Origin of the sequence: Streptomyces sp. NPDC001941 (assembly GCF_040296945.1) — a bacterium.
Classification (GTDB): Bacteria; Actinomycetota; Actinomycetes; order Streptomycetales; family Streptomycetaceae; genus Streptomyces.
The window spans coordinates 1-42413 of sequence record NZ_JBEOYE010000078.1 but is presented as its reverse complement, the minus strand read 5'-3'; the positions used below and the strand labels follow the sequence as shown (position 1 = coordinate 42413).

Sequence of the window (42413 nt, the reverse complement as noted above, 5' to 3'; positions counted from 1 at the left end):
CGCGCGGCCGCCGACGCGCACGCGGTCGCCCAGGCCGGTCCGGCCGGGGCCGACGCCGTCCGCGCCACCGCGCGCGCGGTGCTCGACGAGGCCGCGCGGGCCACCCCGCCGCTGGAGCTCGACTACCTGGCGCTGGTCGACCCGGCCGACTTCACCGAGGTCCCCGACGGCCACACCGGCCCGGCGGTCCTCGCGGTCGCCGCGCGCGTGGGCACCACCCGGCTGATCGACAACCTCCCCCTGACCTTCGGGCGCCCCGCCGAGGCCGGCACCCAGACCATCGGAGCGCACGCATGACCGGAATACGGCTGAACGCCCCCGCCCCCGGCTGGGCCATCGAGGCCGACGTCGTCGTGGTCGGCTCCGGCGTCGCGGGCCTCACGGCGGCGCTGCGCTGCACGGCGGCCGGGCTGCGCACGGTCGTGGTGACCAAGGCCCGCCTGGACGACGGCTCCACCCGCTGGGCCCAGGGCGGCATCGCCGCCGCGCTCGGCGAGGGCGACACCCCCGAGCAGCACCTGGACGACACCCTGGTGGCCGGCGCGGGCCTGTGCGACGAGGAGGCCGTGCGCCTGCTGGTCACCGAGGGCCCCGACGCGGTACGCCGCCTGATCGGCACCGGCGCCCGGTTCGACACCGACGACGAGGGCGCCATCGAGCTGACCCGCGAGGGCGGCCACCACCGCCGCCGCATCGCCCACGCGGGCGGGGACGCGACCGGCGCCGAGATCTCCCGCGCGCTGGTCGAGGCGGTGCGCGAGCGGGCCGTGGACACCGTGGAGAACGCGCTCGTCCTGGACCTGCTGCGGGACGCCGAAGGCCGTACGGCGGGCGTGACCCTGCACGTGATGGGCGAGGGCCAGCACGACGGCGTCGGGGCCGTGCACGCGCCGGCCGTGGTCCTCGCGACCGGCGGCATGGGCCAGGTCTTCTCCGCCACCACCAACCCGCCCGTCTCCACCGGCGACGGCGTCGCGCTCGCCCTGCGCGCGGGGGCCGAGGTCAGCGACCTGGAGTTCGTCCAGTTCCACCCCACCGTGCTGTTCCTCGGCGCCGGTTCGGAGGGCCAGCAGCCGCTGGTGTCCGAGGCGGTGCGCGGGGAGGGCGCCCACCTGGTCGACGCCGACGGGGTGCGCTTCATGGTGGGCCAGCACGAACTGGCCGAGCTGGCCCCGCGCGACATCGTCGCCAAGGGCATCATGCGCCGGATGCGCGAGACCGGCGCCGAGCACATGTACCTGGACGCGCGGCACTTCGGCGCCGAGATGTGGGCGAGCCGCTTCCCCACCATCCTGGCCGCCTGCCGCGCCCACGGCATCGACCCGGTCACCGAGCCGGTCCCGGTGGCCCCGGCCGCGCACTACGCCTCCGGCGGCGTCCGCACCGACCTGCACGGCCGCACCACGGTGCCGGGCCTGTACGCGTGCGGTGAGGTCGCCTGCACCGGCGTGCACGGCGCCAACCGGCTGGCCTCCAACTCCCTGCTGGAGGGCCTGGTCTTCGCCGAGCGGATCGCCGACGACATCGCCGCCCGCCGCCCCGGCGCCCCGGGCGAGCCCGCCCCCGCGCACGGCGAGCCGATGGAGCTGATCGCCCCCGAGGCGCGCCGCGACATCCAGCGCGTGATGACCCGGGGCGTCGGGGTGCTGCGCTCGGCGGCCAGCCTGGACGACGCGGCCGACGCGCTGGAGGCGATACGGCTGGACTCCGCGCACGAGTACGCGGGCAAGCCCGCCGTGCCCGGCGTGGAGGCGTGGGAGACCACCAACCTGCTGCTGGTCTCGCGCGTCCTGGCCGCCGCCGCGCAGGAGCGCGTGGAGACCCGCGGCTGCCACTGGCGCGAGGACTTCGCCGACCGCGACGACGCCCACTGGCGCCGCCACACCGTGCTGCGCCTCACCCCGGACCGGCGCCTCGTGGTGACCCGCACCGCCACCCAGGACTTCCCGCCCACCGCAGACGCCCCCAGGGAGCAGTGAAATGAGCATGCCCGAAGAACGCCCGCAGCCGGTGGACGTACCGCTGATCCACATCGGCGCCCCGGCCGCGGACGCCGGAGGCTGCGGCGACGGCTGCGCCTGCGGGGACGCCGAGGTGTACGAGTGCGGCCTCGACCCGGCGCTGGCCGCGCTGCTCGCCCAGGCGGGCCTGGACCCCGTACAGGTCGAGGACGTCGCGCACCTGGCGATCGAGGAGGACCTGGACGGCGGGGTGGACGTGACCACCGTCGCCACCGTCCCCGAGGACGCCGTCGCCACCGCGGACTTCACCGCGCGCGAGGCGGGCGTCGTGGCGGGCCTGCGGGTCGCCGAGGCGGTCCTGTCGATCGTGTGCACCGAGGAGTTCGAGGTCGAGCGGCACGTCGAGGACGGCGACCGCGTCGAGGCCGGCCAGAAGCTGCTGAGCGTCACCGCCCGCACCCGCGACCTGCTCACCGGCGAGCGCAGCGCCCTGAACATCCTGTGCCGGCTGTCCGGCATCGCGACGGCCACGCGCGCGTGGGCGGACGCCCTGGAGGGCACGGGGGCGAGGGTCCGCGACACCCGCAAGACCACGCCGGGGCTGCGCGCCCTGGAGAAGTTCGCGGTGCGCTGCGGCGGCGGCGTGAACCACCGGATGTCCCTGTCGGACGCGGCGCTGGTCAAGGACAACCACGTGGTCGCCGCGGGCGGCGTCGCGCAGGCGTTCAAGGCCGTGCGTGCGCAGTTCCCGGACGTGCCGATCGAGGTCGAGGTGGACACCCTGCACCAGGTCCGCGAGGTCCTGGACGCGGGCGCCGACCTGATCCTGCTGGACAACTTCACCCCGGGCGAGACGGCCGAGGCCGTGGCGGTCGTCGACGGCCGGGCGGTCCTGGAGTCCTCGGGACGGCTCACCCTGGCCACCGCGCGCGCGTACGCGGAGACGGGCGTGGACTACCTCGCGGTGGGCGGCCTGACCCACTCCTCCCCGATCCTGGACATCGGCCTGGACCTGCGAGAGGCGCGGGGCTGATGCTGCTCACGATCGACGTCGGCAACACGCACACCGTCCTGGGCCTGTTCGACGGCGAGGAGATCGTCGAGCACTGGCGCATCTCGACGGACGCCCGCCGCACGGCGGACGAGCTGGCGGTGCTGCTCCAGGGCCTGATGGGCATGCACCCGCTGCTCGGCGACGAGCTGGGCGACGGCATCGAGGGCATCGCCATCTGCTCCACCGTGCCGTCGGTGCTGCACGAGCTGCGCGAGGTGACCCGCCGCTACTACGGCGACGTCCCGGCGGTCCTGGTGGAGCCCGGCATCAAGACCGGGGTGCCGATCCTGATGGACAACCCCAAGGAGGTCGGCGCGGACCGCATCATCAACGCGGTCGCGGCCGTCGACCTGTACGGCGGCCCGGCCATCGTGGTCGACTTCGGCACGGCGACGACGTACGACGCGGTCAGCGCGCGCGGGGAGTACGCGGGCGGCGTGATCGCCCCCGGCATCGAGATCTCGGTCGAGGCGCTCGGCGTGCGCGGCGCGCAGCTGCGCAAGATCGAGCTGGCCCGTCCGCGCAGCGTGATCGGCAAGAACACGGTCGAGGCGATGCAGGCGGGCATCGTGTACGGCTTCGCGGGCCAGGTCGACGGCGTGGTGCGGCGGATGAAGCACGAGCTGGTCGGCCCCGCCGGGGACCCGCAGGACGTCACGGTCATCGCCACCGGCGGCCTGGCGCCGATGGTGCTCGGCGAGGCCTCCGAGATCGACGAGCACGAGCCCTGGCTGACCCTGATCGGGCTGCGCCTGGTGTACGAGCGCAACGTCTCGCGCATGTGAGGCGGGCGGGGAGCGCGCGGGCGCGCGCTCCCCGCGCCCGCCGCCAGCGCCGCGCCCAGGCACCGGAGTTAAACGAATTTTGTCCGATTAGCGCGTATCTTCGGCGCATGCCCACGCCATACGGATCACGCGGCGGCCTGGCGTTCGGCGCGGACGAGCTGCGCGTCCTGCGACGCGCCCTCGCCGTGGCGCTGAACCCCGCCCCCCTCGACGACGAAGCGGTACGGGACTGCCTGCGCCTGGCCGAGTCCCTGGACGAGGCTGCGCGCGAGGCCGGCCGGCTGCGCGCCTTCCTGCTCGCCGACCTCACCCGCTACCGCGCCGCCCTGCCCGGCTCCGCCACCGGCTACCTGGAACTGCTCCAGGACGCCCTGGCGGCCGGCTACGAGCCGGGCCCCGACGACCTGGCCGCCCTGCGCGCGCTGCGCGGCACCCCGGCCGCGGCGGCCCTCCTGGAGCGCTGCCGCACCCTCGCCGAGCGCTCCGTGCGGGCCCGCCTGGCCCGGGCCACCCCGGCGCCCCGCACCCGGCTGCTCGCCCTGCCCGGCGGCCGCGCGGCCGACGAGCCCAAGGACCCCGGCCCGCAGCGCCCGGCGCCCGGGGCGCGGCCGGTGCCCAAGCCGTCCGAGGCGTTCCCGCCGCGCCGCCGCCCGGTCCAGCCCCCGCCCGAGCACCGCGCCGCCGGATAGCTACTCTGGTCGGCATGGAATACGTATCCGCGCTCCTGCCGCCCGTGGTGATGGCCGCCTTCTTCATCGGCCTGGTCGTGACGATCGTGAAGAGCCAGGGCGGACCGAACAAGGCCAAGGAGGACGCGGCCGTGGACGCGGCGCTGGCCCGCGCCGAGGCGGCCCGCCAGCCGGACGGGACCGCGCGCCCCGGCCAGGCCTGAGTCCGCCCGCTCCACGCCGCACCGACGGGGACGTACGACTGCTTTCAAGTCGTACGTCCTTTTTGTTACGTCAATAACCAGCCATTCTGGTTTGGCCCACTATGGTGGCGACGTGCCCCGTCAATTGGGAGAGCTGGAAGACGCCGTGATGACGCGCGTCTGGCAATGGAACCGTCCGGTCACCGTCCGGGAAGTCCTGGAGGATCTCCAGCAGGAACGCTCCATCGCCTACACCACGGTCATGACCGTAATGGACAATCTCCATCAGAAGGGCTGGGTGCGCCGGGAAGTCGACGGACGCGCCTATCGATATACCGCGGTCTCCACGCGCGCCGCCTACGCCGCCGCACTGATGAACGACGCGTGGGCCAAGAGCGACAACCCCGCGGCCGCCCTGGTCGCCTTCTTCGGCATGATGTCGCCCGAGCAGCGCGAGTCCCTCCAGGACGCGGTGCGCATGGTCCAGCGCGACGGCCCGGAACGCGAGGTCCCCGAACGCGAGGCAGCGCGGGAGCGGCGGCCGGAGGGCGGCGGCGCCGAGGCGGTCCCGGGGCGATAGCGTCGCCCCATGTCCTCCCCGCTTCCGCTTCCCAATGCCGCGTCAAAAGCCGTCACGGTACGGCGCGCCAGGACCGGTGATGTGGCCGCACTCCGCCGGCTCGTGGATCCGTACGTCACCGAAGGCATCCTGCTCGACAAAGCGCCGGTGACCCTTTACGAGGACATCCAGGAGTTCTGGGTCGCCGAACGCGACGAGGACGCCACCGTGGTGGGCTGCGGCGCGCTGCACGTGATGTGGGAAGACCTCGCCGAAGTGCGCACTCTCGCGGTGGACCCGGACTTCAGGGGCGCGGGCGTGGGGCACCAAGTGCTGGACAAGTTGCTGCACACCGCCCGATGGCTCGGCGTGCGCCGCGTTTTCTGCCTGACCTTCGAAGTGGACTTCTTCGCGAAGCACGGCTTCACGGAGATCGGCGAGACCCCGGTCGACACGGATGTCTACAGCGAGCTGCTGCGTTCCTATGACGAGGGCGTCGCGGAGTTCCTCGGTCTCGAACGAGTGAAGCCGAACACCTTGGGCAACAGCCGGATGCTTCTGCACCTGTGATCGCCCCCGGGTTCGGGCCGCCGTTCACGATCCGGTTCGCGATCCGTTCGCGACAACACCGGATCCCTATGTCCGAATCGCGCATGTTTCCCGCGTTCCCGGGGTTCTGAACCTCTGCCAGGGGTTTGTGTTTTGCAGGGAAAAGCGGTTTCCTTTCCGCGTACTGCATTTTCGATGAAAGGAAATCCGGTGGCACAGAAGGTTCAGGTCCTTCTTGTCGACGACCTCGACGGCGGCGAGGCGGACGAGACCGTGACGTTCGCTCTGGACGGCAAGACCTACGAGATCGACCTCACCACCGCCAACGCCGACAAGCTGCGCGGCCTGCTCGAGCCGTACGCCAAGAGCGGCCGTCGCACCGGTGGCCGTGCCGCCGGTGGCCGCGGCAAGGGCCGCGCCGTCGCCGCGGGCGCTCCGGACACCGCGAAGATCCGCGCGTGGGCCAAGGAGAACGGCTACGACGTGAACGACCGCGGTCGCGTACCGGCGGGCATCAAGGACGCCTACGAGAAGGCCAACGGCTGACCACGGCCGTCCGCGGCGCGCTCGGCAGCGCTCCGCAGCCGGAGCCGGTGGCACTCCGCTGCCGCCGCCTCCACCAGCCGTACGAGACCGGGCCCGTGCCCGGTGCCGCGAGCGAGACCGTCGAGGGCCGGCAGCGTCGGCTCCACCTCGTGGCCGGGCTCGGGGGGCCGCAGCCAGACGGCGGTCCCCCGCGCATCCCGCGTCCCCTGCCCCGGGGGGACGGGGGCGGCCATCCGGCCGCCCGTGCCGAGCGCGGACAGGTCGAGGGCGACCCCGCCCCACTCCAGCCAGTCCAGCAGCCCGGGCAGTTCCTCCGCGCTCCCCGCCGCCACGAGCATCCGCACCCGCCGTCCCATCAGGGCGACCGGACCGGTCCTCGGGAAACGCTTCAGCACCGCCTGACCGGCGGCAGCGGGCAGCTCCAGGACGTCGAAGCGCAGCCCGGTCACCAGCTGCACCGGGGGCCCGTCGGACGTGGCCCAGCCGAGCGCGTTCTCGTACCACCGCGCGCGGCCGTCGTCGAACGGCTCGCGGGGCAGCGGGACAGTGAGGGCCATACCCCGGGAAACGGCCCACCCCGCCCTTGAGTTACGCACCGCGTCCGGCCGGATGCGCAGAGTGTCCGCTTCGGGGGCTTGTGGGCGCACTCGGCAGCGCAAGGTTGTTCGCCCGTAGCGGAGGGACGGGGGGTATGCCGCATGGACTGTCAGTCCTTACGGGTAAGACATTCCTAGTGGGGAGGGGCGACACGCCGACCGGAGCGGTCTCACGTTCGCCATCGGCGTACTGATGGTGAGGGTAACTGCCTGGCCTGCGGGAACATCGTCTCGCACCATCGGGTTGGAGCAGTTGTCGGCGTTCGGGGTCAGGAGGCCAAGGACGGGTGTCGGCAGTTGGAATGAGCGGTCCCCGCTTGCGGGACTAAGCTGCGGAAGGACAGGGAGGGGACCGACCCCTTACTGCCTGACCGCTCTGAGGAGCGATTAACGATGTTCGAGAGGTTCACCGACCGCGCGCGGCGGGTTGTCGTCCTGGCTCAGGAAGAAGCCCGGATGCTCAACCACAACTACATCGGCACCGAGCACATCCTCCTGGGCCTTATCCATGAGGGTGAGGGTGTCGCCGCTAAGGCCCTGGAGAGCCTCGGGATTTCTCTTGAGGCGGTCCGCCAGCAGGTGGAGGAGATCATCGGCCAGGGCCAGCAGGCCCCGTCCGGTCACATCCCCTTCACCCCCCGTGCCAAGAAGGTCCTGGAGCTGTCGCTCCGCGAGGCCCTTCAGCTGGGCCACAACTACATCGGCACCGAGCACATCCTGCTCGGCCTGATCCGCGAGGGCGAGGGCGTCGCCGCCCAGGTCCTCGTGAAGCTGGGCGCCGACCTCAACCGGGTGCGGCAGCAGGTCATCCAGCTGCTCTCGGGTTACTCCACGGGCAAGGAGAGCGCCACCGCCGGCGGTCCCGCCGAGGGCACGCCCTCCACGTCCCTGGTGCTCGACCAGTTCGGCCGCAACCTCACGCAGGCCGCTCGCGAATCCAAGCTCGACCCGGTCATCGGGCGCGAGAAGGAGATCGAGCGCGTCATGCAGGTGCTGTCGCGCCGCACCAAGAACAACCCGGTCCTCATCGGCGAGCCCGGCGTCGGCAAGACGGCGGTCGTCGAGGGCCTGGCGCAGGCCATCGTCAAGGGCGAGGTGCCCGAGACCCTCAAGGACAAGCACCTCTACACCCTGGACCTCGGCGCGCTGGTGGCCGGCTCCCGCTACCGCGGTGACTTCGAGGAGCGCCTGAAGAAGGTCCTCAAGGAGATCCGCACCCGCGGCGACATCATCCTGTTCATCGACGAGCTCCACACCCTGGTGGGTGCGGGTGCCGCCGAGGGCGCGATCGACGCCGCCAGCATCCTCAAGCCGATGCTGGCCCGCGGTGAGCTCCAGACCATCGGTGCCACCACGCTCGACGAGTACCGCAAGTACCTGGAGAAGGACGCGGCCCTCGAGCGCCGCTTCCAGCCCATCCAGGTCGCCGAGCCGTCGCTGCCGCACACCATCGAGATCCTCAAGGGCCTGCGCGACCGGTACGAGGCGCACCACCGCGTCTCCATCACGGACGAGGCCCTCGTGCAGGCGGCCACCCTGGCCGACCGGTACATCTCGGACCGCTTCCTGCCGGACAAGGCGATCGACCTGATCGACGAGGCCGGCTCCCGGATGCGCATCCGCCGGATGACCGCGCCGCCGGACCTCCGCGAGTTCGACGAGAAGATCGCCGGCGTCCGCCGCGACAAGGAGTCCGCGATCGACTCGCAGGACTTCGAGAAGGCCGCGTCCCTGCGCGACAAGGAGAAGCAGCTCCTCGCCGCGAAGGCCAAGCGCGAGAAGGAGTGGAAGGCCGGCGACATGGACGTCGTCGCCGAGGTCGACGGCGAGCTCATCGCCGAGGTCCTCGCGACCGCGACCGGCATTCCCGTCTTCAAGCTGACCGAGGAGGAGTCCTCGCGCCTGCTGCGCATGGAGGACGAGCTCCACAAGCGCGTCATCGGCCAGAAGGACGCCATCAAGGCGCTCTCGCAGGCCATTCGCCGTACGCGCGCCGGTCTGAAGGACCCGAAGCGTCCCGGCGGCTCGTTCATCTTCGCCGGTCCGTCCGGTGTCGGTAAGACGGAGCTGTCCAAGACGCTCGCCGAATTCCTCTTCGGCGACGAGGACGCGATGATCTCCCTCGACATGTCGGAGTTCAGCGAGAAGCACACCGTTTCCCGCCTCTTCGGCTCCCCGCCCGGATACGTGGGCTACGAGGAGGGCGGCCAGCTCACCGAGAAGGTGCGCCGCAAGCCGTTCTCCGTCGTCCTCTTCGACGAGGTCGAGAAGGCCCACCCCGATATCTTCAATTCCCTTCTCCAGATCCTGGAGGACGGTCGTCTGACCGACTCCCAGGGCCGGGTCGTGGACTTCAAGAACACGGTCATCATCATGACGACCAACCTCGGGACCCGGGACATCTCCAAGGGCTTCAACCTCGGCTTCGCGGCCCAGGGCGACGTCAAGACCGGTTACGACCGGATGAAGGCGAAGGTCAACGAAGAGCTCAAGCAGCACTTCCGGCCGGAGTTCCTCAACCGCGTCGACGACACGGTCGTGTTCCACCAGCTGTCGCAGGAAGACATCATCCAGATCGTCGACCTGATGATCAACAAGGTGGACGAGCGCCTGAAGGACCGCGACATGGGCATCGAGCTCAGCGGTGACGCCAAGATCCTGCTGGCCACGCGCGGGTACGACCCGGTCCTGGGTGCCCGTCCGCTGCGCCGCACGATCCAGCGCGAGATCGAGGACGTGCTGTCGGAGAAGATCCTCTTCGGCGAGCTGCGCTCCGGTCACATCGTGGTGGTCGACACCGAGGGCGAGGGTGAGCAGAAGAAGTTCACCTTCCGCGGTGAGGAGAAGGCCGCGCTCCCCGACGTGCCGCCGATCGAGTCGGCGGCGGGCGGGTCCGGTCCGGACCTGTCGAAGGGCGCGTAACCCCCCAGCAGCACCCGGCCCGCCCCGGGTCCCGTACATCGCGTACGGGACCCGGGGCGGGCCTTTTCCGTGTACGGGTCCCGCGTGTACGGGTCCCGTGTGCGGGTTCCGTGTACGGGGGCGATCGCGCCGGGGCGTCAGATCCAGCCGTCCACGGAGATCCGGTCACCGAAGGCCTCCGCGCCGAGCACGGGTGAGGCGGGCGGGCGCGCGAAGCGGATCTTCAGGCCGGGCAGGTCGTGCAGCGGGGTGAGGTCCCAGGAGACGTCGTGGGCCTTGCGCGACGCCTTCAGGCGCAGTGACCGCAGTCCGGGGAAGACCCGGGCGACGTGCTCCGCGCCCTCGAACGCGTGCAGGCCGGAGAGGCGCAGCCTGGTCACCTGCGGCAGGGGGGCGGCCCCGTCGAGTGGTGCGAGGGCGGGGAGCCCGAAGCCCAGGCTGGTGAGCAGCGGCAGCCGGACGGCCTCCGCCAGCAGTGCGGGGACGTTCGACGCGAGGCCGTCGAACGACGCCTCGGTGAGCCCCTGCCAGTCGCCGAGGCCGACGCCGTCGAAGGTGCCGGCGTCGATCAGGAGCCGCTTCACCCCGGTGAGGGCGGGGAAGCCGGTGAGGGAGCCGCCCTGGAAGAGCCGCCCCAGGCGCAGGGTGGACAGGGCGTCGAGCCCGCCGAGGACGGTCAGCTGGTCCGGGGGCAGTCCCGCGGCGTCGAGCGCGAGGACCCGCAGGGCGCGCAGCCCGGCCAGGGCCGACACGTCCTTCAGGGCGGAGCACTGCAGGGACAGCTCGCGCAGGGTGCGGGCCGAGGCGTCGAGCGGGGGCAGCCGGACGAGGGCGGAGTTGAGCTGGACGTGCAGCCGCACGAGGTCCGCGGGCAGCCGCTCGGCCAGCTCCGTGGTGCCGAACGCGGCGGTCAGGGTCAGGTGGTGCACCGGGCCGAGGCCGGGCAGGGCGTCGAGCTGCTCCCGCGTCGAGACGTACACGCTGACGGGCGTCAGGTCCCGGTGCGCGAGCACTTCGCGCGCGTAGCGCTCCGCGGGGTAGCGATCCCAGGCGCCCGCCAGGTCCTCGGTGGTCGGCACCGGCCGGTCGAGCAGGGCCAGCCGGGTCAGGTAGGGGAGGACCCCGGTGTCGCCGCTCTCCAGCGCCAGGGTGCTCGTCCAGTACAGGGCCTCGTCGTCCAGCCCCTCCGGGTCCGGCAGCAGGGGCAGGACGTACGGCCCCAGGCGCTTCAGCGACACCACCGCGTCCCGGTCCGCCGGCGGCAGCAGCCCCCGTACCGCCTCCCGCACCCGGTCCGCCAGCGGCTCGTCCAGCCAGGACGCGTGCTGGGCGCACAGGGCCGCCTGGACCGGGTCGGGGACCGCGAGGAGGCCCTGGACCAGCTCGGCCAGGTCGCGGCGGGAGCAGTGGCCCGCGGCCAGTACGAGCACGTCCTGCCACTGCTGCTCCTGGCTGCGCAGGACCAGCTCGTCCAGGTCGCCGTTGTCGGTGAACTCCTTGGCGGCCAGGAAGTCCTGGAAGGTGCGGTGGATGAACTCGTAGCTCTCGTCGGTGCGTTCGCGCAGCAGTCCGCTGCGGTTCAGCAGGTGCGCGAGGACCTCGGGGGCGCCGCCCTGGGCGCTGACCCGGCTCATCCCCTTGAGCGTGCGGCCCAGTTGGCGCAGGGCCTGGTCGCGGGTGAACTCCGCCTGCCCGCCGCGCACCATCGCGGCGGCGATCCGCTGGAGCAGCTGCTGGTGCTCCTCCACGGTCATGGTGATGCCCTCGGGCGCCCCGACCCGGCGCCGCTTGTCGCGCTCGCCCAGCAGCATCTCCAGGGCCGAGCGGTACAGCTCCCAGCGGGTCTCCGGCAGGAAGCCCTGGCGCTGGCGGTGCAGGGCGCAGATGACCGCGCACAGCAGCGGGGTGCGGGCCAGGTCCCGCAGCTGCGGGTTCCGCGCGAACTGCTGGGCCAGGTCCCGTTCGAGGCCGCGCAGCCCCGCGTGGTCCGGGTCGTCCAGCCGCGCGGCCGTGTGCCAGGCGGCCGTGAACTCCTGGACGTCCTCGTCCCGCATCGGCAGCAGCCGCAGCTCCTCGAAGCCCTCCCCGGCCAGCCAGTCCGGCTCCACCGCGAGCGGCCGCACGGTCGCCAGGCAGCGCAGCCCCGGGTGGCGGCGCAGCAGCGCGGCCAGCCAGCGGCGGGCCTCCTCGCGCTCCGCGCCGGGCACCTCGTCGAGCCCGTCGACCAGGAGCAGCGCCCGGTCCGCCGCCAGGACCCGGCCGGCCCAGCCCCGCGGCGGCTCGTCGACGACGAGGCGGGCGACCTCGGGGAGCCGGGCGACGGTGGGGTGGCCGGAGCCCTGGGCGTGGACCGAGCGCAGCGGGACCACGAAGGGGACCAGGCCGTTGAGGGCGGCCAGCTCGGGGCCCAGGGTGCCGGCCGCCGCGCGGGCCGCGAGCCGCCAGACCAGGGTGGTCTTCCCGGCGCCCGCGTCGCCGCGCAGCAGGACCCGGGGGCGGGCGGCGAGCATGTCCTCGACGCGGTGCGCGGGGGTGGTGGCGGAGGCCGGTTCCCCGGCGGCGGCCTCCAGGGAGAGGTAGGCGGTGTCCAGGTCCCACTCGGAGCCGTGCCGCCCCAGCGCGTCGAGGCCGAAGACCTGGGTGCGGCGGTACTGGGCGGCGAGCGCCTCCGCGTACTGCTCCTCGTAGGCGGTGTCCTCGGGGCTGGCGCGGGTGATGCGCTCCAGGGCGGGGGCCGGGGGCCGCAGTACGGGGATGCCGGTGACGGTCTCCGCGTACCACTCCAGGAAGTCGGGGTGGGAGAAGATCCGGGACACCGGGACGCACTCGATGCGCTGGTGCCGGCGGCCGCGCGGGACCTGCCGGACGATGCCGAGCAGGCTGCGGCCGGCGAAGACCGGGCCGCCGGAGAGCCCGGCCAGCGGTGAGGTGCCGTCGGGCCGCTCGGCGGCGGGCGGCTGGTCGCAGGCGAAGACCATGGTCCTGCGGACGAGTCCGGCGAGCGGCAGCACGGTGCCGCGGTACTGGTCGGCCTCCAGCTTCCGCCCGTCGTAGCGCTGGACGTCGGGGAAGCCCGCGGCGTAGCAGCCCTGCACCGGCTGGTCCGTGCTGATCGTGCCGATCCGGATGCCGATCTGGGGGAAGCGCTCGGAGGTGAAGCGGACGCCGGTGCCCGCGGCGGGCAGCAGCAGGGCGGCGTCCACGTCGTGGTCGATCCAGCCGACCCGGAAGGCGCGCGCGGCGGGCTGCCCGGGGGCGGCCACCTTCGCCGTGCGGCCCAGACCGACCACGTGGGCGCAGGTCAGCACCATGCGCGGGCTGACCATGACGCCGCTGCCCTGGCGCTCGCCCAGGACGGCCACCACGGTGCCCGTCTGGAACGTCTCGGAGGAGGGCATCAGCGCGCGTCCCCGAAGCCCGACACGTCCCCCTCCTCCTGGTTGCCCACGTGCCAGGGCCCGCCCGTCGCCGCGTCCCGGGGCTTGAGGGTGAAGGCGACCCGGTGGGTGGAGCCGGTGGCGCGGGAGGCGTCGGCGCCCGCGTCGACCACCCAGGCCTTGATCCGGCCGCCCCCCTTGAGCTCCTTGCGCAGCTCGATCGTGAACTCCAGCTCGATGTCGCCGACCTCGAAGGAGACGGGGCGTCCGGTCGCCCGCGAGGCGGCCTCGACCAGCTGGTTGCGTACGGTCTCGATGGCGTCGGCGAGCTCGATGTCGTCGGTCATGGCGGGACCGTACCGGCGGGCGGGGAGCCGGGGGAGGGTTTCGCGCAAGCCGAGGTCACGGGACCCTTGCCGCGCCGAAGCGGGACCTTGGTCCCGAAACGGAAGGACCTTGGTCCCGGCGGAAGGCCCGGGTCTATGACACGCCGCACGTGGGCCACGTCACCTACGAGCGGGATTAGGAGGCGCCGGGGCCGGGCGGGCGTACGCCGGGGGCGTCACGGTGGGGCGATTGCTACGACTTCGCGTCGTAGTGGGGTGGTTTGGGGTGGTGCGGGGGCGCGGGTTACCAAGGGATGGCCAACGCCCGGTGCGCCGCTCGCACCGGGTCCGTTCATGTCGGAGGTCTTCCCCAGATGTCGAAGCGCGCCAAGCATCCCGCCCGTACCGTCGCCGCCGTCCTCGCCGTGGGCGTGGGAGCGTCGATGGTGCTCGGAGCGGGCGCGGCCGTCGCGGCTCCGGCCGCCGCCAAGAAGGCCTCCTCCTGGGACCAGCCGGTCGAGCGCTACACGCTGAGCGCCACCTTCGGCAAGGGCGGCAACATGTGGGCCCACAAGCACTCCGGCCAGGACTTCGCGGTGCCGGTGGGCACCCCGGTCGAGGCCGTGCACGGCGGTACGGTCGTCAAGGCCGGCCCGAACGGCGCCGGCGACGGCCCCGCGTACGGCAACGCCATCGTGATCCGGCACGCCGACCACACGTTCTCCCAGTACGCCCACCTGTCGAAGGTCCAGGTCCGCGTCGGCCAGCACGTCGACACCGGCCAGCGTATAGCCCTGTCCGGCAACACCGGCAACTCCAGCGGCCCGCACCTGCACTTCGAGATCCGTACGACCCCGAACTACGGCTCGGCGATCAACCCGGTCGCCTACCTGCGCTCGGTGGGCGTGACCGTCTGACACCCGCGCCCGGTGGGCGTGACCGTCCGGCGGTCACGCACCCGCGAGAACTCCATACCGCTCAGGCCCGGTGGGCCTGGGTGATCAGCTCGGAGGCGACTTCGAGGATGGCCTTGCGCTTGTCCTCGTCGTCGCCTTCGACGTCTTTCAGGGCGAACATGCCGATGTGCATGGTGAACAGCCCGCTGGCGCACCGCACCTGGTCCACCAGGTCCGCGTCCGGGCGCCTGACCAGCTCGGTCAGCCCGAGCATGCCCTCCTTGAAGCGATGGCCGATGCTGAGGTCGCGCATCGTGGCCTGGTTCTCCTGCATGAAGCGGAAGAGGGGCGCGGCCCCGGAGAGCGCGGCGCCGTAGCGGCGCAGGATCTCCAGCTTGGTGTCCAGGGTGGGGGGCTGCTCGCGGCCCCACTCGATCAGCTCGGTGATGGGCTTCGTCAGGTCCTCGAAGAGGCTGATGACGATGTCTTCCTTGGTCTTGAAGTGGTAGTACAGCGCTGCCTTGGTGACGTCGAGCCTCTCGGCGATCTCGCGCAGGGACGTCTTCTCGTACCCCTGCTCCGCGAAGAGTTCGAGAGCCACGTCCTGGATGCGCTGGCGGGTGTTCCCTCTGGCGGCCATGGTCTCTCCCAAGAACTTACTTGACGCCCGGCTAGTAACCGGTCTACCTTCCTCATTGTAGACAACTAGCCGGGCGGCAAGTAAGTACCAGGAGCCCGGAGCCGGACCCAGGGGAGTGGGGACATGAGTACCGACAAGGCGATAGCCGCCGAGAAGGCGAAGGGGGAGGGAGCACAGCCGCGCAGCGTGCGCGTCGTCCTCCTGGCCCTGATGATCGCGATGCTGCTCGCGATGCTGGACAACATGATCGTCGGCACCGCGATGCCGACCATCGTCGGCGAGCTCGGCGGCCTGGAGCACCTCTCCTGGGTCGTCACCGCCTACACCCTGGCCACCGCCGCCTCCACCCCGATCTGGGGCAAGCTCGGCGACATGTTCGGCCGCAAGCAGGTCTTCCTGACCTCGATCGTGCTCTTCCTGATCGGCTCCGCGCTCAGCGGCATGGCCCAGGACATGGGCCAGCTCATCGGCTTCCGCGCGATCCAGGGCCTGGGCGCCGGCGGTCTGATGGTCGGCGTCATGGCGATCATCGGTGACCTGATCCCGCCGCGCGATCGCGGCAAGTACCAGGGCATGATGGCCGGCGTGATGGCCCTCGCCATGATCGGCGGCCCGCTGGTCGGCGGCACCATCACCGACCACTGGGGCTGGCGCTGGTCCTTCTACATCAACCTGCCGCTCGGCGTCGTCGCCCTCGCGATGATCACCGCCGTGCTGCACCTGCCCAAGAAGGAGCGGCCCGCGGGCACCCGGATCGACTTCCTGGGCGCCGGCCTGCTGACCCTCGGCATCACCGCGATCGTGCTGGTCACCACCTGGGGCGGCACCGAGTACGCCTGGGGTTCGGGCACCATCGTCGGCCTCGCCGTCGGCGGCGTCCTCGCCCTCGCGGCCTTCCTCTTCGTCGAGACCCGCGTCAGCGACCCGATCATGCCGCTGCACATCTTCCGCAGCCGCAACTTCACCCTGATGTCCGTGATCGGCTTCCTCACCGGCTTCGTGATGTTCGGCGCGGTGCTCTTCCTCCCGCTGTTCCAGCAGTCCGTGCAGGGCGCCTCGGCCACCAACTCCGGCCTGCTCCTGCTGCCGATGCTGCTGTCGATGATGGTCGTCTCGCTGGTCGCGGGCCGCGTCACCACCAGCACCGGCAAGTACAAGATCTTCCCGATCCTGGGCGGCGCGCTCATGGTCGTCGGACTGTTCCTGCTCTCCACCATGGACACCGACACCACCCGCTTCACCTCCGGCCTCTACATGGCCGTGCTCGGCGCGGGCATGGGCTTCCTGATGCAGATCACGATGCTGGTCGCGCAGAACAGCGTCGAGATGAAGGACATGGGCGTCGCGTCCTCCTCGACCACCCTGTTCCGCACCCTCGGCTCGTCCTTCGGCGTCGCGATCATGGGCGCCCTCTTCAACCACCAGGTCCAGGACGAGATGGCCTCCCGCGGCGGCGGCGCCGCCACGGCCGCCTCGGCCCAGCTCGACGCCGCCAGCCTGGCCAAGCTCCCGGCAGCGCTCCGCGAGGCCTACCAGCACGCGGTGGCCGCCGGCACCCACTCCGCCTTCCTCGTCGGCTCGGTCGTCGCGGTGCTCGGATTCGCCCTCGCCTTCTTCGTCAAGGAAGTGGCGCTGCGCGGCACCGGCACCCCGGCGAAGGCCGAGGAGCCCAAGGCGGAGGTCAAGACGGCCGAGACGGTCTGACCCCCGGGTCACACCCGAGCCGCCCGCAGACGGGGACGTACCACTCCCCTTCCCCGGTGAACGGCCCCCGGCGCGCGGTGCGCGCCGGGGGCCTTCGCGTGCCCGGGGCATCGGCGTGCCGGGGGCCTTCGCGTGCCGTCCGATGGTGCGGCCCCGTCCGACGGAGCGGCCCTGTCCGGCGGTGCGGCCCTGTCCTGACCGAGCGGCCCCGTCCGACCGAGCGGCCCCGCTACTTCTTCTGCTCCCGCCCCTCCGGCAGCCGCAGCACCGGGAAGCTCCCGGTCGTCGTCGGCGCGTGCTCCGGCAGCCACAGCACCGCGATCGCCCCGCCCGGCTCCAGTGCCCCCTCGGGCGCCGCGTTGCGGAAGGTGAGCCGGGCCCCCAGCACCCGGGCCTGGCCCGCGGCGATGGTCAGGCCGAGCCCGTGGCCGTGGCCCGCGCGGTCGTAGGCGCCGGTGCGGAAGCGGCTCGGGCCCTCCCGCAGCAGCGCCTCGGGGAAGCCCGGGCCGTGGTCGCGGACCCGGACGACGCGGCCCTCGACGGTCACCTCGACCGGCGGCTTGCCGTGCTTGGCCGCGTTGGCGAGCAGATTGCCCAGGATGCGCTCCAGGCGGCGCGGATCGGTGCTGACCCAGGACTCGTGGACCACCCGCACCTCGGCCTCGGGCGCCAGCACGGTGACCCGGCGGCTGACGAACTCGCCCAGCGCGATCTCCTGCAGCTCGGCCCGCTCCGAGGCGCTGTCGAGCCGGGCCACCTCCAGGACGTCCTCGACCAGGGTCCGCATGGCCTGCGCCCGGTCCCGCACCAGCTCGGTGGGGCGGCCGGGGGGCAGCAGCTCGGCGGCCGTGAGCAGGCCCGTGACCGGGGTGCGCAGCTCGTGGGCGATGTCGGCGGTGACCCGCCGCTCGGCCTCGATGCGCTCGTTGAGGGCGTCGGTGAGGGCGTCCACGGCGCGGGCCAGCTCGTCCGTCTCGTCCCGTACGACACCGCCGACGGCGTCCCCGACCCGTACCCCGGTGTTGCCCTGGGCGACCTTCCCGGCCGCCGCCGCGGCGTTGCGCAGCCGCCGGGAGAGCTGGCCGCCGATCAGCACGCCCAGCGCGCAGCCGCCGAAGACCACCGAGACGGAGCCGACGACCAGGGCCTGGTCCAGGTCCTGCATGATCTGGGTGCTGCCGTCGGCGACGATCCGGCTGTGCATGGACAGCACGTCGCCGTTGCCCAGCGGCACCGCGGCCCAGACGTCGGGGGCGCCCTTGGGCGTCTCCCTGACGTAGGTGCCGCGGCGGTTCTCCCGCATCAGCTTGTCGAGCTCACCGGGCAGCCCGGGGTCGTTCAGCTTGGCCCCGAACTTGGGCTCGCGCGGCTTGGACGCCTCGTACAGGCGCTGGGCGAAGCGCAGCCGCTCCATCTGGACCTCGCGGGCGTTGTCCAGCATCGAGACGCGCGCGGCGTTGTGCACGACCAGGCTGAGCGCGATCGCGATGAGCGCGCCGACCGCCGCGATGGCGATCGAGATCTTCCAGCGGACCCCCGTGCGCAGGACGAGGCGCCTCATGACGTGACCCGATCACTGCGCCCCGGGCCTGCGGGAGGGTTCATGCCTTCAGCTTGTACCCGAAGCCGCGGACCGTTTCGATCCGGTCCTGGCCGATCTTGGTACGGAGCCGCTGGACGTGGACGTCCACCACCCGGGTGTCGCCGCCCCAGCCGTAGTCCCACACACGCTCCAGGAGCTTGTCGCGCGAGAGCACGGTGCCGGGCGCCGAGGAGAACTCGAGCAGCAGGCGCATCTCGGTCGGGGTGAGCGCGACCGGGGCACCGGCCTTGCGCACCTCCATGCCCTCGGTGTCGACCTCCAGGTCGCCGAAGACCAGCACGCCGCGCTGGCCGGGGTCCGGCTCGTCGGCGTCGGCGGCGCCGCCCGCCGGGCCGCCCGCGTGGCCGAAGCGGCGCAGCACGGCGCGGATCCGGGCGACCAGCACGGACCCGTCGAACGGCTTGGTGACGTAGTCGTCGGCGCCGGCCTCCAGGCCGAGCACCACGTCGATGGAGTCGGCGCGCGCCGACAGCATGATCACCGGGACGGTCGACTCGTCGCGGATGCGACGGCACAGGCTCACGCCGTCCATGCCGGGCAGCATCACGTCGAGCAGCGCGATGTCGGGCTGCTGCGCGCGGAACGCCTCCAGGCCGGACAGGCCGTCCGGCATGGCGGTCACCACGAAGCCGTCGCGCTCCAGCGCGAGCTGGGTGGCCTCACGGATGACGTCGTCGTCCTCGACGAACAGGACATGGGTCTCGGCCATCCCGTGCTCTCAGTTCTCCTTCGGAGCGGTGGGCTTCGGCTCGGTGTCCTCGTCGCCGCCGCCGACCGCTCGGCTGTATTCGTTGCGCACCCGGTCGTGCTCCGTGAACTTGTTGCCCGCCCAGCGGTACGTCACGACCTCTTCGGCCGAGGGGTACGCCATCGAGTCCCCCTTCTCGTACAGGGGCTTGTTCACGACCAGGTCGCCCCGGTCGATCGTGGAGTAGACGGCGGGCTCCTCGACCGCAAAGACATTCTGGTACTTCTCGGCGTCCTCGCGATACACGTAAGTACCGAGTCCCACGGCATCTCCGCAGGTCATCACGTTGACAACCACATCGGGGGCCGTTCCGCCGGTCAGGTTGCCGTAGGAGGTGTCCACCGGGTAGGCGTCGGCAGCGCAGGGCTTCAGGTCGGCCTTGATCCGGGCGCTGACCTTCGGGTCCTCCTTGAGGAGCTCGACCGGGTTCACCTTCTTGGCGGGCAGCGGCGTGCCCGTGGCGGTCGGCGCCACCGAGGGCGACACCCGGTCGACCGAGGCGGGCCCGGCGTCGCGGGTCCCGGTGCCGCCGGTGGCGCACCCGGCCACGAGCAGGCCGAAGACGGCGAGCCCGGCAACCGCCGTGGTACTCGCCGCCCAGAGACCGCTCCGCGCCCGGCCCGCGCCGGGATCGTCCTGTCTGGCACTCAGGCCGCGCACCGCTCCCGCTCCCTGTCGTCACGCCGTCCGCTCGGGCGCTCCAGCGCACGGACGTCGGCGGCGGTGTCGACGGACCGGCTCTCCAGCTCCTGGCGCAGACGTGCCAGGGCCCGGTGGAGCGTGCTCTTCACCGTACCCGTCGACATGCCGAGCGCGGCAGCGGTCTCCTCGGTGCTCATCTGCTCCCAGTGCCGCAGCACGACCACGCTGCGCTGCTTGGGGGCCAGCACCTTCAGGACGTCCATCAGCAGCGCGCGGTCGGCGTGCTGCTCGGTGGCGTCGTCGACGCTGGCGTCGGGCAGCTGCTCGGTGGGCACCTCTTCGAGCTTGCGCGCCCGCCACCACTCGGTGCGGGTGTTGATCATCACCCGGCGGAGGTACGCGTCGGCGAGCGACTTGTCCGCGATGCCGTCCCAGCGGCCGTAGGTGCGGACGAGGGCCGTCTGCAGCAGGTCCTGCGCGTCGACCGGGTCGGGGACGAGACGACGGGCGCTGCGCAGCAGGGCCTCCTGCCGCGTGCGTACGTACTCCTCGAAGTCGAGCACCTCGCCGTGCGCCATTCCCAACCGCCTCCGATCCCCGTGACAAGCCGTGATTCGCTTACGTGACAAGACGCTACGGAGCAGTTGTCACGGGGCTGTGCGGAGCAGCCGTCGGCGGACGCACGGCTGCCCATCGGTTGTGTAACGGAGGGGCGCGCGGGCGGTTCCGGGGCCCGGGGGCCCCGGAACGGGGGCTATCCGGGCAGTCGGTACAGGCCGTCCGGCAGCGGCTCGACCAGACCGTCGGCGACCAGGCCGTCCAGCGCGCGGGCCCGCTGCACCGGCTCGTCCCACACCGCGTCGAGGGCGGCCTGCGGCACCGGGTCCACCGCCTCCCGCAGCACGGCGAGCAGCCGGCCGCGCACCTGGCGGTCGGTGCCCGCGTACGTCTGGCCGCGGCGCGCCGGGCCGTCGTGCGCGGGCTTGCCCGCGAGGCGCCAGGCGCACTCCCGGGCGATCGGGCAGCGCCCGCAGTCCTCGTTCTTCGCCGTGCACACCAGGGCGCCCAGCTCCATCGAGGCGGCGGCCCAGCGGGCGGCGGTGGCCTCGTCCTCGGGCAGCAGCGCCCGGGCCAGCTTGCGCTCGGCGGCGGTGGTGGCGTTCGGCGGGTACTGGATGCCGGTCGCTGCCCGGGCGAACACCCGGCGGACGTTGGTGTCGAGCACGGCGTGGCGCTGCCCGTACGCGAAGGAGGCGACGGCCGCCGCCGTGTACTCGCCGATCCCCGGCAGGGACAGCAGCTGGGAGTGGTCGCTGGGCACGTCGCCGCCGTGCCGCTCCGTTATCGCCACGGCCGCGCCGTGCAGGCGCAGCGCGCGGCGCGGGTAGCCGAGCCGGCCCCAGGCGCGCACGGCCTCGCCGGACGGCTCGGCGGCCAGGTCGGCCGGGCGCGGCCAGCGGGCCAGCCACTGCTCGTACACCGGCAGGACACGGCTGACGGGGGTCTGCTGGAGCATGAACTCGCTGACCATCACGCCCCAGGCGCCCGCCTCCGGGCGGCGCCAGGGCAGGTCGCGGGCGTGCTGGTCGAACCACGCGATGACGGGCACGTGGAGCTGGGCGGGGGCGGGGGTGTCGGTCGCAGTCATGGCACCCCCGATCCTGGCACGTTCAGCGCGCGCGGTGGCGCACCCGCCGCGGCGCCCGGTGGCTGGTGTGCTCGGGCCGGGTCGCCGGCCGCACCGGGCCGCGCCCCGCCAGCCAGGCCACGGCCGGGGCCCGGCTGCTGCGCACGGCGTCGGTGAGCGCGGTCACGGGCCGCCGCAGCAGGCGTACGAAGAGGAACGCGACCAGCGCGCCGAGCACCAGGCCGGCCGCCACGTCGTGCGGGTAGTGCACGCCCACGAAGACCCGGGAGGAGGCCATCAGCACCGCCATCGGCACGGTCAGCAGGGCGACCCGGCGCCAGGCGAGCGCGAGGCCGACCGCCCCGGCGCCCGCGATCGCGGAGTGGTTGGAGGGGAAGGACCAGTCGCCGTGCGGCGGGCAGGCCACCAGGGACGCGGCGGCCCCGGCCACGGCCCGGCACGGGCGCTCCTCCTCGATCAGCGACTTGAGCACCTCGCTGACGACGTAGCCGGCCGCGGTGGCCAGCGGGGCGAGCACCGCGAGCGCCATCAGCCGGGTGTCCCCGGCGCGCGCCCGCCACCAGGCGACGACGAACAGCGCGCCGAACAGCAGCAGCCCCAGCTCGGTCCAGAGCTCGGCCAGGCTCTGGAACCAGGAGGGGGTCTCGTGGGCGAAGTCCAGGACGTCGCGGTACAGCTCTTGATCCATGTCCATGAACCGTACCGGGGCGCGCGGGGTACCGGGGCACGCCCGTGACCGGGGGAGGAGCGGCGGCCGGGGGGGCCGGACGGCCGGGGGTATGTGATCATCCGCAAAACTTGCGGGCTACGGCGGCGGGTGGGGCCTGAGTTGGCGCCGATCTCTCGTACAGTTCGGTCCGTGGGATCTCTGCGCAATCCGGTCGGTCCGCTTCCCTCCTCCATCTACTGGCGGCGGAGGGCCGTCGCGCTGTCACTGGCCGCGGTGCTCGTCCTGCTGGCCGTGTGGGCGCTGAGCTCCGGCGGCGGTACGGGCGACGAGGGCGGCGGCAAGGGCAAGGGCGGCCCCACCCCCGCGCCGTCCATCACCCCGGGCCCCTCCCAGTCGGGCCCCGCCATCAGCTCCCAGCCGGGCGGCCGCGACGACTCGGGCGACTCCGGCGGCGGCGAGGGCGGTGACGGCGGCGAGGACGGCGGCGGCACGGCGGGCGGCGACGGCGCCGGCAAGAACGGGGACACCACGGTCGGCGGGAGCGTCGGCGGCAGCGAGGGCCAGCAGGTCCCGGCGAACTCCCCGATTCCCGACTGCGCCCCCGGTTCCGTGCAGTTGACACTGCGCAGCCTCAAGGTGTCGTACGCGCCCGACGAGAAGCCCACCTTCCAGCTCGTCGCCCGCAGCACCGCCGCCGCCGAGTGCAAGGCCGACCTCGGGCCGAAGGCCGCGGTGCTGACCATCCGCGACGACCAGGACGAGCCGGTCTGGTCCTCCGGGGACTGTCCGCGCGGCGCCGAGCACGTGCTGCTGCGGATGCCCGCGGGCAAGACGGTGACGCACACCGTGGAGTGGGACCGCAAGCGCAGCGCCGCCCAGTGCGCGACGCCGCCGGCCGGACTGCTGGGCCCGGGAACGTACTTGATCGAGGCTCAGGTCCCCGGCGTCAAGGTGATGCCGGCGTCCTTCACCCTGTCGAAGGACTGAGCCGGGCGAGCCGACCGGGCCGACTGAGCTGGTCCGCCCGACCGAGCTGGTCAGGCCGACCGGGCCGGGCGGGCCGGGCCGCCCGGCGACGGGTCAGACGTAGCGCTCCAGGATCGAGGACTCCGCCAGGCGCGACAGGCCCTCGCGGACGCTGCGGGCCCGCGCCTCGCCCACGCCGTCGACGGTCTGCAGGTCGTCCACGCTGGCGGCGAGCAGCTTCTGCAGGCCGCCGAAGTGCTCCACCAGGCGCTCGATGATCGCGCCGGGCAGCCGGGGCACCTTGGCGAGCAGCCGGAAGCCGCGCGGCGAGACCGCCGAGTCCAGCGTCTCGGGGGAGCCGCTGTAGCCCAGCGCCCTGGCCACTATGGGCAGTTCGAGCAGCTCGGTGTGGGTCAGCGCGTCCAGCTCGGACAGCGCCTCGGCGACCGTGCGCGAACGCTTGGCGGTCGGCTCCGGCACGTAGTCCCGCACCACCAGTTCGCGCTCCGGCTCGACGCCCGCGATCAGCTCGTCCAGCTGGAGCGAGAGCAGCCGGCCGTCGGTGCCCAGCTCCACCACGTACTCGGCGATCTCGGTGGCGATCCGGCGCACCATCTCCAGGCGCTGCGCCACCGCCGTGACGTCCCGGACGGTGACCAGGTCCTCGATCTCCAGGGCCGACAGGGTGCCCGCGACCTCGTCCAGGCGCAGCTTGTAGCGCTCCAGGGTCGCCAGCGCCTGGTTGGCGCGGGACAGGATGGCCGCCGACTCCTCCAGGACCCGGCGCTCCCCGTCCACGTACAGCGCGATCAGGCGCATGGACTGGGAGACGGAGACGACCGGGAAGCCGCACTGCTTGGAGACCCGGTCCGCGGTGCGGTGCCGGGTGCCGGTCTCCTCGGTGGGGATGGACGCGTCCGGGACCAGCTGGACGCCGGCCCGGTGGATCTTGGTGATGTCCTTGTCCAGGACCAGCGCGCCGTCCAGCTTGCACAGCTCGCGCAGGCGCGTCGCGGCGAACTCCACGTCGAGCACGAACCCGCCGGTGCACATCGAGTCCACGGTCTTGTCGAGGCCGAGGACGATGAGACCGCCCGTGTTGCCCCGCAGGATGCGCTCCAGGCCGTCGCGCAGGGCGGTGCCGGGCGCGACCGCGCTCAGGGCCGCGCGCATCAGCGCTTCGTTGCCGGAGCCTTGGCCGGACTTTCCGGATGCTGCTGCCCGGTCGTTGGCTGCCACTGCACTCCTCCGGCTCGTACGGATGGGCGAGACCAGGGCAAAGTCTACCGGCGCTCTTCCTCCGGCTGTGGGGACTCCGCACGGCGGCGCCTCGGCAGCACCCTGAGCGCGTCCCCCATGTCCGCGACCTCGGTCACCTTCATGCCCGCCGGGACCCTGCCCGGATCGGTGGGCACCAACGCGTGCGTGAAGCCCAGCCGGTGCGCCTCGGCCAGCCGCCGCTGCACGCCGGTGACCCTCCTGACCTCGCCCGCCAGGCCCACCTCGCCGATCGCGACCAGGTTCTTGGGCAGCGGGGTGTCGCTCGCCGCGGAGGCCAGGGACAGGGCGACCGCCAGGTCGGAGGCCGGCTCGGAGAGCCGCACGCCGCCCACCGTGGCGCAGTAGATGTCGCGCTTGCCCAGCGCGCTGATCCGGCCGCGCTGCTCCAGGACGGCCAGCATCATCGAGACCCGGGAGGTCTCCAGGCCCGAGGTGGTGCGCCGGGGGGACGGGATCTGGGAGTCCACGGTCAGCGCCTGGACCTCGGCCACCAGCGGGCGGCGGCCCTCCAGGGTCACCGTCAGGCAGGTGCCCGGCACGGCCACGTCGCGCCGGGTCAGGAACAGGCCCGAGGGGTCGGCGAGGCCGGTGATGCCCTCGTCGTGCAGCTCGAAGCAGCCGACCTCGTCCGTCGCCCCGTACCGGTTCTTCACGCCGCGCACCAGGCGCAGGCGCGCGTGCCGGTCGCCCTCGAAGTGCAGGACGACGTCGACCAGGTGCTCCAGCAGGCGCGGGCCCGCGATGGCGCCGTCCTTGGTGACGTGTCCCACGAGCAGCGTGGACATGCCGCGGTCCTTGGAGGCCCGGATCAGGGCGCCCGCGACCTCGCGGACCTGCGCCATGCCGCCCGGGGCGCCGTCGATCTCGGGGGAGGCGACCGTCTGCACCGAGTCCATGATCAGCAAGGACGGCTTCACCGCGTCCAGGTGCCCCAGGACCGCGGACAGGTCGGTCTCGGCGGCCAGGTACAGGTGGTCGTCCAGCGCGTTGATCCGGTCGGCCCGCAGCCTGACCTGGCTGGCGGACTCCTCCCCGGTCACGTACAGCGTCGGGTGCTCCGCGCTGGCCGCCTTGGCCGCCACGTCCAGCAGCAGCGTCGACTTGCCCACGCCCGGCTCGCCGGCCAGCAGCACCACGGCGCCCGGCACCAGGCCGCCGCCCAGCACCCGGTCCAGCTCGCTCACGCCGGTGGAGCGGGCGGTCGCCTGGCGGCCGTCCACCTGGCCGATCGGCAGGGCGGCGGTGGAGACGCGTCCCGCGGCGGTGGTGCGGACCGCGGGCGCGCCGTACTCCTCGACCGTCCCCCAGGCCTGGCACTCGGGGCAGCGGCCGAGCCACTTGGCGGTCGTCCAGCCGCACTCGGTGCAGCGGTAGGACGGCCGGTCCTTCGCGGATTTCGTACGGGCAGCCATGCCGAGAACCGTAATGGGAACCACTGACAACGCCCGTGCCCCGGGGCCTCCGTCGCCGGTCACGGGCGCCGGGGCGGTCGCAACCGGTCACCCTCAGGGGGAGGAATCACAGCTTCCTGTCCCCTTTTGAGGGATACGTTCACCCGTAAGGATTAAAAGTGCTCAAGCGGTACTAAGGGCCTGTCCCACAACTCCTACGGTCGCCGGGTGACGAGCAGAGTGGAGCACCCCACGCACACCACCGGCGCGCACCGGGCACACCGCCGGGGCGCGAACCGGTCCGGCGCGCGGACGCAGGCCCAGCGCCCGCCCGCGCGCTACGAGGCGTACCTGGACGGACTGTTCACGTACTGCCTCTCCGTGCTGTGCGACCACGACGCGGCCACCGCCGCCCTCGGCGACGTGCTCGCCGTCTCCGAGCGGCAGTCCGCCCGCTGCCCCGAGGACGAGGGCCGCCGCAAGGCGTGGCTCTACGCGCTCGCCCGCTGGGCCTGCCTGCGCACCCTGGCCGAGCAGAAGCGCAACCGCCAGGGCGCCCACACCGGCCGCCCCGCGGGCCCCGCCCCGTCCGCCCCCGCGCGCGTCACCGAGGAGACCGCCGAGCGCCGCCGCGCCGAACTGGCCCGGCTCGCCTGGCCGGAGGCCGCCGGCACCACCCCCGAGCAGCGCGAGGCCCTGGAGCTCGCCGTGCGGCACGGCCTGGCCACCCGCGACGTCGCCGCCGTCCTCGGCCTCGACCCGATCGCCGCCCGCGAGCTGTTCGCCTCCGCCGCCTGCGAGGTCGAGCGCACCCGCGCCGCGCTCGCCGTCGTCGAGACCGGCACCTGCCCCACCGTCGCCGCCCTCACCGGCGACCACCAGGTGCTGCTCTCCGCCACCCTGCGCCGCGAACTCGTCCGGCACGTCGACGACTGCCCCCGCTGCCGCCGCGCCGCCGAGCGCGCGGGCGCCGCCGGACCCTGGCCCGGCGCCACCCCCGGCCAGGCCGCCCTGCCCCTGGTGCTCGCCCCGCGCGCGGCGGCCCACGTGGCGATGCTCAACGCGCCCCGCGCCCGGCCCGCCTCCCCGCGCTTCGGCCCCACCGGCTTCCCGCTCGACCCCAAGGACCACGCCGCCCGCCGCGACCGGCTGCGCACGCGCGCGGTGACCACCACCGTCGTCGCGGCCGTGGTCTGCGCCCCGGTGCTCGCCCTGTGGGCCGCCTACCGGGGCGACCCCCAGGGCGGCGGCCACGACAGCGCCTCCGTCGCCGTCGGCGACGCCGAGGAGCCGGGCGGCGCCGCCGACCGCGGCTACGACCACTACGCGAACGCGGGCAACGCCCGCACCAGCCCCGACGCCCGCTTCACCGAGGGCAGCCGGGCCCCGGACGTCTCCGTGGAGGTCGTCACCACCGGCGCCCCCGTCCCGCCCGCTCGCCCCGGCCGGGCCGCGCCCGGGCGGCTGACCGTCGAGGCGCGGGCCGCGGGCGGCGACACCACCGCGGTCACCCTGCGCGCCTCGGGCGGCTCCGCGGTGCGCTGGTCGCTGTGGTCGGACGCGCCGTGGCTGTACGTGAGCCGGGCCACCGGCAGCCTGGAGCCCGGCCGGTCGGTGACCGTGTACGTCTCCGTGGACCACGCCCGCGAACCCCGCGGCGCCTGGCACGCGCGCGTGGGCGTCGACCCGGCGGGCGCGGTCGTGCGCATCAGCGGGTACGGGGACGTGCCGACGCCCCCGACCACCGACCCGGAGCCGTCGAGCCCGCCGCCCACCTCGCAGCCGCCCACCTCGCAGCCGCCGACGTCCAGCCCGCCGCCCACGTCGAGCCCGCCGCCGACCTCGCAGCCGCCCGAGTCCAGCCCGCCGCCCACCTCCGAGCCGCCGTCCAGCCCGCCGCCGGTCACCGACCAGCCGCAGTCACCGGCGCCGGACCAGTCCCCGCAGCCGTAGCGCGCCCCGGGGACCGGCGGGCCCGCGCGTCAGCCGACCGGGTCCGCCGGGTGCGGCGCCACCAGCGGCAGCTGCGAGGCCAGCCGGGCCTCGCACAGGCCGACCAGCACCTCGTACGCCCGGGGGCCCATCAGCTCCGTCAGCTCCGGCCGGTAGGTCACGTACACCGGCTCGCCCGCGCCGTGCGCCGACGTCGCCGAGGTGCACCACCAGTGCAGGTCGTGGCCGCCCGGACCCCAGCCCCTGCGGTCGTACTCGCCGATCGAGACCTGGAGCACCTTGGTGTCGTCCGGCCGCTCGATCCAGTCGTACGTCCGGCGCACCGGCAGCTGCCAGCACACGTCCGGCTTGGTCTCCAGCGGCTCCTTGCCCTCCTTCAGCGCCAGGATGTGCAGCGAGCAGCCCGCGCCGCCCGCGAACCCCGGACGGTTCTGGAAGATGCACGACCCCTTCCAGCGCCGCGTCTGGCGGTCGCCGTCCTCGTCCAGCTGCACCCAGCCCGAGTCCGTGCCCACGTCGTGGAACTGCCACAGGTCCGGGGTGAGCCGCTCCACGTACGACGCCACGCGCTTCTCGTCGTCGTCGTCCGAGAAGTGCGCGCCCAGCGTGCAGCAGCCGTCGTCCGCGCGCCCCGCCTGGATGCCCTGGCAGCCGCTGCCGAAGACGCACGTCCAGCGCGACGTCAGCCACGTCAGGTCGCAGCGGAACACCTGCTCGTCGTCCGCCGGGTCGGGGAACTCCACCCACGCCCGCGCGAAATCGAGGCCCTTCTCGTCGTCGACGGCCGCCTTGAGGGTCTTGTCACCCTGCGCGGAGGTCTTCTTCGCCTTGGCTTTGCCCGGCTTCGCCTTTTTCGTCTTTGGCACGGGGCCAAGCGTATGCGCGCGGGAGCAGTAGCGTTCAGTGCATGAGACTCGGAGTCCTCGACGTCGGTTCGAACACGGTGCACCTGCTGATGGTGGACGCGCACCACGGTGCCCGCCCGCTGCCCGCCCACTCGCACAAGGCGGAGCTGCGCCTGGCCGAACTCCTCGACGGCCAGGGCGCGATCGCGCCCGCCGGGGTCGACCGTCTCATCTCCACCATCGCCTCCGCGCTGCAGGCCGCCGAGGACAAGGGCTGCGAGGACGTGCTGCCCTTCGCCACCTCCGCCGTGCGCGAGGCCACCAACGCCGACGACGTGCTGCGCCGCGTCCACGACGAGACCGGCGTCGACCTCCAGGTGCTCTCCGGCGCGGAGGAGGCCCGGCTCACCTTCCTCGCCGCCCGCCGCTGGTTCGGCTGGTCCGCGGGCAAGCTGCTGCTCCTGGACATCGGCGGGGGTTCCCTCGAAATCGCGTACGGCATCGACGAGGAACCCGACGCCGCCGTCAGCCTGCCGCTCGGCGCGGGCCGCCTGACCGGCGGCTGGCTGCCCGGCGACCCGCCGGACCCGGTGGACGTCAAGGCGCTGCGCCGGCACGTCCGGGCCCAGATCGCCCGTACCGTCGGCGAGTTCACCCGGTTCGGCCGCCCCGACCACGTGGTCGCCACCTCCAAGACCTTCAAGCAGCTCGCCCGGATCGCCGGCGCCCCCGGCTCCGGCGACGGCATCTACGCCCAGCGCGGCCTCAGCCGCCGCTCCCTGGAGGAGTGGGTGCCCAAGCTGGCCGCCATGACCACCGAGCAGCGCTGCACCCTGCCCGGCGTCTCCGAGGGCCGCGCCCCGCAGCTGCTGGCCGGGGCGCTGGTCGCGGAGGGCGCGATGGACCTGTTCGGGGTGGACGAACTGGAGATCTGTCCGTGGGCCCTGCGCGAGGGCGTGATCCTGCGCCGCCTGGACCGCCTCCCCGCCGCGCGGTGACGGCCCGTACGCTGTCCCTCGTGGCAGAACCAGTGGTGCGCATCCCGGATGCGAAGGTCGCCCTGTCGACGGCCTCGGTCTATCCGGAGTCGACGGCGACGGCCTTCGAGATCGCCGCGCGCCTGGGCTACGACGGCGTCGAGGTCATGGTGTGGACCGACCCCGTCAGCCAGGACGTGGAGGCGCTGCGGCGCCTCTCCGACTACCACCAGGTGCCGATCCTCGCGATCCACGCGCCCTGCCTGCTGATCACCCAGCGGGTCTGGTCCACCGACCCGTGGGTCAAGCTCCAGCGCGCGCAGGCCGCCGCCGAGAAGCTGGGCGCCTCCACGGTCGTCGTCCACCCGCCGTTCCGCTGGCAGCGGCAGTACGCCCGCGACTTCGTCGACGGGATCTGGCGCATGGCCGACGAGACGGACGTGCGGTTCGCCGTCGAGAACATGTACCCCTGGCGCTACCGCGACCGCGAGATGCTCGCGTACGCCCCCGAGTGGGACGTCACCAAGGACGACTACCGGCACTTCACGGTCGACCTCTCGCACACCGCGACCGCCCGCACCGACGCCCTGGCGATGATCGACCGCATGGGCGACCGGCTCGGCCACGTCCACCTCGCCGACGGGCGCGGCTCCGCCAAGGACGAGCACCTGGTCCCCGGCCGGGGCACCCAGCCGTGCGCGGAGCTCCTGGAGCGGCTGGCCCGCACCGGCTTCGACGGGCACGTCGTGATCGAGGTCAACACCCGGCGGGCGATGTCCGCCGCCGAGCGCGAGGCCGATCTCGCCGAGGCCCTCGCCTACACGCGCCTGCACCTCGCCTCGGCCGCCCGCGTCCGGTGACCGCGGCGCGCAGGGGCCGGGGCCGCCCGCCGCGGGACGCGGAGCAGGGGCCCGGGGCCCGGGAGCGGATCCTCGCGGCGGCCCGCGCGGAGTTCGCCGCCCGGGGGTACGACAAGACGTCCGTGCGCGGCATCGCCAAGGCCGCCGGGGTCGACCCGGCGCTGGTGCACCACTACTTCGGCACCAAGGACGAGGTCTTCGAGGCGGCCATCGAGGTCACCATGGAACCGGCCCTGGTGGTCTCCGCCGTGGTGGGCGAGGGCCCGGACGGCATCGGGGAGCGGCTGGCCCGCTACTTCCTGGGCGTCTGGGAGAACCCGGCGGTCCGCACCCCGATGCTCGCGGTCATCCGCTCGGCGCTGACCCACGACGCCGCCGCCAAGGTGCTCAGGGCGTTCGTGCTGCGCCGGGTCCTGGAGCGGGTCGCCGCCGACCTCGACGTACCGGACCCGAAGCTGCGGGCGGAGCTGGCCGCGTCGCACATGGTCGGCATCGCGATGCTGCGGTACGTGGTGCGGGTGGAGCCGCTGGCGTCGGCGGACCCCGAGGAGATCGTGAAACTGGTGGCGCCGACGCTGCAGAGGTACCTGACCGTCCCCTGAGGCGGTACTGGACCGTCCCCGGGGGGCACCCGATCACCCCCCGGGATCGGCACCCGGCCGTCCCCGGGATCGGCACCCGACCACTCCCGGGATCGGCACCCGATCACCCTCAGGGGCGGTACTCCCCGTCCCGTATTCCGGACACCCTGTCCAGATCTTGGAGTCGCGGCGTAGGCTCGGCCCCAGGAACACCCGTCTGCAAGGAGCGAGCGACGATGCCCGAGCTGAGGTCCCGCACAGTCACCCACGGCCGCAACATGGCGGGTGCGCGCGCCCTGATGCGCGCCTCCGGTGTACCGGGCGCGGACATCGGACGGAAGCCGATCATCGCGGTGGCGAACTCCTTCACCGAGTTCGTCCCGGGCCACACCCACCTGGCGCCCGTCGGCCGCATCGTCTCCGAGGCGATCACCGAGGCGGGCGGCATCCCGCGCGAGTTCAACACCATCGCCGTCGACGACGGCATCGCGATGGGCCACGGCGGCATGCTCTACAGCCTGCCCTCGCGCGACCTGATCGCCGACTCGGTGGAGTACATGGTGGAGGCGCACTGCGCCGACGCCCTGGTCTGCATCTCCAACTGCGACAAGATCACCCCCGGCATGCTGATGGCCGCCCTGCGCCTGAACATCCCGACGGTCTTCGTCTCCGGCGGCCCCATGGAGTCCGGCCGCGCGACCCTGGTCGACGGCACGGTGCGCACCCTGGACCTGGTCGACGCGATCTCCGACGCGGTCAACGACAAGATCTCCGACGAGGACATCCGGCGCATCGAGGAGAACGCCTGCCCGACCTGCGGCTCGTGTTCCGGCATGTTCACCGCCAACTCGATGAACTGCCTCACCGAGGCCATCGGCCTGTCCCTGCCCGGCAACGGCTCGGTCCTGGCCACCCACACCGCCCGCCGCGCCCTGTACGAGGACGCCGCGCGCACGGTCATGGACATCACCCGCCGCTACTACGAGCAGGACGACGCCACCGTCCTGCCGCGCGCGGTCGCGTCCTTCGCCGCCTTCGAGAACGCCATGGCCCTGGACATCGCCATGGGCGGCTCCACCAACACGATCCTGCACCTGCTGGCCGCCGCCCAGGAGGCGGGCGTGGAGTTCGGCCTCAACGAGATCGACGCCGTCTCGCGCCGGGTCCCGTGCCTGGCCAAGGTCGCGCCCAACGTCGGCAAGAACCGTACGTACTACATGGAGGACGTCCACCGGGCCGGCGGCATCCCCGCCCTGCTCGGCGAACTCCACCGCGCGGGCCTGCTGCGCGAGGACGTCCACTCCGTCCACAGCCCCTCCCTCGCGGACTGGCTGAAGACCTGGGACGTGCGCGGCGGCTCCCCGTCGCCGGAGGCCGTGGAACTGTGGCACGCGGCCCCCGGCTGCGTGCGCTCGTCGGAGGCCTTCTCCCAGTCGGAGCGCTGGGACAGCCTCGACACGGACGCGGCCGAGGGCTGCATCCGCTCGGCGGAGCACGCGTACTCCCAGGACGGCGGCCTGGCGGTCCTCAAGGGCAACCTGGCGGTCGACGGCTGCGTGGTGAAGACGGCGGGCGTCGACGAGTCCATCTGGACCTTCGAGGGCCCGGCGGTCGTCTGCGAGTCGCAGGAGGAGGCCGTCGAGAAGATCCTCAACAAGCAGGTGAAGGACGGGGACGTCGTCGTCATCCGCTACGAGGGTCCCAAGGGCGGCCCGGGCATGCAGGAGATGCTGTACCCGACCTCGTTCCTCAAGGGCCGCGGGCTGGGCAAGACCTGCGCGCTGATCACCGACGGCCGCTTCTCCGGCGGCACGTCGGGCCTCTCCATCGGCCACGCCTCCCCGGAGGCGGCGTCGGGCGGCACGATCGCGCTGGTCGAGGACGGCGACCGGATCCGCATCGACATCCCGAACCGTACGGTCGAACTCCTGGTCCCCGAGGAGACCCTGGCCTCCCGCGAGCAGGCCCTGGCGGGCGCCTACGCCCCCAAGTCCCGCACCCGCAAGGTCTCCCAGGCCCTGCGCGCCTACGCGGCGATGGCAACGAGCGCGGACAAGGGCGCGGTCCGGGACGTGTCGAAGCTGGGATAACGGGAGACGGGGGGAGGGGCCGGGTCCCTGCGGGCCCATGACTCCGGGGAGCCCCACAGACCCGAGGGGCCCGCGGGCCCCGGCCCTGTCGGGGGCACGCGCGAGGCCCTACCGGGGTACACGCGCGGAGCCCCACCGGGGTGCAGGGGCGAAGCCCCGCAGGCCCGTGAAGCCCGCGGGCCCCGGCCCTACCGGGGTACCGGGGTGCAGGGGCGGAGCCCCGCTGGGCCCCGCAGGCCCGTGAGGCCCGCGGGTCCCGGCCCTACCGGGGTGCAGGGGCGGAGCCCCGCGCGGGGCCCGGGGGCGCAGCCCCCGGAACAACCTTCCCCCTCCCACCGCCGGAGGCTTTCGGGAAGGGGCGGGGTGGGGCAAGAAGGCCCCGCACCACGACCCCCCGCACCCCCTAACCCCCGCACCACCACCGCCCTACCACCCCTCCACCCCCCGCGCCGCCACCCCGAACACCGCCCCGTCCGGCGCCATCCCCACCACCACGTCCCCGACCACCACCGGCGACGGCAGCGTCGCCGCATAGCCGCCCCCGCCGCCCCCGCCGCCCCCGCCGCCCCCGCCGCCCCCGCCGGCACCTCCGGCCCCCATCCGCACCGCGCTCTCCCCCACCAGCTCCCCGGCCCCCGCCGACACCGCCACCACCCTCCCGTCCGCACCGGACATCAGCACCCGCCCATCGGCCACCACCGGTCGCGACGCCCGCGCCACCCCGGTGTCCAGGCGCCAACTCCGCACCCCGCGCCCCAGGTCGAGCGCCACCAGCGCACCTCCAGCCCCCACCACGTACGCCCGCTCCCCGTCCACCACGCCCTGCGCCTGGTCCATCGGCGAGCCGAGCGCCACCCTGCGCACCGCGCGCGTGGTCGTGTCCAGCCGCACCACCGCGTCCGCGAACAGCTCCGCGTCCGTGGACAGCAGCACCAGCGAACTCCCCTTCGCCTGCACCGGATCCAGCGTTCCGGACAGCCGCTCCCGCCACAGCACGTCCCCGCTCGTGGCGTCGACGGCCACCACGGACGTACGCCCACCGCCCCCCGAAGCCGACCCCGGCGCCGACCCCGAGGCCGCCACCCCGTACACCCGCCGCCCATCCGGCCCCGCGACCCACTGCGCCCCGGCCCCGCCCAGCCGCTTGGTCCAACTCGGCCTGCCCGTGGTCGCGTCCAGCCGCCGCACCCGCCCGTCGGCCGCGGTCAGCAGTACGGCACTCCCCGCGTGCACCACGTTCGTGTAAGCCGAGGTGTCCACGCTCCAGCGCAACGCCCCGCTCTCCGGGTCCCGCGCCTCCAGCCGCCCGGACCCCGGCGGCACCACGTGCACCAGGCCGCCCGCCAGGACCGGCGCGGCCGCCTCGCCCTTCAGGTCGCCGGAGGGCACCGTCCACGCGCGCGTGCCGTTCCTCGCGTCCAGGCGGGCCACCCGCACTCCGGGCGCCGCGCAGTACAGCGCCTTCCCCGCCGCCGAGCACGCGGCCGTACGGTTCGTGCCCCGGCTGGTCAACGGCACCGCCCACGGAGTGAACCCGGCCGCCACCGAACGGGCCGCGCCCGCCGCCCCCGCCCCCCGCTCCGGAGCCTCCCCGCCCCGCGCGACCAGCACCCCGGCGACCACCGCCGCGCACACCAGCACCGCCGCCGCGCCCACGGCCACCCGCCGCCTCACCGGACCGGCCGGACCGGACGCGGACGAGGACCCGGACCCGGACCTGGACCCGGACCCGGACGAGGAAACGGCCCCGGCAGCACCTGCCGCCTCCGGCGTGGGCGTCCCCGCGGCGGGCGTCCGCGTCGCCGCGAACGACCACGACTGCGTGTCCTGGTCCCCGCCGAGCCCCCGCAGCCCCGTCATCACCTCGTCGGCCGTCGGCCGCCGCTCCGGCTCCTTCTCCAGGCAGCGCCGCAGCAGCGGCACCATGCTCTCCGGGACGCCAGCCAAGTCCGGCTCGTTGTGCACCACTTGGTACGCGACCACGTACGGGCTGTCCGAGTCGAACGGCCCTCGCCCGGTCGCCGCGTGCACCAGCACCGCCGCCAGCGCGAACACGTCCGCCGCCGGCCCCACGTCCCTCGGCCGCTGGAACTGCTCGGGCGCCATGAACGGCGGCGTGCCGATCAGCTTCCCCGTCTCCGTGCGCAACTGGCTGTCCACCGGCCGCGAGATCCCGAAGTCGATCACCTTGGGCCCGTCCGCGGCGAGCAGCACGTTGCTCGGCTTCAGGTCCCGGTGCACCACGCCGGCCCGGTGGATGTCGCGCAGCGCCTCGGCCAGCCCCGCGCCCACCCGGCGCAACTCCCCGGCGCCCAGCGGCCCGTTCCCCTTCACCCGCTCGGCGAGCGTCGGCCCCTCGATGAACAGCGTCGCCATCCACGGCCGCAGGGCCTCCGGGTCGGCGTCGACGACCGGCGCGGTGAAGGCGCCGCTCACCCGTCGCGCGGCCGCCACCTCCTGCCGGAAGCGCGCCCTGAACTCGGGGTCCGCCGCGTGCTCCGCGTGCACCACCTTCACGGCCAGGCGCAGCCCCGAGTCGGACGTGGCCAGGCGCACCACGCCCATGCCGCCCGTTCCCAGGCATTCCTCGAGCCGGTACCGCCCGGCGTACTCCGGATGTTCCGCTTCCGGGAACGCCCCGGTGCTGCGCAGCGGCGGCATCGCCCACCCCCGTAGGTTCGTGCGCACACGCGACGCACGGAGCCTAGTCGATGATGCGTGCGATCCCTTCGGGGCTTGCTAGCCTGCGCGCGCCGTACGACAGCCGTACGGCCACGGGGGAGGACCACATGAACGACGAGCAGTCAGCGACCCTGGCCGAGGCCGAGGCCGAGCCGCGCACCGCCAAGCGCTACGCCACGGCCCCCGGTTACCGGGTGAACGTCCGCAGCGGCCCCGGCACCGGCTACCCGGTGGTGCGGGTGCTCGCCGAGGGCGCCCGGGTGCCGGTCAACTGCCAGAAGCCCGGCGAGCGCGTCTCCGGCCCCTACGGAACCACCAGCCTCTGGGACAACATCGGCAACGGCCAGTACGTCTCCGACGCCTACGTCCACACCGGCACCGACGGCTACGTCACGGTCCGCTGCTCCTGAACCGGCTCCTCCATCAGGGGCTCCCGCCCCGCCCCGTTCAGCGCTTGCGCTTCTTGGGGTTCCCCGAGGAGCGCGCGCGGCGCTTGGCGAACTGGGCGCGAGCCGTCTCGTACTCCTCGCGCAGCAGCTTCTCGCCGGGCGCCTCGACGAACGAGCGGACGAAGTACGCCAACAGCGAGCCGATGAAGCCGATGGCCTTCAGACCGCGCAGCGCGTCCTCGCGCCCCGGGTCCGCCGGGCGGCGCACGAAGCCCTCCCAGGTCTTGCGGAAGGCCAGGGCGCTGCACACCGCGAACATGATGATCACCAGTGTGTTGACGAAGCCGCCGACCGCCGCGATCTGCAGGCCCTGGAAGGCGAAGCGCAGCACCAGGCAGCTGATGACGGCCGCCGCCAGCGACCCGACGGCCACGCCGGCGCGCCGCAGCCCGTAGTGGCCGTCGTGGTCGACCCAGGTCGTACCGAAGAACCGGATGGGCTCGGGCTGCGGTCCCTCGGCGATGTCCGCCGCGCCGCTGCTGTCGTCGTTCTGCTCGCTCACAGGGACGATTATCCCCGCCCGGGCCCCGAAGCCGGGGAGGACCTTCGGCCGGATCACGTCCGCGGAGGTCAGGCGCCCCGTATGCCCTTGGCGCCGCCGCGCGCGTTCACGATCCGCCCCACCAGGCCCACCACGCCCGTGACGACCAGGCCCTGCCAGAGGCCCGAGCCCAGGCTCGCGAAGAAGTCCTGCGCGGTCAGCACCTGGCGGATGACCACCTCGCCCACGACCGCGGCCGCGCCCGGCACGAGCGCGACGCGCCAGGGGTGCGCGGCCGCCCACTCCCGTATCCGCCGGTGGTCCGCGCGCCCGCCGGAGACGAGCGCGCCCGCCCCGCCCACGATCAGGAACAGGGTCATGGCGACGGACAGCGCCCCCGCCACCGCCCCCAGCCCCACCCCGCCGCCGATCAGGGAGAACACGAGCGACACCGCGCCGCCCCCCGACCCGACCAGGGCCGCGGTGCGCCACGGCCCGAGCGATGTCGCCGCGACGGCGAGCTGCCGTCGTTCGGCCCTGGAAATCTCACCTTTGTGGCTCATATGCCCACGATCCCGCCCCCGGGCCCCCACCACCATGGGGGATGCCCCCGACTCCCCCCTGACGCCACCCCGAGACGACCCCCGCCCCGACCCCGGCCGGACACGCTCCCGGCCCCTTGACGGCCCCACCCCCCGCGCGCAGAATTCATCACATGATGAATTCTGTGCGCGGCCCCGCCGTCGAGGCCCGCGACCTCACCGTCGTACGCGGTGCGCGCACCGTCCTGCGCGGTCTCGACTTCACCGTGCCGCCCGGCCAGATCACCGGCCTCCTCGGCCCCTCCGGCTGCGGCAAGTCCACCCTGATGCGCGCCCTCGTCGGCACCCAGGCCAAGGTCACCGGCACCCTCCAGGTCCTCGGCCACCCCGCGGGCGCCGCCGCCCTGCGCTCCCGCATCGGGTACGTCACCCAGGCCCCCTCCGTCTACGACGACCTCACCGTCCGGCAGAACCTCGACTACTTCGCCGCCGTCCTGCTCCCCGGCCGCGCCCACCGCGACGCCCGCCACGAGACCGTCACCCGCGCCATCGCCGACGTCGACCTCACCGGACACGCCGACGCCCTCGCCGGGCGGCTCTCCGGCGGCCAGCGCAGCCGCGTCTCCCTCGCCGTCGCCCTGCTCGGCACCCCCGAGCTGCTCGTCCTCGACGAACCCACCGTCGGCCTCGACCCGGTCCTGCGCCGCGAACTGTGGAACCTCTTCCACCGCATCGCCGCCGACCGCGGCGCCACGATCCTCATCTCCTCGCACGTCATGGACGAGGCCGAGCGCTGCCACCGCCTCCTGCTCATGCGCGACGGGCGGATCCTCGCCGACGACACCCCCGACGCCCTGCGCCGCCGCAACGACACCGCCACCGTCGAGGACGCCTTCCTCCACCTCGTCGACGCGGCCAACGCCCTCGAGGAGGCCGCCCGATGAGCACCACCGCCCACGCCCCCGCCGCCGACCGCCCGCGCGCCCTCACCGCCGCCCGCACCCTCGCCACCGCCGCCCGCGTCCTGCGCCAGCTGCGCCACGACCCGCGCTCGATCGCCCTGATGATCCTCGTGCCGTGCGTGATGCTGTTCCTGCTGCGGTACGTGTTCGACGGCAGCCCCCGCACCTTCGACGCCATCGGCGCCTCGCTGCTCGGCATCTTCCCTCTGATCACGATGTTCCTGGTGACCTCGATCGCCACCCTGCGCGAACGCACCTCCGGCACCCTGGAACGGCTGCTCGCCATGCCCCTGGGCAAGGGCGACCTGATCGCCGGCTACGCGCTCGCGTTCGGCCTGCTCGCCGTCGTCCAGTCGGCCCTCGCCACCGGCCTCGCCCTGTGGCTCCTCGGCCTCGACGTCGTCGGCTCGCCCTGGCTGCTGCTCCTGGTGGCCCTGCTCGACGCCCTGCTCGGCACCGCGCTCGGCCTGTTCGTGTCGGCCTTCGCCGCCTCCGAGTTCCAGGCCGTCCAGTTCATGCCCGCGGTGATCTTCCCCCAGCTGCTGCTGTGCGGCCTGTTCGCCCCGCGCGGCACCATGCAGCCGGTCCTGGAGGGCATCTCCGACGTGCTGCCCATGTCGTACGCCGTCGACGGCATGAACGAGGTCCTCAAGCACACCGACGTCACCGCCGGCTTCCTCCGCGACGCCCTGGTCGTCGCCGCCTGCGCGCTCCTCGTCCTCACCCTCGGAGCCGCCACCCTGCGCCGCCGCACCCAGTAGGACACCGGGGGGGCTCCTACCGGACCTCCACCACGTCCCCGAGCACCACCACTCCGTACAGCCAGTGCGCGTCCTCCACCGACAGCGCCAGGGCGCTCCCGCCGATCACCGTGTTGAACCGCGTCCCGAACAGGTAGTACACCGACCCCCCGGACCCGGTCAGCTCGATCACGTACTCCGTCTTGTAGACGTACCCGTCGGACATCCCTGACGCGGGCATGTCCTTGCGCGCGTACTTCGCCGTCACGGTCATCCGTCCCGCCGGCGGCGGGTTCTTCTCCTTGTCCACCAGCACCGGCAGCACCCGCAGCCCCCGCCCGTCCCGGCCCGCCGTCAGCCGCCGCGCGGACACGTCCACCACCACGGCCGGAGCCTTCGGCGACGGGGGCGCACTCGTCCGCGACGCGGCCGGGGGCGCGGGCTCCTCCACGCGCGCGTGCAGCAGCTTCGGCACCCCCACCGCGAGCATCCCCAGCGCCACCACGGCCGCGGCCCCCGCACCCACCGCACGGCGCCGCCGCCCCCGCGCACCCGCCCGCCGCCGGATCTCCTCGCCCGACACCGACGGCGGCACCTGTCCGGCACCGGCCAGGTCCCGCAGTACGTCACGGAGTTCGTCATCCGGCACGGCTGTCCTCCATCTCCCCGGCCGACAGCAACGCGGCGAGCGCCGCCCTGCCCCGCGACAGACGCGCCTTCACCGTCCCCGCCGGAGCACCCGTCTCCACCGCGATCTGCTCCACGCTCAGGTCGCACAGGTGGTGCAGCACCACCGCCTGCCGCTGCGCCTCCGGCAACCGCCGCAACGCCTCCACCAGCACCGTGTGCTCCGGACCCGGGCCCGGCACACCGTCCGGCGGCGCCTGGTGGCGCACCAGGTCCAGCCACCGCCGCGCCCGCCGCCACCGGCTCACCGCGAGCCGCATCGCCACCGTACGGATCCAGGCCTCGGGTGCCTGGTCCGCAAGGAAGGAGGCACGGCGGTCCCAGGCCCGCACGAAGGCCTCCTGCACCACGTCCTGGGCCTCCCCGTGGTCCCCCGTCAGCGCGTACAGCTGCCCCACCAGACGCGGGAAGGCGACCGCGTAGAAGGCGTCGAACTCCTCCTCCGTCACAACCGCTAGGACCCCCTCCGAAGTTTTTCGGTTCCGGTGCAACCCGGCACCCCCCACCGTGCGTACAGCAACCGAACGATCAAACCTCAGGGGGAGGAACAAGACCATGTCCCGACCGGGCACGGCCCTGCGCCGCACGGCGGCAGCAACCACGGCCGCACTGTTCTGCGCGCTCGCGCTCACATCCTGCGCCCAGGCCGGGGGGAACGCGTCGGCGGACGCCAAGGCACCGGCCGTCAGGCCCGCCGCACAGTCGCCGAAGCCGACCGCCACGCCGCCGTCCGCGGCCGAGCTCGCCGCCCGCCGCCACCTCGCCGACGCCAAGCTCAACGTCCGCGACGGACAGTCCGTCGGCGTCGGCATGCCCGTCTCCCTCACCTTCCCCACCCCGGTGCCCAAGGGCGAGCGCGCCGACGTCGAGCGCCTCCTCGAGGTCACCACCGCCCCGGCCGTCACCGGCGCCTGGAGCTGGGTCAAGGACCGCAACCTCCACCAGGGCCAGCGCCTCGACTACCGCCCGCAGGACTACTGGACCCCCGGCACCAAGGTCACCGTCCAGGCCGGACCCGACCTCACCCGCGCCTTCACCGTCGCCCGCTCCCTGGTCGCCACCGTCGACGTCGACGCGCACGAGATGACGGTCGTCGAGGCCGGCCGGAAGAACACGGTCCCGGTCACCACCGGCGCCCCCGGCATGGAGACCTGGAACGGCGTCATGGTCGTCTCCGACAAGCAGCACCGCGTCTTCATGGACTCCCAGACCGTCGGCTACGGCAAGTCCTACGCCGACTGGTACTACTACGCCGTCCACCTCACCACCTCCGGCACCTACCTCCACCAGAACCCCGGAGCGGACTCCGCGGCGGGCCGCAGGAACATCACCCACGGCTGCATAGGCCTCGCCACCGACGGCACCGCCAAGCGCTTCTACGACCGGGTCATACCCGGCGACGTCGTCAAGGTCGTCAACTCCACGGACACCGTCGACCCGGGCAACGGCTACGGCGACTGGAACGTCGACTGGAAGGACTGGCTCAAGGGCAGCGCCCTCGCCACCACCGCCGGGTAGCACCCCGCCCCGCGCGCGCCGCCGACGCGCGCGGGGATGCCCGCCCCTCGGACACCGCACCCGCCCGGAGGGCGCGCGGTGCGAGGATGGCGCCTCGTAACCCAGAGCGGCGAGGTGAACAGAGCCATGACCAAGACAGTCGCAGTCCTCGGCACCGGCAAGATCGGTGAAGCCCTGCTGAGCGGCATGATCCGAGCCGGCTGGCGCCCCGCCGACCTCCTCGTCACCACCCGCCGTACCGACCGCGCGGAAGAACTGCGCGCGCGCTACGGCGTCGAGGCCGTCAGCAACGCGGAGGCCGCCAAGCGCGCGGACACCCTCATCCTCGCCGTGAAGCCCCAGGACATGGGCCGCCTCCTCGACGAGCTCGCGCCCCACCTGAGCGCCGACCGGCTGGTCATCAGCGCCGCCGCGGGCATCACCACGGCCTTCATCGAGGAGCGCCTCGCCGCCGGCACCCCCGTGGTCCGCGTCATGCCGAACACCCCCGTCCTCGTCGACGAGGGCATGTCCGTCATCTCCGCGGGCAGCCACGCCACCCCCGCGCACGTCACGCACACCGAGGAGATCTTCGGCGGCGTCGGCAAGACCCTGCGCGTCCCCGAGAGCCAGCAGGACGCGGCCACCGCGCTCTCCGGCTCGGGACCGGCGTACTTCTACTTCCTGGTCGAGGCCATGACGGACGCGGGCATCCTCCTGGGCCTGCCGCGCGCCCAGGCCCACGACCTGATCGTGCAGGCGGCCATCGGCGCCGCCGTGATGCTGCGCGACAGCGGCGAGCACCCGGTGAAGCTCCGCGAGGCGGTGACCTCCCCGGCGGGTACGACCATCAGCGCGATCCGCGAGCTGGAGAACCACGGGGTACGCGCGGCCCTCATCGCGGCCCTGGAGGCCGCCCGCGACCGCAGCCGCGAGCTGGCCTCCGGCAACGGCTGAGCCCGCCCAAGGCGTCACGCTCGTACGCGCGATCACCCCTCGTGGGTACGAGCGAGGCCGAGGGTTGACACGGAACCCCCTGGTCCGTAAGGTTCTTCGAGTTGTCCGACGTGAGCACCAACCCCGGTTGGTCCCCGGACGGCCATTCCGCAAGACCCACCAAGAACGAGCGACGTACTGTCGCGACGTTTTCCGTGCGCTTTTGCGAAATGAAGGAATCGCGTTCGAGAGAGCGGGACCCCGATTAGCTCGGGAGCCAGGATTCCGCTAAAGTCTCACTCGTCGGAACGGCCCAACAGCCGCGAAGACAACCCCCTCTGACTGGGAATCAGGCCCGAAAGGATCTGATAGAGTCGGAACCGCCGGAAAGGGAAA

General features: G+C 73.4%; 41 protein-coding genes. 23 read left to right on the top strand and 18 right to left on the bottom strand.

Annotation, left to right across the window (positions count from 1 at the left end; genetic code table 11):
• The 9 genes from ABT160_RS35730 to ABT160_RS35690 all read left to right on the top strand — a co-directional run.
• A partial coding sequence (locus ABT160_RS35730) for a pantoate--beta-alanine ligase (protein WP_351652149.1) occupies positions 1 to 297 on the top strand: 297 nt, incomplete at its 5' end.
• Positions 294 to 1979, top strand: coding sequence for an L-aspartate oxidase (locus ABT160_RS35725; RefSeq protein ID WP_351652148.1), 1686 nt, complete (start codon positions 294 to 296; stop codon positions 1977 to 1979). The genes ABT160_RS35730 and ABT160_RS35725, both read left to right, overlap by 4 nt.
• 1 nt (position 1980) lies before the next feature.
• Positions 1981 to 2994, top strand: coding sequence for a carboxylating nicotinate-nucleotide diphosphorylase (nadC, locus tag ABT160_RS35720; protein ID WP_351652147.1), 1014 nt, complete (start codon positions 1981 to 1983; stop codon positions 2992 to 2994).
• Positions 2994 to 3800 (top strand): type III pantothenate kinase, encoded by an 807-nt coding sequence (locus ABT160_RS35715; protein ID WP_351652146.1) that lies wholly within the window; start codon positions 2994 to 2996, stop codon positions 3798 to 3800. Before nadC ends, ABT160_RS35715 begins: the two co-directional genes overlap by 1 nt.
• A gap of 137 nt (positions 3801 to 3937) precedes the next feature.
• The gene (locus ABT160_RS35710) at positions 3938 to 4489 is read left to right on the top strand and encodes a hypothetical protein (RefSeq protein ID WP_351652150.1); all 552 of its coding nucleotides are present in this window, start codon (positions 3938 to 3940) and stop codon (positions 4487 to 4489) included.
• Between the two features lie 14 nt (positions 4490 to 4503).
• Positions 4504 to 4692, top strand: coding sequence for a hypothetical protein (locus ABT160_RS35705; RefSeq protein WP_351652145.1), 189 nt, complete (start codon positions 4504 to 4506; stop codon positions 4690 to 4692).
• A 112-nt stretch (positions 4693 to 4804) separates the two neighbouring features.
• Positions 4805 to 5251 (top strand): BlaI/MecI/CopY family transcriptional regulator, encoded by a 447-nt coding sequence (locus ABT160_RS35700; RefSeq protein ID WP_351652144.1) that lies wholly within the window; start codon positions 4805 to 4807, stop codon positions 5249 to 5251.
• Positions 5252 to 5260: 9 nt separating this feature from the next.
• Complete coding sequence (locus ABT160_RS35695; protein WP_351652143.1) at positions 5261 to 5800, top strand: amino-acid N-acetyltransferase; 540 nt, start codon at positions 5261 to 5263, stop codon at positions 5798 to 5800.
• 189 nt (positions 5801 to 5989) lie between these two features.
• A complete protein-coding gene (locus tag ABT160_RS35690; protein ID WP_351652142.1) occupies positions 5990 to 6325 on the top strand; it encodes a histone-like nucleoid-structuring protein Lsr2 in 336 nt (111 codons plus the stop codon).
• Here ABT160_RS35690 and ABT160_RS35685 read toward each other — a convergent pair.
• Positions 6304 to 6882, bottom strand: a complete 579-nt coding sequence (locus ABT160_RS35685) for an SCO3374 family protein (RefSeq protein WP_351652141.1) — start codon at positions 6880 to 6882, stop codon at positions 6304 to 6306. The two genes, ABT160_RS35690 and ABT160_RS35685, sit on opposite strands and share 22 nt — an antisense overlap.
• A 432-nt stretch (positions 6883 to 7314) precedes the next feature.
• Between ABT160_RS35685 and ABT160_RS35680 the strand changes: the two genes are divergently transcribed.
• Positions 7315 to 9843 (top strand): ATP-dependent Clp protease ATP-binding subunit, encoded by a 2529-nt coding sequence (locus ABT160_RS35680; protein ID WP_351652140.1) that lies wholly within the window; start codon positions 7315 to 7317, stop codon positions 9841 to 9843.
• A 137-nt stretch (positions 9844 to 9980) separates the two neighbouring features.
• On the opposite strand, the gene ABT160_RS35675 is transcribed toward ABT160_RS35680, so the two are convergent.
• Together ABT160_RS35675 and ABT160_RS35670 are read right to left on the bottom strand one after the other, a co-directional pair.
• Positions 9981 to 13241, bottom strand: coding sequence for an NACHT domain-containing protein (locus ABT160_RS35675; RefSeq protein WP_351652139.1), 3261 nt, complete (start codon positions 13239 to 13241; stop codon positions 9981 to 9983).
• A complete protein-coding gene (locus tag ABT160_RS35670; protein ID WP_351652138.1) occupies positions 13241 to 13567 on the bottom strand; it encodes a trypco2 family protein in 327 nt (108 codons plus the stop codon). Before ABT160_RS35670 ends, ABT160_RS35675 begins: the two co-directional genes overlap by 1 nt.
• A 353-nt stretch (positions 13568 to 13920) precedes the next feature.
• Between ABT160_RS35670 and ABT160_RS35665 the strand changes: the two genes are divergently transcribed.
• Positions 13921 to 14463, top strand: a complete 543-nt coding sequence (locus tag ABT160_RS35665) for a M23 family metallopeptidase (protein ID WP_351652137.1) — start codon at positions 13921 to 13923, stop codon at positions 14461 to 14463.
• A 61-nt stretch (positions 14464 to 14524) separates the two neighbouring features.
• Here the strand turns inward: ABT160_RS35665 and ABT160_RS35660 are convergent, their stop codons facing one another.
• A complete protein-coding gene (locus tag ABT160_RS35660) occupies positions 14525 to 15082 on the bottom strand; it encodes a TetR/AcrR family transcriptional regulator (RefSeq protein ID WP_351652136.1) in 558 nt (185 codons plus the stop codon).
• 123 nt (positions 15083 to 15205) lie between these two features.
• Between ABT160_RS35660 and ABT160_RS35655 the strand changes: the two genes are divergently transcribed.
• On the top strand, positions 15206 to 16786 hold the full coding sequence (locus ABT160_RS35655) for an MDR family MFS transporter (RefSeq protein WP_351652135.1): 1581 nt from the start codon (positions 15206 to 15208) through the stop codon (positions 16784 to 16786).
• 229 nt (positions 16787 to 17015) lie between these two features.
• On the opposite strand, the gene cseC is transcribed toward ABT160_RS35655, so the two are convergent.
• From cseC to ABT160_RS35625, 6 genes are all read right to left on the bottom strand, one after another.
• On the bottom strand, positions 17016 to 18347 hold the full coding sequence (gene cseC / locus ABT160_RS35650) for a two-component system sensor histidine kinase CseC (RefSeq protein ID WP_351652134.1): 1332 nt from the start codon (positions 18345 to 18347) through the stop codon (positions 17016 to 17018).
• 40 nt (positions 18348 to 18387) lie between these two features.
• On the bottom strand, positions 18388 to 19098 hold the full coding sequence (cseB, locus tag ABT160_RS35645) for a two-component system response regulator CseB (protein WP_351652133.1): 711 nt from the start codon (positions 19096 to 19098) through the stop codon (positions 18388 to 18390).
• A gap of 9 nt (positions 19099 to 19107) precedes the next feature.
• The gene (locus tag ABT160_RS35640) at positions 19108 to 19797 is read right to left on the bottom strand and encodes a hypothetical protein (protein ID WP_351652132.1); all 690 of its coding nucleotides are present in this window, start codon (positions 19795 to 19797) and stop codon (positions 19108 to 19110) included.
• A complete protein-coding gene (locus ABT160_RS35635; protein ID WP_351652131.1) occupies positions 19785 to 20357 on the bottom strand; it encodes a SigE family RNA polymerase sigma factor in 573 nt (190 codons plus the stop codon). Before ABT160_RS35635 ends, ABT160_RS35640 begins: the two co-directional genes overlap by 13 nt.
• A gap of 176 nt (positions 20358 to 20533) precedes the next feature.
• Entirely contained in the window at positions 20534 to 21427 is an 894-nt protein-coding gene (locus tag ABT160_RS35630; RefSeq protein ID WP_351652130.1) for an HhH-GPD family protein, read from the bottom strand.
• Positions 21428 to 21449: 22 nt separating this feature from the next.
• Positions 21450 to 22115: a phosphatase PAP2 family protein gene (locus tag ABT160_RS35625; RefSeq protein WP_502984360.1), complete on the bottom strand. Its 666-nt coding sequence runs from the start codon at positions 22113 to 22115 to the stop codon at positions 21450 to 21452.
• Between the two features lie 171 nt (positions 22116 to 22286).
• Between ABT160_RS35625 and ABT160_RS35620 the strand changes: the two genes are divergently transcribed.
• Entirely contained in the window at positions 22287 to 23084 is a 798-nt protein-coding gene (locus ABT160_RS35620; protein ID WP_351652128.1) for a hypothetical protein, read from the top strand.
• Between the two features lie 93 nt (positions 23085 to 23177).
• On the opposite strand, the gene disA is transcribed toward ABT160_RS35620, so the two are convergent.
• Both disA and radA read right to left on the bottom strand, forming a co-directional pair.
• Complete coding sequence (gene disA / locus ABT160_RS35615) at positions 23178 to 24302, bottom strand: DNA integrity scanning diadenylate cyclase DisA (protein WP_351652127.1); 1125 nt, start codon at positions 24300 to 24302, stop codon at positions 23178 to 23180.
• Positions 24303 to 24346: 44 nt separating this feature from the next.
• Positions 24347 to 25756, bottom strand: coding sequence for a DNA repair protein RadA (gene radA, locus ABT160_RS35610; RefSeq protein WP_351652126.1), 1410 nt, complete (start codon positions 25754 to 25756; stop codon positions 24347 to 24349).
• A 207-nt stretch (positions 25757 to 25963) separates the two neighbouring features.
• On the opposite strand from radA, the gene ABT160_RS35605 reads away from it, so the two are divergent.
• Positions 25964 to 27688 carry a BACON domain-containing protein gene (locus ABT160_RS35605; RefSeq protein WP_351652125.1) on the top strand — a complete coding sequence of 575 codons (1725 nt, stop codon included), beginning with the start codon at positions 25964 to 25966 and terminating at the stop codon, positions 27686 to 27688.
• 29 nt (positions 27689 to 27717) lie between these two features.
• On the opposite strand, the gene ABT160_RS35600 is transcribed toward ABT160_RS35605, so the two are convergent.
• Complete coding sequence (locus ABT160_RS35600; RefSeq protein WP_351652124.1) at positions 27718 to 28554, bottom strand: DUF3109 family protein; 837 nt, start codon at positions 28552 to 28554, stop codon at positions 27718 to 27720.
• Positions 28555 to 28595: 41 nt separating this feature from the next.
• On the opposite strand from ABT160_RS35600, the gene ABT160_RS35595 reads away from it, so the two are divergent.
• The 4 genes from ABT160_RS35595 (at position 28596) to ilvD (ending at position 33041) form a co-directional block, all read left to right on the top strand.
• Complete coding sequence (locus ABT160_RS35595) at positions 28596 to 29531, top strand: Ppx/GppA family phosphatase (RefSeq protein ID WP_351652123.1); 936 nt, start codon at positions 28596 to 28598, stop codon at positions 29529 to 29531.
• Between the two features lie 20 nt (positions 29532 to 29551).
• The gene (locus tag ABT160_RS35590; protein WP_351652122.1) at positions 29552 to 30370 is read left to right on the top strand and encodes a sugar phosphate isomerase/epimerase family protein; all 819 of its coding nucleotides are present in this window, start codon (positions 29552 to 29554) and stop codon (positions 30368 to 30370) included.
• A complete protein-coding gene (locus ABT160_RS35585) occupies positions 30367 to 30972 on the top strand; it encodes a TetR/AcrR family transcriptional regulator (protein ID WP_351652121.1) in 606 nt (201 codons plus the stop codon). The genes ABT160_RS35590 and ABT160_RS35585 overlap by 4 nt, the downstream gene beginning before the upstream one ends.
• Before the next feature lie 215 nt (positions 30973 to 31187).
• The gene (ilvD, locus tag ABT160_RS35580) at positions 31188 to 33041 is read left to right on the top strand and encodes a dihydroxy-acid dehydratase (protein WP_351652120.1); all 1854 of its coding nucleotides are present in this window, start codon (positions 31188 to 31190) and stop codon (positions 33039 to 33041) included.
• A gap of 426 nt (positions 33042 to 33467) precedes the next feature.
• Here the strand turns inward: ilvD and ABT160_RS35575 are convergent, their stop codons facing one another.
• Positions 33468 to 35702: a serine/threonine-protein kinase gene (locus ABT160_RS35575; protein ID WP_502984361.1), complete on the bottom strand. Its 2235-nt coding sequence runs from the start codon at positions 35700 to 35702 to the stop codon at positions 33468 to 33470.
• 128 nt (positions 35703 to 35830) lie between these two features.
• Here ABT160_RS35575 and ABT160_RS35570 point away from each other — a divergent pair, with 128 nt between their 5' ends.
• On the top strand, positions 35831 to 36133 hold the full coding sequence (locus ABT160_RS35570) for a peptidase (protein WP_351652118.1): 303 nt from the start codon (positions 35831 to 35833) through the stop codon (positions 36131 to 36133).
• A 37-nt stretch (positions 36134 to 36170) separates the two neighbouring features.
• On the opposite strand, the gene ABT160_RS35565 is transcribed toward ABT160_RS35570, so the two are convergent.
• Both ABT160_RS35565 and ABT160_RS35560 read right to left on the bottom strand, forming a co-directional pair.
• Positions 36171 to 36674, bottom strand: a complete 504-nt coding sequence (locus tag ABT160_RS35565) for a hypothetical protein (protein WP_351652117.1) — start codon at positions 36672 to 36674, stop codon at positions 36171 to 36173.
• 68 nt (positions 36675 to 36742) lie between these two features.
• A complete protein-coding gene (locus tag ABT160_RS35560) occupies positions 36743 to 37216 on the bottom strand; it encodes a hypothetical protein (RefSeq protein ID WP_351652116.1) in 474 nt (157 codons plus the stop codon).
• 152 nt (positions 37217 to 37368) lie between these two features.
• Between ABT160_RS35560 and ABT160_RS35555 the strand changes: the two genes are divergently transcribed.
• A complete protein-coding gene (locus tag ABT160_RS35555; protein WP_351652115.1) occupies positions 37369 to 38139 on the top strand; it encodes an ABC transporter ATP-binding protein in 771 nt (256 codons plus the stop codon).
• The gene (locus ABT160_RS35550; RefSeq protein WP_351652114.1) at positions 38136 to 38918 is read left to right on the top strand and encodes an ABC transporter permease; all 783 of its coding nucleotides are present in this window, start codon (positions 38136 to 38138) and stop codon (positions 38916 to 38918) included. Before ABT160_RS35555 ends, ABT160_RS35550 begins: the two co-directional genes overlap by 4 nt.
• Positions 38919 to 38934: 16 nt before the next feature.
• On the opposite strand, the gene ABT160_RS35545 is transcribed toward ABT160_RS35550, so the two are convergent.
• Both ABT160_RS35545 and ABT160_RS35540 read right to left on the bottom strand, forming a co-directional pair.
• On the bottom strand, positions 38935 to 39546 hold the full coding sequence (locus ABT160_RS35545; RefSeq protein ID WP_351652113.1) for a L,D-transpeptidase: 612 nt from the start codon (positions 39544 to 39546) through the stop codon (positions 38935 to 38937).
• Entirely contained in the window at positions 39536 to 40033 is a 498-nt protein-coding gene (locus tag ABT160_RS35540; protein WP_351652112.1) for a SigE family RNA polymerase sigma factor, read from the bottom strand. The genes ABT160_RS35545 and ABT160_RS35540 overlap by 11 nt, the downstream gene beginning before the upstream one ends.
• 106 nt (positions 40034 to 40139) lie before the next feature.
• On the opposite strand from ABT160_RS35540, the gene ABT160_RS35535 reads away from it, so the two are divergent.
• Both ABT160_RS35535 and proC read left to right on the top strand, forming a co-directional pair.
• Positions 40140 to 41102: a L,D-transpeptidase gene (locus ABT160_RS35535; RefSeq protein ID WP_351652111.1), complete on the top strand. Its 963-nt coding sequence runs from the start codon at positions 40140 to 40142 to the stop codon at positions 41100 to 41102.
• A 126-nt stretch (positions 41103 to 41228) separates the two neighbouring features.
• A complete protein-coding gene (gene proC, locus ABT160_RS35530; RefSeq protein WP_351652110.1) occupies positions 41229 to 42038 on the top strand; it encodes a pyrroline-5-carboxylate reductase in 810 nt (269 codons plus the stop codon).
• Positions 42039 to 42413: the final 375 nt, after the last annotated feature.

Excerpts from the sequence above, each read along its gene's own strand:
- radA (WP_351652126.1), bottom strand. The coding sequence starts at position 25,756 with ATGGCTGCCCGTACGAAATCCGCGAAGGACCGGCCGTCCTACCGCTGC.
- ABT160_RS35680 (WP_351652140.1), top strand. The coding sequence starts at position 7,315 with ATGTTCGAGAGGTTCACCGACCGCGCGCGGCGGGTTGTCGTCCTGGCT.
- ABT160_RS35705 (WP_351652145.1), top strand. The coding sequence starts at position 4,504 with ATGGAATACGTATCCGCGCTCCTGCCGCCCGTGGTGATGGCCGCCTTC.
- ABT160_RS35715 (WP_351652146.1), top strand. The coding sequence starts at position 2,994 with ATGCTGCTCACGATCGACGTCGGCAACACGCACACCGTCCTGGGCCTG.
- cseB (WP_351652133.1), bottom strand. The coding sequence starts at position 19,098 with ATGGCCGAGACCCATGTCCTGTTCGTCGAGGACGACGACGTCATCCGT.
- ABT160_RS35625 (WP_502984360.1), bottom strand. The coding sequence starts at position 22,115 with ATGGATCAAGAGCTGTACCGCGACGTCCTGGACTTCGCCCACGAGACC.
- ABT160_RS35560 (WP_351652116.1), bottom strand. The coding sequence starts at position 37,216 with ATGAGCCACAAAGGTGAGATTTCCAGGGCCGAACGACGGCAGCTCGCC.
- ABT160_RS35535 (WP_351652111.1), top strand. The coding sequence starts at position 40,140 with ATGTCCCGACCGGGCACGGCCCTGCGCCGCACGGCGGCAGCAACCACG.
- ABT160_RS35655 (WP_351652135.1), top strand. The coding sequence starts at position 15,206 with ATGAGTACCGACAAGGCGATAGCCGCCGAGAAGGCGAAGGGGGAGGGA.
- ABT160_RS35550 (WP_351652114.1), top strand. The coding sequence starts at position 38,136 with ATGAGCACCACCGCCCACGCCCCCGCCGCCGACCGCCCGCGCGCCCTC.
- ABT160_RS35630 (WP_351652130.1), bottom strand. The coding sequence starts at position 21,427 with ATGACTGCGACCGACACCCCCGCCCCCGCCCAGCTCCACGTGCCCGTC.
- ABT160_RS35665 (WP_351652137.1), top strand. The coding sequence starts at position 13,921 with ATGTCGAAGCGCGCCAAGCATCCCGCCCGTACCGTCGCCGCCGTCCTC.
- ABT160_RS35555 (WP_351652115.1), top strand. The coding sequence starts at position 37,369 with ATGATGAATTCTGTGCGCGGCCCCGCCGTCGAGGCCCGCGACCTCACC.
- ABT160_RS35635 (WP_351652131.1), bottom strand. The coding sequence starts at position 20,357 with ATGGCGCACGGCGAGGTGCTCGACTTCGAGGAGTACGTACGCACGCGG.
- nadC (WP_351652147.1), top strand. The coding sequence starts at position 1,981 with ATGAGCATGCCCGAAGAACGCCCGCAGCCGGTGGACGTACCGCTGATC.
- ABT160_RS35725 (WP_351652148.1), top strand. The coding sequence starts at position 294 with ATGACCGGAATACGGCTGAACGCCCCCGCCCCCGGCTGGGCCATCGAG.
- ABT160_RS35675 (WP_351652139.1), bottom strand. The coding sequence starts at position 13,241 with ATGCCCTCCTCCGAGACGTTCCAGACGGGCACCGTGGTGGCCGTCCTG.
- proC (WP_351652110.1), top strand. The coding sequence starts at position 41,229 with ATGACCAAGACAGTCGCAGTCCTCGGCACCGGCAAGATCGGTGAAGCC.
- ABT160_RS35595 (WP_351652123.1), top strand. The coding sequence starts at position 28,596 with ATGAGACTCGGAGTCCTCGACGTCGGTTCGAACACGGTGCACCTGCTG.
- ilvD (WP_351652120.1), top strand. The coding sequence starts at position 31,188 with ATGCCCGAGCTGAGGTCCCGCACAGTCACCCACGGCCGCAACATGGCG.
- ABT160_RS35670 (WP_351652138.1), bottom strand. The coding sequence starts at position 13,567 with ATGACCGACGACATCGAGCTCGCCGACGCCATCGAGACCGTACGCAAC.
- cseC (WP_351652134.1), bottom strand. The coding sequence starts at position 18,347 with ATGAGGCGCCTCGTCCTGCGCACGGGGGTCCGCTGGAAGATCTCGATC.
- ABT160_RS35570 (WP_351652118.1), top strand. The coding sequence starts at position 35,831 with ATGAACGACGAGCAGTCAGCGACCCTGGCCGAGGCCGAGGCCGAGCCG.
- ABT160_RS35660 (WP_351652136.1), bottom strand. The coding sequence starts at position 15,082 with ATGGCCGCCAGAGGGAACACCCGCCAGCGCATCCAGGACGTGGCTCTC.
- ABT160_RS35685 (WP_351652141.1), bottom strand. The coding sequence starts at position 6,882 with ATGGCCCTCACTGTCCCGCTGCCCCGCGAGCCGTTCGACGACGGCCGC.
- ABT160_RS35575 (WP_502984361.1), bottom strand. The coding sequence starts at position 35,702 with ATGCCGCCGCTGCGCAGCACCGGGGCGTTCCCGGAAGCGGAACATCCG.
- ABT160_RS35695 (WP_351652143.1), top strand. The coding sequence starts at position 5,261 with ATGTCCTCCCCGCTTCCGCTTCCCAATGCCGCGTCAAAAGCCGTCACG.